Below are 57,463 nucleotides of genomic sequence, written 5' to 3' on the forward strand. Positions count from 1 at the left end.
CCCGAACTCCTTCTGCCGCCAGGCCCACTCGGTGTCATAGAGCGCCTTCAGGCGGCTGTCGGCGTCGCTGGCCGTGGCGGCGGCCGGCGCGGCGGTCTGGGCCAGGGAGACCGCCGGCGCGCCCGCCATCAGGGCCAGGGCGGAAACAAGCATCAGGGAGCGAACGAACAAGGGAAGTCTCCATCCAGGACGGGCGGGAAATGTTCAGGGACTAGGTCAGGAAACGGTCGCGGGGTTGGGATTCTTGCCGCCGCCTGCGATCCAGTCGTCGATGGCCTTTTCCAGGGTCGGCAGCGGCACCGAGCCCAGGCCCAGGATGACGTCGTGGAACCAGCGCTGGTCGAAGTTGGCGCCCAGCTTGGCCTCGGCTTCCGCGCGCTTGCGGCGGATCAGCATCTCGCCCAGCTTGTAGGCCAGGGCCTGGCCCGGGTCGTTGATGTAGCGATCGACTTCGATCGTCACCTCGTGGTCGGACAGGGCGGTGTGGCTGGACAGATAGTCCAGCGCCTGCTGGCGCGACCAGCCCATGTGATGCAGGCCGGTGTCGACCACCAGGCGGGCGGCGCGCCACATCTCGTAGGTCTCGCGGCCGAACTCGTCATAGGGCGTCTCGTAGACGCCCATCTTGGTGCCCAGCCACTCCATGTAGAGCGCCCAGCCTTCGCCATAGCCCGAGAAGTAGGTGCGCTTGCGGATCGCCGGGCGGTTGGGGCCTTCCAGCGCCAGGGCCGCCTGGAAGCTGTGGCCCGGAACGCACTCGTGCAGGGTCAGCGGCGGGATGGTGTAGAGCGGCCGGGCCGGCAGGTTGTAGGTGTTCATCAGGCAGCTCTCGAGGCCGCCATTGCCGCCCGTCCCGAACGGCGCGATCGCCGCCGGCGTCGGCACGATGGTGAAGCGATAGCGCGGCAGCAGGCCGATGGTGAACTTCAACTGGCCGTTGGCCTTGTTGGCCACATAGGCCGACTTGGCGATCAGCTCATAGGGCGTCTTGGCGTAGAACTGCGGGTCGGTCTTCAGGTACTTCAGGAAGCCCTGGAAGTCGCCGGTCCAGCCGGCCTGCTTCATCGTCGCCTGCATGTCGGCGTCGATCCGCGCCACCTCCTTCAGGCCGATCTGGTGGATCTGCTCGGCGGTCAGGTCTGTGGTCGTGTATTCGCGGATCTTGGCCTGGTAGAAGGCCTTGCCGTCCGGCAGGCTCTCGGCGGCGGTATTGGTCCGGGCGTGCGGAATGTAGTCGTCGCGCACATAGGCCAGCAGCTTGCCGAAGGCCGGCGCGGCGCTGCCGGTGACGGCGGCCCTGCCCTCTTCCATCAGCTTGTCGCGCTCGCCGGCCGGGATGGACGACGGCATGTTGGCGAATGGGCCGAAGAACGGATTGGCCGCCGGATCGCCCGAAGCCAGCGGCGCGATCGTCGTGTGGCGCCCCTCGATCGAGGCCCTAGCCTTGGTGAAGCCGCGCGCCTGCCCGGCCTTCATGTTGGCGATCTGCTCATCGACATAGCGCGGCATGTCGCGCAGCCGCCCCAGATAGGCCCGATACTCGGCGACCGTCCCGAAGCCGGCGCGCGGCGCCATCCAGGTCCAGAAGCCGAACGGGTCCTCGTATTCCTTGTACTTGATCTGGCTGACGAAGGCCTCCAGGGCGGTGCGGAACACCGCGGCGTTGACCTGCTCCTCGGGCGACAGCTGATCGACGGGGATCTTGTCCAGCTGGGCCAGGGCGTTGGTCCAGTAGGCCAGCCGGCGCTGCTGGCTGGCGGGATCGACGCGCGGCAGGCGGTCGCCCGCGCCGCCGCCCTCGTCGTCGGCGTCGCGGCCGAACTCCTGAGCGCGCCAGTTCCACTCGGCGTCGTAGAGCGCCTTAAGGCGCGCGTCGGCGCTGGTGGCGGCGCTCATGGCGGGCTTCGCCGGCTTGGTCTGCGCCAGCGCCGGCTGAGCGACCAGCGCCATGCCCAGCGCGATCGCCAATCCCGAAACTCGTCTCATAACGCCCCTCCTCCCCATGCCCTGGTCAGGTTGTTCTCGAAGACCCCGACGGCGCATAGATCCGCACGCCGAAGACCGGACCACAGCGGGTCGTGTCGTCGGCGGGCTGGAAGCGTACGGTCACGCTTCCCTTGCCTCGGGTCAATTCGCTTGGGATCGGATAGTCGACATCGAAGAAATCGCCCGGATGCTGACCGGTCAGCGCCTGGGTCGCGATCCGCACGCCGTCGATCAGGATGTCGAAGCGTTTGTTGCGCTCCTCACCCCAGTAGGTCGCTTGCAGGATCAGCGGCCCCGGCTTCACCGCGGCCTTGTATTCGAAGAAGCCGAAGGTGCGCGCGTCGCGCCCGTGGCGGCCACGATAGGTGACGGCGTAGCTGTTCTTGGCGGTCAGGCCATGATCGCGCTCGGCCTGCATCTCGCCCAGGTGCATGACGTCGACCGAGCGCCGCGCCAGGTCCTGCAAGCGCGCCTGCTCGGCCGCGTAGGCGACCTGCTGTTTCTTCCAGCCGGGTTCGTCGAAGGTGGCGAAATAGACGGCGGTGCGGCGGTCGCGCTGCTGGAAGAACGGCGCGAACGACAGGTCGGCCGGCTTGCCGATGCCCTTTGTCCGGTACTGGCCGAGCGCCGGCTCGACGGGAACGAAGCCGGTCAGCGGATCGCGAGCGACCAAGGCCGGAGCGGGTCCGTCATAGGGCTGGCTGGACGGCCCAAGGTCGGCGGCCAGCACCACCGGCCCCTTCAGAACGGCCAGCACGCTGGAGTCGTCGACCGTGGCCTCGGTGCGCAGCGTCATGGGCAGGTCCAGCCTTACCCGGTCGCCCTTGCGCCAGGCGCGGCGCAGGATCGTGTAGTCGCCGGCCGGGCCCGCCGACATCGCCTCGCCATTGACGCTGATCCGCGCGCCCCGGCACCAGCCGGGGACGCGCAGCGCCAGGCCGAACTCGCCCTTCCCATCCCTTGGGCCGTCCAGGTCCTCGACCACGATCTCGACCCGCTCGCCGAACGGATAGGCGGTCTCCATCCGGAACGTCGCCCCCTGTTCGGCCCAGCGGGCGGTCGAGGGGATGTAGAGATTGACCAGCAGGGTGTCGCCGCTGCGCCACCAGATGGAGTCGCCGTGCTTGGCGTGGCTCTCCATCCCGGAGCCGACGCAGCACCAGAAGTCGTCGAACGGCCGCGAGAACCTGCGCGCCGAGCCCGACATCAGCGGGACCATGTAGGCGAACATGCCGGTCGATGGGTCCTGGTGGGCCAGGATGTGGTTGATGTGGGCGCGCTCGTAATAGTCGAACAGCGCCGCCCGGGGCTGCCAGCCATAGAGATGCCGGGTCAGCTTCAGCATGTTGTAGGTGTTGCAGCTCTCGCAGGTCTGCTCGGTGATGTGGCGCGAGATGGTGCGGGGCGCGGTGAAGTACTCCCGGTCGGCGTTGCCGCCGATCACGTAGCTGTAGTCGCGGGTCACGGTCTCCCAGAAAAAGTGCGCCGCCACGGCCTGGTCGGCCTTGCCGGTCAGTTCGTGCAATCGCGCCAGGCCGATGACCTTGGGGATCTGGGTGTTGGCGTGGATCCACGGCAGGGAGTCGCGGCGCTGGCTGAGCGGGTCCAGCACCTTGGCGTGACGCAGGCGCTCGGCCAGGGCCAGCCAGCGCGGGTCGCGGGTGCGGGCGTAGAGCTCGGCGAAGCTCTCATTGATGCCCCCGTGCTCGCAGTCGAGGACCGTCTGCACCTGGGCGTCGTCCAGACGCGCGAACACCGCGTCGATGTAGCCGCCCAGGGCGACGGCGACCCGCAGGGCCTGCTGGTTGTCGCAATAGGCTTGCGCGTCGAACAGGCCGGCGAACAGCTTGTGCCAGTTGTAGAACGGCACCCAGCAGCCGTTGAGGTCGAAGCCCATCGAGCGGATGTCGCCGGCGATCAGCTCGGGGAAGATCGCCTTGCCGTCCTCGACCACGTCGCCGCGCTTGCGCGTGAAGCCGGCCACATAGCCGTCGCCATGTGCGGCCTGGACCACCGCCAGCTCGCCGACGATATAGTCGACCCGCCGCTTGCACTCGGCGTCGCCCGTCTGGGCGTACATCAGCGACAGAGCCGTCAGGTAGTGGCCCAGGGTGTGGCCGGCGATGGTGTCGCTCTCCCAGCCGCCATAGACCGCGCCCTTGGCCGGCAGTCCGGCGCTGGTGCGGAAGTTGTGCAGCAGCCGGTCTGGCTCCAGGGCGTGGAGGTAGCGGCGATTGGCCTCCACCGCCTCCAGCCACGGAGAATCCAGCAGCCGCACGTCCGTCAGCGGCAACGGGCTGGCCGGCCCGAGCGGAGCCAGGGGCGCGGCGCTCAGCAGCGACGGCGCCGAGGCGGCCAAGCCGGCCATGGCCAGCAACATGCGTCGATCGATCGACTCCACGGCGCCCGCTCCCTACCTGGTTTCGGGCAGGGCCGGGTTGAAGCCGGGCGGATTGACCCCGCCGTCGGCGATGAACTGGTCCAGTCGCGCCTCCAGGGTCGACAGCGGCACCGAGCCTAGCGCCAGGATCGCGTCGTGGAAGTTGCGCTGGTCGAACTTGGGACCCAGCTTGGCCTCGGCCTCGGCGCGCTTCCTGCGGATCACCATCTCGCCCAGCTTGTAGGCCACGGCCTGGCCGGGCCAGGCGATGTAGCGGTCGATCTCGGTCTCGATCTCGTGCTCGGACAGCGCGGTATGGTCGCGCAGGTACTGCTGGGCCTGCTCGCGGGTCCAGCCGTAGTGGTGGATGCCGGTGTCGATCACCAGGCGGCTGGCCCGCCAGATCTCGTAGGACAGCCGGCCGAAATTCTCATAGGGCGTGTCGTAGACGCCCATCTTCGTGCCCAGCCACTCCATGTAGAGCGCCCAGCCCTCGCCATAGCCCGAGAACGAGGTCTGACGGCGGAAGTCGGGGCGGTTCTTGGCCTCGGCCGCCACCGCCGCCTGGAAGGCGTGGCCCGGATTGCACTCATGCAGGGTCAGGGCGGTCAGGGTGTAGAGCGGCCGCGACGGCAGGTCGTAGGTGTTCATCAGGCAACTGTCGAGGCCGCCGCGGCCGCCGGTGTAGATCGGCGCCAGGGCCGGCGGCACGGGCAGGATCGCGAAGCGCCGGCGCGGCAGGAAGCCGATGGTGTCGGCCAGCTTGCCGTCGACGCGCTTGGCCACATAGGCCGAGAACGACAGCAGCTCGCGCGGCGTCTTCGGGTAGAATTGCGGGTCGGTGCGCAGGAACTTCAGGAACTCGGGCATCGTGCCCTTGAAGCCGGTCTGGGCCTTGACCGCCTCCATCTCGGCGCTGATCCGCGCGACCTCTTCGAGGCCGATCTTGTGGATCTGCTCGGGCGTCAGATCGAGCGTCGTGAAGCCTTGAATCTGGGCCTGGTAGAAGGCCTTGCCGTCGGGCTCGGCCTCGGCCGCCAGACTGGTGCGGGCCTGCTTCATGTATTCGTCGCGGATGAAGGCCAGCAGCTTGGCGTAGGCCGGGATCACCGTCCCGGTGAGCACCTGCTGGGCCTCGGCCTTGAGGGCGGCCTGCTCCTCGGCCGGGATCGAGGCCGGCATGGTCTCGAACGGGGCCAGGAATGGATTGTCCGCGCCGGTCGACAGGTTGGGCTCGATGGTCTTGTCGCGGCCGGTCACCACCACGCGCGGCACGCTGAAGCCACGCTTGAGACCGGCCCGCATATTGGCGGTCTGCTCGTCGAAATAGCGCGGGATGTCGCGCATCCGGGCGATGTAGTTGCGGTAGTCCTTGGCCGTCTTCAACGCGCCGCGCGGCGCGAGACCCGACCAGAAGAAGGTGTCGGCGTTGAACGGCGCCTCATAGGTCTTGAAGCGGGCGTTGTCGGCCAGGGACCTCACCGAGGCGCGGAAGATCTCGGCGTTGATCTTCTCCTCCGGCGACAGCTGGGCGACGGGGATCTTGTCCAGTTCGGCCAGGACGGCGGTCCAGTAGGCCAGGCGCGCGGCCTGGCTCTTGGCGTCGACGTGCGGCAGGTGATCGGCGCCGTCGCCCCAGCGGCCGTTGTCGTCGCGAACCCGGCCCAGTTCGCCCTGCCGCCAGGCCCACTCCCGCTCGTACAGCGCCTTCAGCTGCGCGTCGGCGGCGCCGGCTTGAGCGGCGGCCTGTCCGGCGCCCGCCATGACGCTCGCGGCCAGCAAGGCCGCCGCGATCGTCCGTCCCATCGAAACCTTGCTCATGCCCCTACTCCCACTTCACGCGAACCATCGAAAAATCAGTGAGTCAGATCGACCGCCTCGATCGGCATCGGCCCGGCGGGCAGTCCCCGCGCGGCCTTTTCCTTGAGCACCGACTGGCGGATCTCCTCGCGCAGCTTGCGCGCGTCGTAGAGGATGCCGTCCTTGACGGTCCAAGCCACGCCGCCGACCCGCTCGACCTTGCCGGTCTGGTCGTTCAGGCGCAGCGAGCCGGTGCCGAACAGCAGCTTCAGATTGGCCAGCGGATTGCCCTGGACGATGACGAGGTCGGCCTTGCGGCCCACCCGGATCGTGCCGACCTGGTCCTCGTGGCCCAGCAGCCGAGCGCCTTCCTGGGTCGCCGAATGGATGACCTCCAGCGACGAGAAGCCGGCCTCGCGCAGCAGCTCCATCTCCTGGACGTAGCCGAAGCCATAGAGGTTGTAGATGTAGCCGCTGTCGCTGCCGACCGTGACGGCGCCGCCACGGTTCTTGTACTCGTTCACGAACCGCATCCAGAGGCGGTAGTTGTCCTTCCAGGCGACCTCGTCCTCGGTGGTCCAGTCGAACCAGTACGAGCCGTGATGGACGCGGCTGGGGCGGTAATAGTCCCACAGCGCCGGCATCGTGTAGTCGTCGTGCCAGGTGGCGCGGCTCATGCGCATCAGGTCGCGGCTGGCCAGATAGGCGGTGAAGGTCGGGTCCAGCGTGAACTTGCGGTCAAGTAGGGTCTGCATGACCTGTTCCCACTTCTCCGAACCGGGCGCGGCGGCCTGGGCCCACAGCCGCCCGGACTCGCCGAACCGGTCCTGCTCGTCGTTATTGACGAAGTCGTTGGGCCAGCGCTGCAGGCGCTTGTCGGTGAACATCGCCTCGGGCAGGCCGTACCAGTGCTCCATCGACTCCAGCCCGTGGGCCGAGGTGGTCAGCACATTGGCGAAGGCCACGCTGGGCTGGGCGTGGTGCATGGTGGTGTGGAGGCCGATCTTGTGGGCCTCCTCGATGGCCGCGAACAGCACGTCCTCGGAACCGCCGATGAACTTGACGCCGTCCGCGCCGCGGGCCTTGGCCTCCTGCACGGCCAGGCGCGCCTGGACCGGATCGTTGACGGGCGTGTTCCGGATCTTGTGGAAGAACGGATAGATGTCGATGCGCGGCGCGACGATCTCGTTGCGGGCGCTGCGGGCCTTGATGTCGGCCAGCCACTCGATCGACCGGCTGCTGCCCACCTCGCGCACCGAGGTGACGCCGTTGGCGATCCAGAGCTTGAGGATGTAGTCCGATGGCACGGCTTGCGCGTCGTTCAGGTCATGCAGGTGGACGTGGGCGTCCACGAAGCCCGGCATCACGTAGTAGCCGGTCAGATCCAGCTCGTAGTCGCCCTTGGCGGCGCGGGCCGAGGGATCGATCGCCTTGGGCGCGCCGATGGTGCGGATCTCGGCGATGCGGTCGTTGACCAGGACGATGTCGACCGGCCCCTGGGCCGGCGCGCCGGTGCCGTCGATCATGGTGACGTTGCGCAGCACCACGCGGTTGAACGGACCGATCCCTTCCTTCCGCTTCGGGATCGGATCGGCGACCTTGCCCGCCTTGGCGGCCGGCGCGTCGTCCAGCGGCGCCGCCGCCGATGTGGTCAGCGGCGCGCTCGCCATCATCACGGCCGCGACCGAGGTCAGCAGCACTCGAGCCAGTCTCTTCATCGTTTCCCCTCCCCAGGGTCGAAAGGCCGCGAGCGTTTCGCCCGCGGCCCTCGACTATTCGCCTAGAAGCGCAGTCGCGCGCCCATGAAGTAGCGCCGGCCCAGCGTGTCGAAGAGCGACACGTCGGTGTTGGCGTCGCCGACCAGGGTGGTGCCCAGGATCGGCGGCTGCTTGTCGAGCAGGTTGTTGACCCCGCCGAACAGGCTGACCTGCTTGGTCACGTTCACCGCGAACGAGCCGTCGACGTACCAGGTGGGATCGACCTTCTTCACGACGTTGGTCGCGGTCGGGTACAGCTCCAGCTCGCCGATCATCCGGGCCGCCAGGCGCAGGGTGACGTCGCCGCTGGTGTAGTTGGCGCTGAGGTTCAGCTTGAAGTCCGGGGTGATGAAGCCGCCGGTGCCGCTGGAGCAGCCCGCGCCGTAGAAGCCGGCGCAGTCCTGCGGCTTCTGGTTCACCAGGACCTGGGTCGAACGCTCGAGCAGCCAGCTGGCCACCGCGGTCAGCGACAGGTTGGCCGGCCCGCCCAGCTCCAGCACCGACGGCAGTGGCAGCTTGTAGTCCACCTGGGCGTCGACGCCGCGCACCTTCAGCTGGCCGATATTGCTGTTGCTGGTGCGGACGAAGTCGATCTGGCCGCTCGACAGGCGCTTGACCGCCTGACAGGTGACGCTGCTGAGGTTGAGGTTGGTGAAGCAGTCGTTCAGCGTCTGCTGGGCGTTGATCGTCGTGATCGCGTTCTTCACCTCGACATTGAAGTAGTCGACCGTGATGTTCAGGCGCGGGATGATCGGCGGAGAGATGACCGCGCCGATCGTGAAGGTGCTGGACTTCTCCTCGGTCAGGTTCGGATTGCCGCCGCTTTCCTGGGTGAGGCCCAGGGTGGCCTGGGTGAAGGTCTCGATGTCGGTGGCCGGAACGCCTTGGGCGACGCAGAGCTGCTTCTGGGCGGCCGTGGGCTTCTGGGCCGTGGCGCAGGGGTCTGTGCCGCCGGTGAAGCCTTGCGCCCGGGCCGAGTAGAGCTCGGCGATATTGGGCGCGCGGATCGCGCGGTTATAGGCGCCGCGGAACCGGACCCAATCGATCGGCGCGTACTCGCCGCCGGCCTTCCAGGCGAAGACGCCGCCGATCGAGGAGTAGTCCGAATAGCGGGCCGCGCCCTCGATGGCCAAGGTCTTGACGAACGGCAGGTCGGCCAGGAGCGGCACGCGCAGCTCGCCGAAGACTTCCTTGACGTCGAACGAACCCGACAGGGCGTTCGAGGACGCCGCGCCGTACTCGCCGTTCAGATCGAAGGCGCTGGGACTGGAGGCGTACTGGTCCTTGCGGTACTCGGCGCCGACCGCCATGGCGACGGGACCGGCCGGCAGTGTGAACACCGTGCCGCTCAGCGAACCACCGCCGACCTGACGCTCGAAGATGTCGTGGGCGTCGCGGTCGGGGGTCAGGAACTTGCCCGCCGCCGGGCTGATCGAGGCCAGGCCGAAGATCGACACCGGAACGCAGCCTTGCGCGCCGCTGCGGCACACCACCTGGCCGGCCGAGTTGACGATGGCGTCCAGGCCCTGGCTCAGGCGCGTCTGGTTGATCGTGCCTTCGTTGTGGGTGTCGGTGCGGTTGCGCATGTACTGATAGAAGGCGTCCCACCGCCAGGTGTGGTCCATCACCTCGAAATCGCCGCGCAGGCCGGTGGTGATCTCGTAGGACTGACGCTCGTAGAACGAGTTGCGGGTGCCCAGTTCGTCGGCGCGCCGCCCGCCGCCGACCACCGAGGCCGTGCCCGTGCGGTTCGGGTCGAAGATCGTGGCGTTGTTGACGAAGAACTGCCGCAGCGCCGGCGTCAGCGCCGCGTTGGTGGCGTAGTTGGGAACCAACAGGGTCGAGGACGCCGCGCCCGGCGTCACCGGCGTGAACGAGTCCGGCGCCAGGATCGAGTTGTTGCGCGAGTTGACAAAGAACGCCTCGGCATAGGCCGTGACGTGATCGGTCAGATTGTAGTGGCCGATGGTCGAGACGTTGTAGCGCTCGAGCGGTCGCTGCAGCAGGTTGAACGGCGCGTAGTTATAGGTGTCCTCCGGCTGGCAGTACGGCAGCACCACGCCGCCCGCGCCGAAGCGGATGCCGGTGACCGAGGTGCAGGTCCCGCTGGGGGTCAGGTTGACGCCCACCAGTTGGGCGCGCTGGGTGGCGCTGAGCGGCACGCGCGTGCCGGGGATGCTGCCCGAACCCGAATAGACCAGGGCGCCATTCACCTCGCCCAGCGGGGTCTTGGAGAAGTCGCGGTCGTTCTGGGTGATCGGATCCTGCTTGGTGTAGGACAGCGACATGGCGACATTGCCGCGTCCGCCGTCCAGGTTGGCGCCCATCGTCAGGTCCAGCTTCTTGGACTTGGCGTCACCGCGATCGGTGACCCCGTACTGACCCGAGGCCTCGAAACCCTCGAAATTGTCCTTCAGAATGAAGTTGACCGCGCCGGCGATGGCGTCCGAGCCGTAGACCGCCGAGGCGCCGCCGGTGATGATCTCGGTCCGCTTGATCAGCGTATCCGGGATGCTGGCCAGGTCGACGTCGGCCGCCGAGTTGGCCGGAATGAAGCGCCGGCCGTTGACCAGCACCAGGGTCCGGGTCGAGCCCAGGCCGCGAAGGTTGGCCGTCAGCACGCCCGAGCCGCCGCCGTTGTTGACGGTCGAGGTGTTGCCCGAGGCCAACTGCGGAAACTGGTTCAGGGTCTTTTCGAGCGTGACATTGCCCGACTGCTTGATCTCCATCTCGCCGACCACCGTGGTCGGGCTGGGCGCCGTCAGGTCGGTCCGCGCCAGACGGGACCCGGTGACGACGATCTCCTCGACCGTCGCGGGCGCATCGCCCTGTGCGGTCTGGGCCAGAGCCGGAGCTCCGATCGCTAGGAACCCGCCGATCATGCTGGAACATAGAACGATAGAGCGAAGATTTTTCCGAGCCTCGCCCATATTCTGATCACCACTTCTCATGCTCATCCCCCAATTCTTGATCTATTTCGTAGGTATTTTCGGACCGTCAGTTCTCACTAAACAAAGCAAGTACGCTCTCTCGCGTCACCAACCGGGCGTGCGAGAGCACTCGATACTCGTCTGTCGAAGACAAGCACCGCCTAGGACGGGTTCAGGACCGGAAACCTTCTCGATCCGACCGTATACAGAATACGGTATATTGGATCAGAAATTGGTCAAGCCCGTGTTTCCGATTTGTGAAGGGTTGGAAGGCCAGGGGCCGACCTGCCGCTCTATTAGTCAGGCCGCGCCCACGATCCGCGCCTTCGCCCGCCTCCCCTTCCGAGCAAGGGGACCGACGAAACACGCGACAGGAGCGGCGAGCCGCCGCCAGAACGCGGTGTGAGCCGAAGTTCCCAAGATGCCGGTCGGTCGGTTGGCATTCTGCTTCCCCTCACACCGATATTTATAATAACGTATACAATATTAGCAGCGACGCAAACAGGGACTTCATCGCGCATGGACGCATCAATCAAAGGCGCCAGCCGGCGCGGCCTGGCGGCCCTGGCTCTGGCCATGATGGCGACGCCGGCCCTGGCCGCGTCCAGGGCATGTCCCCGCGTGAAGGACGAGGCGGCCGAGACCACCGCCATCCTCAAGGTCATCGCCGACATGCAGGCGGCCTGGAACCGAGGCGACTTCTCCGGCTACATGGCCGGGTTTCTCAATCCGGGCGTGGTGTTCGTATCGAAGGGCCGTTTCCAGACCGGCTGGCAGGGCACGCTGGACCACTACATCCGCGACTACGGCGCCTCGGCCGCCACCCGCGGCCAGGTGCGGTTCTACGACATCAAGGTCGAAATCCTGGGGGCGGACGCCGCCCAGCTGATCAGCCGCTATGAGTTGAACCGGCCAAAGCAGGCCCAGCGCGGGATCAACACGCGACTGATGCGCAAGGTGGACGGGCGATGGGTGATCGCCCTGAACCACGTCTCGGCCGAGGAAGGCCCCTCCCCGGCCTGATCGCTACGGCGTCTCGGAGCGGGCCAACAGTTCCACCAGATCCTTCTTCCAGAACCTGGCCCAGGTGTGCGTGCCGTGACCGCGCGTCTCGGGCGTGGCCTGGATCAGGATGAACTTGCCGTTCTTCAGCCGCTTGGCCGCCGGCTCGGCGATGCCGAGGCTGGGCGGGTTGATGAAGTCGTCGCTGGAATTCACCCAGGTCATGGGCGCGGTGATCTTTTCCAGATCCGCCGAAGGATCGTAGTCGCCGGACGCGGCCACCTGATAGAGCATGTCGTTGGCGTCGCGCGTGGGCAGGTCCTTGGCGAAGCGATCCTCGAAGAAGGCGTCGGCCGCGTCGCGGGTGGGCGCCTGCTGCTGCCAGGCCGGCGGGGCCGAGCCCGCGACGATCATCAGGTTGACCGCCCCGCGCAGGCCCAGCACCGGCTGCTGGTCGTAGTCGCCGCCGCGCCAGGCTGGGTCGGCCTTGATCGACTCCATCGCCGCCTTGCGCCAGACGCGGTTCAGGCCAGCGATCTGCACCGGCAGACAGGCCATCGGCATGATCGCCCGCGCGAATTGCGGATGCAGCTCGCCCCACATGAAGCCGTGCATGCAGCCCATCGAGGTGCCCATCAGCAGGCGCAGGCGATCGACCTTCAAACCGTCGATCAGCAGCAGGCGCTGGGCCTCGACCATGTCGGCGTAGCCGTAGCGCGGGAACTTGGCGCGCAGGCCGTTGCTGGGCTTCGACGAGCCGCCGTGACCGATGCCGTCGGGCAGGATGATGTAGTAGCGGGTGATGTCCAGCGGCTGGCCCGGGCCGTACAGCTCGTCGGCGAACTGCGGCTGCAGGAACTGCGCGCCCGTGCCGCCGGTGCCGTGCAGGACCATCACCGCGTTGGTGACATGACCTTGCGCGTCGCGCCTGGGCTGACCCAGCGTGCGGTAGTGCAGCTTCAGGCTGGGCAGGGTCTCGCCGGACTTGAACGCGAAGTTCGGGACGACATAGTCGCCCTGGGTGACCTGCTGCTCGTAGGGCGTCGCCGCCCCGGCCGGGCCGCCTATCGCCAGGATAGGGGTCGCCAGGAAGAGCGCGCTGATCGCGGCGGCCAGGATCCTCATGCGCTTCTCCCCTTGCGCGGTTTACGTCCGCATTGATCGTATACGTTATGTGCTTTGACAAGATCCAGACTGAAGACCGCGGGCGCGCATGACGGCCGCGGCGTCGCGAAGCGCGACCGATCCGCAAAGGCCCGACCAGGGAACCTTTACGGCCTTTAGTCGTTAGAGGCTCGCGTTCAGGGGCGCGCGGTCAGGGATATCCAGTGAGTTTCAAGCGTATCAGGCAGCTTTGCGTCGGCAAGCCGACGGTCCGCGCGCGCGAACAAGGCTACCGCCCCGTCGGGACCGAGCCGCCCCTGCCCGTCCCGCGCGCTTGCTGAACTCCGCAAGATCGTCCATCCCGCCATCGTCCGTCATCTTAGGCGGGCTCCGCCGCACAGCCTCCACGTCGAGAACCGCATGTCCCTGATCGAACCGCGCAAAGCGTCCGCGACCGGCGCCCGAACGGAGCTGTGGTCGGCGCTGGGCATGGGTCTGGCCCTGGCCTTCTTCCTGATCAGCGGCGTGATCGCCTATCGCAACATCGAGACGCTGCGGATCAACAGCGAGAAGATCTGGCACACCCACGAGGTGCTGATCGCGCTGAACGACCTGCTGTCCACCACCCAGGACGCCGAGACCGGCCAGCGGGGCTATCTGCTGACCGGCAACGACCGCTATCTCGCCCCCTACCAGCGCGCGGTGACCGACGTCGCCACGCGGACCGAGGCGGTCGGCTCGCTGACCAAGGACAATCCCATCCAGCAGGCCAATCACGTCCAGCTCAGGCGCCACATCGACGCCAAGCTGTCCGAGCTGGCCGAAACCGTCGCCCTGCGGGGCAGCAAGGGTTCGCAGGCCGCTCTGGCCGTCGTCAACACCGATCGCGGCAAGGCCGAGATGGACGCCATCCGCCAGCAGATCGACGTCATGCGCGCGGAGGAAAACCGTCTGCGCGACATCCGCCTGGCCGAGATGGACATCGCCCATCGCACCGCCCTGATCAGCAGCGTGTTGTCGGCCGTGCTAGGCGCGGCGCTGACCTTCGTCGTCTTCGCCCTGATCCGCCGCAGCGGTCAGGCCCGCGCCCGCCAGCAGTGGCTGCAGGCCGGCCAGGTTGGCCTCTCGGAAGCGATGATGGGCGACAAGACGGTCGAGGAGCTGAGCGACAGCATCCTGCACTTCCTGTCCCGGTATGTCGGCTTCCAGGCCGGCGCGCTGTTCAAGGGCGAGAACGGCCGCTTCTACCGCGCCGCCGCCCTGGGCATTCCGGCCGACGCCGACACACCGCTGCATTTCAACATCAAGGAGGGCCTGCTGGGCAAGGTGGCGGCCGAAGGCCACGCCACCATCGTCCGCGACGTGCCCGACGGCTATCTGACCATCGGCTCGGCCCTCGGCCATGACAAGCCCAAGCACCTCGTGCTGGCGCCAACCCACGCCGACAATGTCGTCAACGCCGTCATCGAGCTGGGCTTCCTGCATGCCGTCGACGACCGCATCCTGGAGCTCCTGAGCCAGGTGTCGACCTCGATCGGCGTCTCGCTGCGTTCGGCTCGGTACCGCTCGCAACTGCAGAACGCCCTGGAAGAAACCCAGCGCCAGTCCGAGGAACTGCAGGTCCAGAGCGAGGAGCTGCGCGTCTCCAACGAGGAGCTGGAGGAACAGGGCCGCGCCCTGAAGGAATCCCAGACCCGCCTCGAACAGCAGCAGGTCGAGCTGGAACAGACCAACAGCCAGTTGGAGGAACAGGCCCAGACCCTGGAGGCCCAGCGCGACGAACTGGAGCGCACCGGCGCGGCCGTGCAGCTGAAGGCGCGCGAGCTGGCCCAGGCCAGCCAGTACAAGTCCGATTTCCTGGCCAACATGTCGCACGAGTTGCGCACGCCGCTGAACTCGCTGCTGATCCTGTCGAAGCTGCTCAGCGACAACACGGCCGGCAACCTGTCCAGCGAGCAGGTCAAGTTCGCCCAGACGATCGAATCCTCGGGCAACGACCTCCTGACCCTGATCAACGACATCCTCGACCTGTCGAAGATCGAGGCCGGCCATATCGATGTGCGCCCCGAGAGCGTGCCGCTGCAGCGCCTGATCAACGACCTGCGGTCGCTGTTCCAGCCGCTGGCCGACGAGCGCCAGCTGGGCTTCGAGATCAAGGTCGCGGCCGATACCCCGACCCTGCTGGAGACCGACCGCCAGCGCCTGGAGCAGATCCTCAAGAACCTGCTGTCGAACGCCTTCAAGTTCACCCAGGCCGGCCAAGTCACGCTGGCCATCACCCCGACGGGCGACAACGAGATCGCCTTCGCGGTGACCGATACCGGCATCGGCATCGCGCGCGAACAGCGGGAGAGCATCTTCGAGGCCTTCCGCCAGGCCGACGGCACCATCAGCCGCAAGTACGGCGGCACGGGCCTGGGCCTGTCGATCAGCCGCGAATTGTCGCGCCTGCTCGGCGGCAAGATCGCGCTGAAGAGCAGGCCGGGCGAAGGCAGCACCTTCACCGTCACCATCCCGCGATCCTACGATCCGGCCCGCGTCGCGCCGCGTCCGGAACCTTCGGCCTCTCCCGCGCCCGCTCCGGCAATCCCGGCGGCCCCGGTCCACGCGCGCGCCGCCGCGCCGATGACCCGCACGATCGAGGACGACCGCGACCAGCTGGCCAACGGCCGCCGCGTGCTGCTGGTCATCGAGGACGACGACAAGTTCGCCAGCATTGTCCGCGACCTGTCGCGCGAGCTGGGCTTCCAGTGCCTGGTCGCCGGCACCGCCGAGGACGCCCTGAAGCTGGCCCGCCGGTTCAAGCCCAGCGCCGTGGTCCTGGACGTTGGCCTGCCCGACGAGTCCGGCCTGATGGTGCTGGACCGCCTGAAGCGCGACGACGCCACGCGGCACATCCCGATCCACGTGATCTCGGGCGCCGACCACAGCCAGACAGCCCTGTCGCTGGGCGCGATCGGCTACATGATCAAGCCCGTCAAGCGCGACGACCTGGCCCAGGTGTTGACCAACCTGCAGTCGAAGCTGTCCAGCACGGTGCGCCGCGTGCTGATCGTCGAGGACGACGACGTGCAGCGCGACGCCGTCGGCAAGCTGCTGTCCTCGGGCGATGTGGAGACGGTCGGGGTCGGCACCGCCGCCGAATGCCTGGAGCTGCTGAAGACGCAGACCTTCGACTGCATGGTGCTGGACCTGTCGCTGCCGGACGCCTCGGGCTTCAGCCTGCTCGAGACGCTCAGCCAGAACGGCGACAACGCCTTCCCGCCGGTCATCGTCTATACCGGCCACGACCTGTCGGCCGACGACGAGCAGCGCCTGCGCCGCTATTCCAGCTCGATCATCATCAAGGGCGCCAAGTCGCCCGAGCGCCTGCTGGACGAGGTCTCGCTGTTCCTGCACCAGGTGGTGTCGGAGCTGCCGCCCGAGCAGCAGAAGATGATCAAGAAGGCCCGCAACCGTGACGCGGTGCTGGAAGGCCGCCGGGTGCTGATCGTCGAGGACGACATCCGCAACGTCTATTCGTTGACCAACGTGCTGGAGCCGCGCGGGGCCATCGTCGAGATCGCCCGCAACGGCCAGGAGGCCATCGACGCCCTCGACCGTTCGGCCCAGGGCGACCCGGCCAATGCCATCGATCTGGTGCTGATGGACGTGATGATGCCGGTGAAGGACGGCCTGACCGCCACCCGCGAGATCCGCGAGGACGCCCGCTGGACCAAGCTGCCGATCCTGATGCTGACCGCCAAGGCCATGCCCGACGATCAGGCGCGCTGCATCGCCGCCGGCGCCAGCGACTACATGGCCAAGCCGATCGACGTGGACAAGCTGCTGTCGCTGGTCCGGGTCTGGATGCCGAGGTAGCCGGTGTCCGAGATCGAAGACCTCGAGATCCAGCTGCTGCTGGAGGCGCTGTTCCAGCGCTACCACTACGACTTCCGCCACTATGCGCGGGCGTCGATCAAGCGCCGCCTGATTCAGGCGCGCCTGCATCTGGGCTTCGCGACCATCTCGGCGATGCAGGATCGCGTGCTGCACGACGCCTCGATGCTGCCGCGCCTGCTGGACTTCCTGACCGTGCAGGTCAGCGAGATGTTCCGCGACCCGACCTACTTCAAGGCCCTGCGCGACAAGGTGCTGCCGCATCTGCGGACCTATCCCTCGCTGAAGGTCTGGATCGCGGGCAGCAGCACGGGCGAGGAGGTCTATTCGCTGGCCATCCTCTTCAAGGAGGAAGGCCTCTACGACCGGACGATCTTCTACGCGACCGACATCAATCCCGAGGCGCTGGCCGCCGCCGAGGCCGGCGTCTACGCCATCGACCGCATCCGCAAGTTCACCGAGAACCACCAGAAGTCCGGCGGCAAGTCGTCGCTCTCGGACTACTACACCGCCGCCTACGGCCGGGCCGCGTTCGACAAGACGCTGCGCGAACGGGTGGTGTTCTCGGACCACAGCCTGGTCACCGACGCGGTGTTCGCCGAGATGCACCTGATCTCGTGCCGCAATGTGATGATCTATTTCGATCGCCCGCTGCAGGACCGCGCCATCGGTCTCTTCCGCGACTCCCTGACCCGCAAGGGCTTCCTGGGTCTGGGTTCGAAGGAGAGCCTGCGCTTCTCTAGCCACGCCGGCGCCTTCACCGATTTCGTGCCGGGCGAAAAGATCTACCAGAGGCGCGAGCCATGAGCGGGACGCCGATCCAGGCCGTCGCGATCGGGGCATCGGCCGGCGCGGTGCAGGCGCTGCTGGCCATCCTGCCCGCCCTGCCCGCCAGCTTTTCGCTGCCCGTGCTGGTGGTCGTCCACGTGCCGCCCGACCGCACCAACATGTTGGTGCCGCTGTTCCAGTCCAAGTGCCGGATCACGGTCAAGGAGGCCGAGGACAAGGAGCCGGTCGAGAAGGGCGTCATCTATTTCGCGCCCTCGGACTATCACATGCTGGTCGAGACCGACGGTTGCGTGGCCCTGTCGACCGACGAGCCGGTGAACTATTCCCGCCCCTCGATCGACGTGCTGTTCGAAAGCGCGGCGGACTATTATGGATCCGCCCTCGTCGGCGTCATCCTCACCGGCGCCAATCACGACGGGGCCGCGGGGCTCAGGGCCGTGGCGGACGTCGGCGGCGTGGCGGTCGTCGAGAACCCGGACGGGGCCTACGCCTCGGCCATGCCGCACGCGGCGCTGGAGGCCACCCCATCGGCCACGATCATGAACCACGACGAAATCCTATCCTACCTGTCGAGTCTGGGGACCGCGCGATGACGGCGGACAAACCGATCAACTTCCTGCTGGTCGATGACCTGGAAGAAAACCTGCTGGCGCTCGAGGCCTTGCTGCAGCGCGAGGGCCTGACCTGCCTGAAGGCGCGCTCGGGCGAGCAGGCGCTGGAGCTGCTGCTGGTGCACGACGTGGCCCTGGCCCTGCTCGATGTGCAAATGCCGGACATGAACGGGTTCGAGCTGGCCGAGTTCATGCGCGGCGCCGCCCGCACCAGCCACGTGCCGATCATCTTCGTCACCGCCGGCGTCGCCGACGCCACGCGCCGCTTCCGCGGCTATGAGGCCGGCGCCGTCGACTTCATCCAGAAGCCGATCGAGGCCGATATCCTGCGCAGCAAGGCGGCGGTGTTCTTCGACCTCTACCGCCAGCGCCAGCAGATCGAGGCCCAGCGCGACGAACTGGAGGTCGCCGCCCAGGCCCTGCGCCGCGCCGACCGGCACAAGGACAGCTTCCTGGCCGTCCTGGCCCACGAGCTGCGCAACCCGGTCGCGGCGCTCAGCGGCGGCCTGCACCTGCTGGGCAAGGACATCGCGCCCGAACGCGCCATCGACATCCGCACCCGCATGGACCGGATGCTGACCCACCTGTCGCACCTGGTCGACGACCTGCTGGACGTCTCGCGCGTCAGCCAGGGCAAGATCTCGCTGCGCAAGCAACGGATCGAGCTGACAGAGGTGTTGCGTTCGGCCACCGAGGCCAGCCAGCACAATCTCGACGCCGGAAAGCACCAGTTCGTGGCGGAGATGCCGGACGAGCCGATCTGGCTGGACGCCGATCACACGCGCCTGGCCCAGGTGGTGTCCAACCTGCTCAACAACGCCGCCAAATACACCCCCGAGGGTGGAACGGTAACCCTGTCGGCGGTCGCCGACGGCGTCATGGCCGAGATCCGCGTCGCCGACACCGGCGTCGGCATTCCGCCGGACATGCAGTCGCGGATCTTCGAGATCTTCGCCCAGGTCGAGGACCACCTGACCAAGGCCCAGGGCGGTCTCGGCATCGGTCTGGCCCTGGCCAAGCAGCTGGTGACCTTGCACGGCGGCACGCTGACCGTGGAGAGCGCCGGTCAGGATCAGGGCAGCACGTTCACGGTGCGCGTTCCGGTCGCGGTAGACGCTTAGGGCCTGTCCCGTTCAGATAAAACCATCTGAACGGGATAAACAGGCTCTAACCCGCGAACACCTTCCGCCCCCGCTCCACCGACATCCGGTGCGAGCCAGCGACCGCGAGGCTCCGCGCCTTGATGGTTTGCATGAACAGCCACTCGCCCGTCACCCGCTGGGGCGTGATCCGCAGCATCATGTAGCCGCGCTGGCTGGTGTCGGCCCACTTCATCTCGGGATTGGCGGCCATGAAGCCCGCCGCCACCGTCTTGGGATCGGGCGCGAAGGCGTTTTCCATGCCGTTCGAGGTGACGCTGTGGCCCGCGAACTCGACGCCGGCGGGCCGCCCGTCCTCGATCAGGCCATAGGCCCAGGCGTTGTGGCTGTCGCCCGACAGCATGACCAGGTCGGCGTCGGCGCCCTGCGCCGCCTTCAGCAGCCGTGAGCGCGCCGCCGGATAGCCGTCCCAGCGGTCCATCCACATCGGCAGGCCGGCCTGCGCGGCGCGGACATTGTCGCGGAAGCCGTTGATGCTCTTCTCGGTCGCGTCGGGGCGCAGCCAGCCGACGGCGTCCTTCGGCATGACGGTGCGGCCCAGGATCGTGCCCATGCCGACCATCTGCCAGCCCTTATTAGTTTTCAGGGCGTGGTTCAGCCAGCTCTCCTGGGTCGAGCCCAGCATGGTCGCCGATGGATCCCTCCAGGGCCCGTCGCGGAACGCCCTCAGCGCCGCCTCCGGGTTCTCGGCCTTGAAGGCCGCGCCCATGCTGATCTGCTGGGTGCGGCCCAGCAGGCGCGACTCGGTGCGGTAGAGCGTGGCCAGCGCGCCGATCTGGTAGGCCTTCCACGGCTCTTCGGAGACCGGCATCCACTCGCGATAGACCTGCATGGCGGCGGCCTTGCGGACGCCCCAGTCGCCCTCGGTGGCGGCCTGGTGGTTCTGCGCCCCGCCCTCCCAACTGTCATTGGCCGACTCGTGGTCGTCCCAGAAGCCGACCATCGGAGCCATCTGGTGCAGGCGCTGCAGGTCGGGATCGGCGCGATAGCAGGCGTAGCGTAGGCGGTAGTCGGCCAGGCTGAGGATCTCGGTGACGGGTTGCAGCATCGCCTTGCGGCCGTCGGCCCAGTCGCTGTCGCGGGTCGAGGCCAGGCCGTATTCGTAGATGTAGTCGCCGGTGTGCAGCCACAGGTCCAGATCATCGCGCGCGGCGGCGTGGCCATAGGCGTTGAACCAGCCCACGGGCAGGTTGGCGCATGAGAAGACCGCCAGGTTGAAGCGATCCACCGGCCCCAGCGGCAGGGTCTTGGTGCGGCCGACCGGGGACCTGTCGCCGTTCGGAGCGATGAAGCGATACCAATGGATCGCGCCGGGCTTCAGCCCATCGACCGTGATCTTGGCCGTCCAGTCGCGATAGGCGCCCGTGCGGACGCTGCCGCCGGCCACCACCTTGGCGAAGTTCGGGTCCAGGGCCACCTCGACCCGCAGGGTCGGGGTGCTCCCGTCCGCCGCCGGGACGTAGCGGGTCCACAGCAGCATGGAGTCCACGCCCGGCTCGCCGCTGGCGACGCCGTGGGTGAAACCCGTGGCGCCCAGCACCTCGGCGGCCAGCGAACGGCCCAGCGGCGACAGGAAGGCGGCGGCGCCCAGGCCGCCGGCCAGGACCAGGCGGCGGCGATCGATTTTCAGAACCATGACGCGATCCTCGGGCTGTGAATTTGGGAAAGAAAATGGCCGCGCCCAGGGGAGAGGCGCGGCCATGGAAGGGATCGGCGACCTAGAAGGTGCCCTTGATCCCGACGTTCCACATCGAGCCGTAGATGCTGTACTGCTGCACCCGGCTGCGATCGTTGGAGTAGACGATGTCCGGCTTGTTGAAGATGTTGCGGCCGGCCAGCATCACTTCGAACTGACGATTGATCTTGTAGCTGGCGCTGACGTTCCACAGCTCGCGCGAGGCGCGGTGGAGGATGCCGTTGTTGGCGGTGGTCGGCGTGTTGCTCAGCGCGCTGGTGCGGGCCGATGACTGGTAGTTGCCGGTCAGCTGCACGTCGAACTTGCCGTAGCTGTAGCGCAGCCCCCAGTTGGCCGAGGTCTTGGGCAGGTTCACGCGCTCGCCGTCCGGATCGACCTTGGTCACCGAGGCCCGCAGGCCCAGACCGCGCAGCGCGCCCGGCAGGAAGGTCAGCTGCTGGTCGTATTCCAGCGTGACGCCCTTGTTGGTGCTGGTGCCCGGCAGGTTCTGGGCGCTGCGGAAGGTGTAGCCGGCGTAGTCGGCGGGATTGTAGCCGACGTCCGCGGGATCGACGGTGACGCCCGTCACCTGCATGTCCTGCACGTCCAGCTGATAGGCCGAGATGGCGATGATGCCCGACGGTTCGAGATAGTACTGCAGGCTGGCGAAGTATTTGGTCGAATGCTCCGGCTTCAGCAGCGGGTTGGGCACGGTGACGATCAGGTTGTTGTCGTCCACGGCCACCACGCCGCCCAGGTTGCCGTAGTCGGGACGCAGGATCGACTGGCTGAAGGCCAGTTGGCCGACCAGCTTCTTGGTCAGGTCGTACTTGACGCCGCCGCTCCAGAACCAGTCGTCATATTCGCCTTCGCGGGTCGTGTAGGTCCCGTTGCGATACTGATACAGCAGGCCGGCGACGGTGCTGGTCGACAGGCCCGCGGCCGTCACCTCCTTGGCCGAGCGGATGTCGGCGACGCGCGCCTCGGTCTTGGTCTTCTCGTAGCGCAGGCCAAGGTCGAACTGGGCCTTGCCGACGCGCGGCTGCACCTCGGCATAGGCCGCGCTGACTTCCTCGCCGATCTTCTTGTTGTTATCCAGCTGACGCTTCAGGTTGCCCACGGTGTCGGGGACGAAGTAGTCGGGGTGCTGGGCGTAGATGTCATAGACGCCGTAATTGCTGTCGGCGCGCCAGTGCTGGTCATTGAGGTTGCCGGCGTCGAAGCCGTGGATCTTGAAGGCGTAGTTCTGGGTGGCCGGGATCATGGCTTCCGGCGCCTTCTGGCTCAGGTCGCCGGTCGGGCCGACGTACTGGAACTGCTTGAACGAGCCCTCGATCGTCTTCCAGGCGTTGGTGCGATAGCCCGCGCCGGCCAGGACCTTCAGCTGGACCTGACCGAAGGCCAGCTTCTTCTTCAGATCCAGATTGGCGCCGTACATCTGGTTGTTGGCGTTCGACTGCGACGTGCGGATGTTGTTGCCGATGTCGTCGTCGCGGTTGAAACTGGCCGGGTCGCCCCACGGACGGCCGGCCGTCTGCTTCAGCGTCCAGGCGTTGGAGTCCTCCGACGCGCGATCCAGCGTGAAGCCGATGCGGGTCAGATAGCTGTCCGTGCGCTGGAAGAAGCCCCGGTCGTTGTCCTCGAAATTGAATTCCGAGCTGGAATAGTTGGCCCGCAGCACGGCCTCGAACGTGTCGCCGCGATATTCCAGCTTCGGCGCGAACACCCAGGCCGGCGTGCCGGCGTAGCGGTGCGAATATTGAGTGTGCAGCCGCGTGCTGGTCCCGTTCGGATTGACGACGATATGCGTGCCGGTCGAGTCCGCCGTGGCCTGGGTGGCCGTCGTCGTGCCGAAGATCAGGTAGGTGTACTGGTTGAAGTACTCGACGTCATAGAACGAGTAGGTGCTGCGCAGGGACAGCGCCAGCTGGTCGGTGATCTTGTAGTCGACGCTGAGATTGGCCGCCTTGCGGTGGGTCAGCTTCGGACCCGGGCGGTACATCAGCTGGTACGGGATGACCCGGCCATTGGCCAGATACGACCAGTCGGTCTGGATGCGGTCCTGCTGGACGAAGTTGGCGTTGTAGCTGGCGTTGAAGGCGATGCCGAGGCGGCCGTCCAGGAACACGTCGGCATAGCCGACCTGGGCGGACGGGAAGATCGTCGAGTGCTTCTTGTCGTCCGGCAGATACTGGCGCGACAGCGTGGAGTCGGACGTGCCGACGCCGCCGACCTGGAAGCGCAGCAGGCGGCCGTTGCGCTGGAAGGCGTACTTGCTGCGCAGGTTGATGGACCCGCCGGGGCTGTCGGCGTCCATATTGGCCTGCAGGGTGTTGTTCAGCTCGATCGAGTCGATGCCGGTGATCGACATCTGCTCGAAGGAGTTCTGGCGGCCGGCGTTGTTGTTCGACGTGGCCGTGGCCATGCGCGCGCCATCGGTGGTGAAGGTCGAGTACTTGGGATCGAGCCCCCCGATGCGGACGGCGGTGGCGTCGACCTCGGTGTAGTCCAGCGACAGGCCCGGCATGTTCTTCATGAACTCGCCGACGTCGCCCATGGTCAGGGCGCCGAAGTTGTCGGCGGCCACGACGGTCTTGGCGTTGGTCGAGGCGCGGCGCTCCATGATGGCCGCGGCCTGGCCTTCGCGCTTGGCGGTGATGGTCACCGCCTCGACGCCTTCGCTGGCCAGGGCCGCGTCCGGCGGCTGCAGCGAGAACTCGACGGTGGCGGTCTGGTCCGGGGTGACCGTGACGATCTGCCTGGACTCCTGCAGGCCGGTGTACTTGACCACGACGGTGACGTCGCCGGTCGGCACGCCGGTTAGTCGAAAGTCGCCGCCGTTCTCGGACAGGGCGACGATCGGCGTGCCCTCGACGCGGATCTCGGCGTTGCGGACGTACTCATGGGTCGCGGTGTTGAAGACCCGACCGCGCACCATGCCCGAGCCCACGCCGGCCTGGGGGCGCGAAGCGCCCGAGGCGGACGCGGCCTTCAGGGTGATGATCTGGCCGTCATCGGTGTCGATCCGCAGCGGCGTGCCGGCGATCAGGCGACGCAACGCCGTGCGCACGTCCATCGTGCCCTTCACGGCCGGGGTCTGGATTCCGCCGAGGTCGCGCGCCGGAGCCACGATCTGCACCTGCCCCTGGCGGGCCAGTTCGGGGATGGCGCGGACGGCCGTCTGGGCCGGGATGTCGAAGACGCGCTCCTGCGCGAAGGACGGCGCGGCGATCGCGAGCGCCACGATCGACGTCCCACAGGCGAGGACGGAGTAACGGGAAATCATAGGCAAGCACCCCAAGGTCATCGCGTTGGTCGCGACCTTCGCGATTGAGAGGAACCGGCCGAGGCCTTCCGCTAACGGTAATAAAAACTTCTTATTCGGCGACCGATCGGCGGCTCAGCACCACCGTGTCGCCCTGCTGGTCGAGCCTCGCGTCGAACACCCGCGCGATGGCGCGGCTAAAGCCCACGGGATCATTGGCGGCGAACAGGCCGGTGACCGGTTCGCGCGCCAGGACGGGGTCGCCGATCTGGATGCGGGTGTCGCTGTAGCGGGCGAAAACCTCGGCCGCCTGCTTCAGGGTCTCGCCCTCGAAGGCCAGCTTGCCCTCGCGCCAGGCCAGCTCGCGGCTCACCGTCTCCGGGGTGATCGCCCGCGGGCGCTCGGCGGCGGGACCGTCGGAGAGCAGCAGGCGGGTGTTGCTGGCCAGCCGGACCGCGTGGGCCGACACCAACGCCGGCGCGACCTCCACCAGGCCCTGATTGACCAATACGTCGACCGGCGCCTGGTCCAGCTTGCGGACGCGGAAATTGGCCTGGGCCGTGCTCAGCCGTCGGCCGTCGACCTCGACGATGAACGGTCTCCGGTCATCGCGCGCGACCGAGAAATAGGCCTCGCCCTTCAGCAGGGCGACGATCCGCCGGCCCTTGTCGTAACGGATGCGGATCTTGGTCTCGGTGTTCAGCAGGACCGTGGAGCCGTCCTTCAGCGGCGCCAGGCGGATCTCGCCGCGCTCGGTGCTGATCACCGTGCCGGCCGCGGCGGGCAGGCCGATGGCCAAGGCGCCCAGGGACGCCGCGACGGCCGCGCCGCCGCCCCAGGTCAGGGCCTGGCGGCGGGACAGGGGCGAGACCTTCGGCGCGGCGAAGTCGGCCGGGTCGAAGTCGTCGCCCAGCGCCTGGGCGGACTCGCTCATCATCGCCATCGCCTGGGCCCGCAGCATCGCGCCCTTGCGGCGCGGATCCCCCTTCAGCCAGGCCTGGAAAGCGTCTTCTTCCCTCGCGGACAAGGGCCCACGGTCCAGCCGCGCCGTCCAGTCGGACGCCGCCTGATCAATGTCTCGACTGGATTCTCGCTGGTCCATCTACCGGGGCAATCTCCGCTTTCACGGTCCTAGAGGTTTGGGGTCGTCTGTTTCCGCTACGACCAAACCAATCAATCAGGAATAGAACGCCTCGGGATATGTGAGTCTCGACCGTATTTTCTGAAATTCGCATCCGCGCGGCGATCTCGCGCTGTGGCAAGCCCTTGACCCGTCTGAGCACGAAGGCCTCGCGGGTCTTGGCCGGCATCGCCGCGATCGCCAAGGCCAGCCGCCGAAGTTCGTCGCGATCTATGGCCAGACGTTCCGGCGAGGCCGCCTCGTCGGGATGCTCCAGGCGCTCCAGGTCCTCGACCGTCTGGATCGAGACGATGCGCGCCCGGCGCACGTGGCGGACCACGATCGAGCGGGCCACCTGGAAGAGATAGGCGCGCGGATGGCGGATGCCCTCGACGCTCTCCTGCTCGGCCAGGATGGCGTAGGCCTCCTGGATGACGTCGTCGGGATCGACGCCGACCGGCGCGCCGCGCGACAGCCATCCCCGCAGCGCGGATTCGTGCGGCAGGATGTTGCGCAGGAACCACCGTGTTCTTTCCCTGTCGGCGCCGCTCATCGTCCACCCGCTGACTGGATTCGTCTCACCACGGAGCCTTCCGCCTAGAGCCCTATTGTGACAGTCAGACCTCACCGCGCGGCAGGGTTGTCCGCCAGCTTTCGCAACTCGCCGGCGGTGACGGGGACGAACGGCTTGTGGGCGTCGCCGGTCCAGCGATTGAGCGTCAGGTCGGCGGTCTGGCCGTCGGGCGTCTTGGCGTTGACCGCCAGATAGAACAGGCCGGCGCCGACCGGCTGCAGCCCGACATCGGCCTTCTGGCTCCAGCCGCGCACGCCAGTGGCGGGGTCCTTCAGGCCGTCGTCGGCGAGCGGCAAGAGCCTCCCCTGCTCCCAGCCCGGCCCCGCCTTCACGCCGATCAGGTCGCCGGTCTTCGGCTGCGCGGCGCCGTCGAAGGCGTACAGACCGTAGTTCGGCCACGCCGGCTTCTGGCCCGGATAGACACCCATGAACCAGCGCTTGGAGGCCGGGTCATAGGCCAGGTTCTGGACGCCGTAGCGGGTGTTGCCGGTGCGGACGAAGACCTTGGCGTCCACCGCCGCCGGCCCGTTGTGGTGCGGCGCGGCTTCGGTCAGCGGGCTGGCGTAGCGCCCCCAGTCGCCGACGTCGTACTGCAGCAGCACCTGCTGGTCGTTGTCGGTCCGGGTGGTATTGCCATAGACCCCGTAGGCCACCGTCAGGTAGCGCCTGCCATCCGTCTGGCCGAACGCCGGACCGAACGAGACGCCGTCGATGCCCGAGGCGTCGTAGCGGTGATCGGGCGAGGCCACGACGTCGCCCTTGAACTTGCCGTCGTCGCCCTCGAACACCCCGTCGCCGTTCAGGTCGGCGCTGTAGTCCCTGACCACCTCGGGCAGGTAGACGGTGCGGAAAAGCGCGCTGCCGGACGCCTCGACGCCGACGCGGTCCAGCCGGGCCACGTCGATCACGGCGATGTAGAAGGCCTTGTCTTCCTTGTACTCCAGCGAGCCGTAGACCTTGCCGTCGGCCGGATTGAAGTCGAGATCGCCCAGGTGTCCGGTCCAGCCGACCAGCGTGCCGATCAGCTTGCCGCTGAAGTCGTACTTCGCCAGCAGGGTCGTGAACGAGTAGTAGATGAAGCCGCCCCGCACATCGACGGCGACGCCCTGCACGTGGCCGGCCTTCCAGGTCCCGCCGTTCTGGGTCAGCGGCAGGTTGGCCAGGCCCCCCTCGGCGAGCGCCGGACCGCCGACGCACAAGGCCAGGATCGAAGCGGCCAGGGCCAGGCGATGACGAACGGACATGGTGATGACCCCAACCCAGCGTTGGCGGGCGGACCTAGGGCGTCTTGGCGACAGCTTGATGACAGTTCGGCGTCAGAGCCGGCGTCAGGGAGCCTCTCGGATCGAGAAGCTCTGCTCGATCAGGGTGGCGCGGCCGAAGATGGTCATGAAGGCGATGTCGGCCGCGTCCCGCCCCGTGGCGACCCGCACCAGGCCGTCGATCGGCGCCTTGCCCGTGGCGTCCACCAGGCGCCAGCGGCCGCCCAGATAGACCTCGGCGATGGCGTGCAGGTCCGGCGGCTCCAGCTTCCAGGCATAGGCGCTGACCGCTCTGGCCGGGATGTCGGCGGCGCGGCACATGCCGATGATCAGGTGCGTGAAGTCGCGGCAGACGCCGGCCCGGTCGACCAGGGTGTCGATCGCCGTGGTGCCCGAGTTGCTGACTCCGCCCAGATATTCGATGTGCTCGGCGATCCAGTCCAGCATCGCCTGGACCTTGGCCCCGCCCTTGAGCTCTCCGAACTCGCGCTCGACGAACAGCTCGAGGCGATCGGACGGGCTGTAGCGGCTGGCGCGCAGGAACGGCAGCACCTCGCTGGGCAGGTCGCGGATGGCCATGGCCGGCGCGTCGGCCAGGTCATGGTCGCGCCGCATGACCTCGACCCGGGCGCGGTAGAGCGCGTTGACCGTTCCCGTGGCGGTGAACACCGTACGCCGCTCGAAGGTCACCGGATCGTCGACCCGCACGGCCTCGACATTGGGCCAGAAGGTCAGGGCTTCCAGCCCCACCACCTGGTCCGGCCCATGGGCGGCCTCGACCAGCAGCAGCACCTCGCACGGGGCCGCGAAGTCATAGGTCAGCGAGGCTTCGACGTCGAAACGCATGGCGATCCTGGAACTTGGGCGACCGAGAGCCGGCCGCGCCGCCTAACAATCCGCCAGGATGGCTTCGGTTCAGAACCTCTATCGAGCGAAAGGGAATGGCGATAGCGACTTGCTGGTCTCCTCGACCAGCAGGGTGCGATTGATCGGCGCCGCCGCCCGCTGCGGACAGGCCGGGCGCTCGCAGATCCGACACGAGGGTCCGATCTCGACAGTGATCGGCGCGGCCATGTCCAGGCCCCGCGCATGGACCAACTTGGACGCGTATTTCAACTCGCAGCCCAGGCCGACGACCAGTTCGTCCTCCAGTCCCGCCTGCAGGCCCGAGGTCCGCCGCACCGTGCGCGACAGGGTGAAGTAGCGCTCGCCGTCCGGGGTCTCGATCACCTGGGTGACGATGCGCCCCGGGGTCTTGAAGCTGTCGTGGACGTTCCAGCGTGGACAGGCCCCGCCGAAGCGCGAGAACGGAAAGGGCCCGGCCGCGAACCGCTTGGAGATGTTCCCCGCCGCGTCCAGCCGCATCATGAAGAACGGCACGCCGCGCGAACCGCTCCGGCCCAGGGTGGTCAGCCGCTGGGCGGCCTGCTCGTAGCTGATGCCGAAGCGCGGCCGCACCCGCTCGATGTCGTAGCCGCTGGACTCCATGGCGGCCAGGAACGGCTCGTAGGGCATCATGATCGCGGCGGCGAGATAGCTGTCCAGAAACACCTTGAGCAGCTGGCGCGTGGCCCTGTCGGGAGCCTTGAAGCGGTCGGTCAGGTCCGACAGCACCTCCCCGCCCTCCATCAGCCCCAGCTGGTAGCACATGCCGAAAGTGCGGCTGGCGTGGGCCAGGGTCTCCGACAGCATCAGGCGCTTGCGGTGATGGTCGTAGCGGCGCAGCGAGCCGGTCATCACCTCGACCGGCATGATCCGGGTCTGGATGCCGAACCGGCTCAGCAGGCGCTCGCGCACGGCGGGACTCAGGTCCTGCGGATCGGCCTTCAGCTGGGCGACGATCTTCTCGGCCAGAGTCTCCAGTTCGGCGAAATGGTTGCGCTGGGCGCCCACCAGGTCGCGGACCCAGTCGGTCGGCGACGATTGCTCCGAGGCTGGCCCCGTCCCGTCCGGGCGCTCGAAGGCGCCCAGGTCGATCATCCGGCCGCGATCCAGATAGGCGCGATAGAGCCGCGTCATGGCCTCGGCCAGGCCCGGCGACAACTCGGCGACCTCGGCCGCCTCGTGGCGCGAGATCCCTAGATCCGCGAACATCTTGTCGGCCAGCACCTCTTCCAGCCCGGCCCCGCCGCCCGGATCGTCGGCCGACAGGCTGCGCAGGTCCAGGTCATAGGCGTCGGCCAGCCGCAGCAGGATCTGCGCGGTCACCGGCCGCTGGTTGCGCTCCAGCAGGTTCAGGTAGCTGGCCGAGACGCCCAGCTCCTCGGCCATCCGCGCCTGGGTCACGCCCAGGTCGCGCCGCAGCCGTTTGAGCCGTCCGCCGAGGAACAGCTTCTTGTCGCCCTGTTTCTTGTCGAGGGGCTTTTTGTCGCCGGTCATGTTTGGGAGCGTCGCCATTCGGTCAATCTGTCACGACTTTACAGATCTTACAAAGTCATTCTGTGACAAATTGCCTTCAATAGGTTCGACCGACCCCACGGCGCGGCGTTAGCTCACCAGGACGAGTTTTCCTTGGCCCGCAAAGGCGTAACGCCCCGGGCCCCGTAGTGGGATCGAACGACCATGACGCAGCGCAAGACCTATGCCGAACACCGCGACGCCCTGCTGGCGCGCTATCCTGACGGCGTCCTGCCGGGCGGCGTTGGCATCGACGACGTCATCCAGCTGAAGCTGCAGAACACCTTCCCGACCCACCTGGACATCGCCCGCGCCATGGCCCCGGTCATGCGCGCCGACATGGCCGAGTATGATCGTGACAGCAGCAAGTTCACCCAGTCGCTGGGTTGCTGGTCGGGCTTCCACGCCCAGCAGATGATCAAGTCGGTCAAGCGCCTGCGCGGCACGACCAAGGGCGCCTATGTCTATCTCTCGGGCTGGATGGTCGCGGGCCTGCGCAATCGCTTCGGCCACCTGCCCGACCAGTCGATGCACGAGAAGACCTCGGTCGTCGACCTGATCCAGGAGATCTATGTCTCGCTGCGCCAGGCCGATGAAGTCGCCATCAACGACCTCTTCAAGGCCCTCAGCGCCGCCCGCAAGGCCGGCGACCAGGTCGCCGAGCAGGCCGCGATCAAGGCGATCGACAACTTCGAGACCCACGTGGTGCCGATCATCGCCGACATCGACGCCGGCTTCGGCAACGAGCACGCGACCTACCTGCTGGCCAAGGAGATGATCAAGGCCGGCGCCTGCTGCCTGCAGATCGAGAACCAGGTCAGCGACGCCAAGCAGTGCGGCCACCAGGACGGCAAGGTCACCGTGCCGCGCGAGGACTTCATCGAGAAGCTGCGCGCCTGCCGCCTGGCCTTCGAGGAACTGGGCGTCGACGAGGGCGTCATCGTCGCCCGCACCGACAGCCTGGGCGCGGGCCTGACCCAGAAGATCCCGGTCAGCCAGGAGCCGGGCGATCTGGCCAGCGACTACATCAAGTGGCTGAAGACCGAACCCGTCACCCCGGAGAACCCGCTGAAGGACGGCGAGCTGGCGATCATGAAGGACGGCGCCTTCGTCAAGCCGGTGCGCATGCCCAACGGCCTGTTCGCCTTCCAGGACGGCACCGGCCGCCAGCGCGTCATCGAGGACTGCATCGCCAACCTGACCCAGGGCGGCGCCGACCTGCTGTGGATCGAGACCGACACCCCCAATGTCGACGAGATCGCCTCGATGGTGGCCGAGGTCCGCAAGGTCGTGCCGAACGCCAAGCTGACCTACAACAACTCGCCGTCGTTCAACTGGACGCTCAATCTGCGCAAGCAGGTGCGCGACCAGTGGATCGCCGAGGGCAAGATCCACAAGGACAGCTATCCGGACGGCAACGTCCTGATGTCGGCCGAGTATGACAAGACCGACCTGGGTCGCGAGGCCGACGAACGCCTGGCCCGCTTCCAGGTCGACATCGCCGCCCGCGCCGGGGTGTTCCACAACCTGATCACCCTGCCGACCTTCCACCTCACCGCCAAGAGCGTCGACGAGCTGTCGCGCGGCTACTTCGGCGAGGAGCGGATGCAGGCCTATGTCAACACGGTGCAGCGCGAGGAAATCCGCCGCGGCGTCTCGGCCGTGAAGCACCAGCACGAGGTCGGCTCGGACCTGGGCGACACCTTCAAGGAGATGGTCGCCGGCGAGCGCGCCCTGAAGGCCGGCGGCCACGCCAACACCATGAACCAGTTCGCGGCCGAATAGCCGCGAACCCCTTCCCACCGCCAGCCCCTTCCCACCGATCGAGGAGCCAAAGCCATGACCGCCAAGCGTTTCGCCCCCGCCGCCATGCCGAACTCGGACGCCAAGGAGCGCGCCGTCGACCGCGTGGCCGAGGCCTCCCACCGCCTCAACGAGGCCGTGCGCCGCGCCATCGAGGCCGGCTACTCGGTGGAGCTGGTGCGCGCCTCGCGCCACCACGACGGCTCGGGCAACTGGGGCGACCAGATCGTCCCCACCGTCCGTGACAAGGGCGCCGAAAAGAGCGCCTAAGACCGAGAGAGTCCGACGCCTTGCGTGGTCCTCGTCCTTCGACAAGCTCAGGATGAGGACCATTGCTGGCGCGGCAAAGAAACGCCCAGCTCAAACGCTTGCAGTAGAAACCTCATCCTGAGCCTGTCGAAGGACAAGGTTTCGGACACACGGAAAGCTTCCCATGCCGCTCGACATCGCCGCCAACATCCAGGTCACCGGTCCCGTTGAAGGCCGAGCTGCGGAAGTACTCACCCCGGAAGCCCTGGCCTTCGTGGCCGACCTGCACCGCCGGTTCGACGCCCGCCGTCGCGAGTTGCTGGCCGCCCGCCAGGCGCGGCAGGCCCGCTTCGACGCCGGCGAGCTGCCTGACTTCCTGGCCGAGACCGCCGATGTCCGCGCGGCCGACTGGACCGTCGCGCCCGTTCCCGCCGATCTGCTGGATCGCCGCGTCGAGATCACCGGCCCGGTCGACCGCAAGATGATCATCAACGCCCTGAACTGCGGGGCCAAGGTGTTCATGGCCGATTTCGAGGACGCCACCGCCCCGACCTGGGCCAATGTCGTCGAGGGCCAGATCAATCTGAAGGACCGCTGGCAAGGGCAGCTGACGCATGTCGACGCCAAGTCCGGCAAGGCCTACGCCATGGGCCCGACCCCGGCGGTGCTGAAGATCCGCCCGCGCGGCTGGCATCTGATGGAGCGCCACCTGGAGGTCGACGGCCAGGCCGTGGCCGGGGCGCTGTTCGACTTCGGCCTCTACGCCTTCCACAACGCCAAGGCGACGCTGGCGCAAGGCTCGGGCCCCTACTTCTACCTGCCCAAGCTGGAGAGCCATCTGGAGGCCCGCCTCTGGAACGACGTTTTCGTCCGCGCCCAGGAGGCGTTGGGCCTGCCGGTCGGGACGATCAAGGCCACGGTGCTGATCGAGACCATCCCGGCCGCCTTCGAGATGGACGAGATCCTGTTCGAGCTGAAGGACCACATCGTCGGCCTGAACTGCGGCCGCTGGGACTACATCTTCTCGTTCATCAAGCGCCTGGGCCGCCGCCCCGAGTTCCTGACCCCGGACCGCTCGGCCATGGTCATGGGCAAGGCCTTCCTGGGCGCCTATTCGCTGAAGCTGATCCAGACCTGCCACCGCCGCGGCGCCTTCGCCATGGGCGGCATGGCGGCCCAGATCCCGGTCAAGGGCGACGACGCCGCCAACCAGGCGGCCTTCGCCAAGGTCAAGGCCGACAAGGAGCGCGAGGCCGGGGCCGGCCACGACGGCACCTGGGTCGCCCACCCCGATCTGGTGCCCGTCGCCATGGAAGTCTTCGACCGCCTGATGCCGGCGGCCAATCAGCGCGACAAGCTGCTCGCCGATCTCGACATCACCGCCGCCCAGATGCTGGAGCTGCACGAGGGCGTGCGCACCGAGGCCGGCGTGCGCGAGAACATCCGCGTCGGCGTCCGCTACACCCAGGCCTGGCTGGAAGGCCGGGGGGCGGTGCCGCTCTACAACCTGATGGAAGACGCCGCGACGGCCGAGATCTGCCGCACGCAGCTGTGGCAGTGGATCCGCCTGGGCGCGGCGCTGGACGATGGCCGGGTGCTGACCTCGGAGCTGTTCATCAGCCTGTTCACCCAGGAGATGGCCGACCTGCGCCGCGACTTCGCCTCGCCGCGCCTGGAAACGGCCGCCGAGCTCTTCACCCGCATGGTGCTGTCCGACAGCCTGGAAGAATTCCTGACCCTGCCGGCCTACGAACTGATCTAGCCGACCGCCTGATCCAACCGAACGCATGACCGCAAAGAAAAAGCCCGGCGAAAGCCGGGCTTGAGAAGTAGGGGAGGAAACGCCCAGGAAGGGCAGAGGCCTCAGCCTCACGGGAGGTCATCTATGCCTGACCGAACGCCATTCAAGGGTGACCGCGAAGAAACTTCGGTTTCAACGCGCTTGGCTTGCCGGGGCCGTGTGGTAATGAGCGCGCTCGACGAGTGAGGGCCTGGCCCGAAGCGAGCGCCAGTCCATGTCCGACCCCGCCGATCCCAAAGACATCCCGCCGGCGCCGAAGCCGCGCAAGCCCCGGAAGCCGCGCGCCAAGGCCGCGATGACCTCGGCGGCTGTCCTGCCCGAGAGTTCGTCCGAACCCGTCGCGCCCAAGCCGCCTCGTCCGCGCAAGCCGCGCGCCCCCAAGCCGCCGGCCGAAGCCGCCGCCGAGACGCCGGAGATCGTCGAACCCGCAGTCGTCGAAGAAACCCCCGCGCCCGCGCCGGTCGTCGAACCCGAACCCGAGGTCCTGCCCGAGGAAGCGCCCGCTCCCGAAGCCGAGACCGAGCTGCCGGAAGCCGTCGAGGCGATCCCGGAAGCCGCCCTTTCCCCGGCCGAGCCCATCAAGACCGCCAAGCCGCCGATCTGGAAGCGTCCCGCCTGGCTGATCGGCGCGGCCGCCGCCGTGGTGCTGGCGGTCGTGCTGGTCGCCTCGCTGTTCTGGTCGCTGCCGCTGAGCCGCGCCCTGGAGCCGCTGAACAATTCCGCCATCGTGCTGGTCGCACAGGACGGCTCGCCGATCGCCCGTCGCGGCTCCTACAAGGAAGCCCCGATCGACGTCGCCAAGCTGCCGAAATACGTGCCCGGCGCTTTCATCGCCATCGAGGACCGCCGCTTCTACAGCCACATGGGCGTCGACCCGAAGGCGATCGCGCGGGCCCTGGGCAGGAACGCCCAGGCCGGCGGTGTGTCGGAAGGCGGCTCGACCATCACCCAGCAGTTGGCCAAGAACGCCTTCCTGAGCAGCGACCGCAACCTGCGCCGCAAGGCGCAGGAGGCGTTGATCGCGGTCTATCTGGAGGCCCGCCTCTCCAAGGACGAGATCCTGTCGCGCTATCTGTCGTCGGTCTATTTCGGCGACGGGGCCTTTGGCCTGCGCGCCGCGGCCCGGCACTATTTCGGCAAACAGCCCGAGCAGCTGTCGATCGGCGAGGCCGCCATGCTGGCCGGCCTGGTCAAGGCCCCTTCCCGCCTGGCGCCGACCAACAATATCGAAGGCGCCCGCGAGCGGATGCGCGTGGTGCTGGGCGCCATGGTCGAGACCAAGACCATCACCCAGGCCCAGGCCGATGCGGTCGGCGAGGTCTCGGCCATCGAGAACCCCGATAAGCTGCCGACCGGCTCCTACTTCGCCGACTGGGCCCTGCCCCAGGCCCGCGCCGCGATCGGCGCCCGCTATGGCGAGACCATCGTCAAGACGACGCTGGATCCCGAACTGCAGGAGAAGGCCGAGAAGATCCTCAACGACTTCATCGCCCGCGACGGCAAGGTCCTGAACATCACCCAGGGCGCCCTGGTGGCCATGCGCAAGGACGGCCGCGTCGTGGCCATGGTCGGCGGCCGCGACTATGGCGCCAGCCAGTTCAACCGCGCCGACGGCGCGCGCCAGCCAGGCTCCTCGTTCAAGCTGTTCGTCTACCTGGCCGCCCTGCAGTCGGGCATGACCACCACCAGTCCGATCCTCGACACCCCGGTGCAGGTCAGCGGCTACACGCCCAAGAACCACGAGGGCAAGTACCGCGACCGCGAGATCCCGCTGATCAGCGCCTTCGCCGCCTCGTCGAACGTCGCGGCCGTGCGCCTGGCCCATGACCTGGGTCCGGCCAAGGTGATCAAGGTCGCCCGCCAGCTGGGCGTCACCGAGAAGATCCCCGACGACCTGACCATGGCGCTGGGCACCGGTTCGATGAGCCTGACGCGCCTGACCGCCGCCTACGCCTCGATCGCCGCCGGCGAATATCCGATCGTCCCGCACGCCCTGGAGACCTTCCAGAAGGGCAAGACCACCGCCTACGACCCCAAGGTGCTGGCCGGCATGCGCGACCTGCTGCGCTCGGCCACCCATCGCGGCACGGGCCTGGAGGCGGCCATCGACGGCGCTTTTGGCAAGACCGGCACCACCCAGGACTATCACGACGCCCTGTTCGTCGGTTACGTCGACGACCTGGTGGTCGGGGTCTGGGTCGGCAACGACGACAACAGCTCGATGAACGGCGTGGTCGGCGGCGGCGAGCCCGCCAAGATCTGGAAAGCCTTCATGCTGTCGGCCCTGGGCCGCAACGTCGCCCCCGTGGTCGTCGAGGACCCGCTGGACGACCTGGGCCTGCCGCTGGAAGGCGAGATCGGCCCCGACGGCCTGCCGGTGGCCCCGCTGACGGTCCCCACAGACCCGCTCCCGCTCCCGCCGCCCGTCGCGCCGGTCGCCCCCGTCGCCCCGCCACCACCTGAGCCGCGTCCCTAGGCATGGTCCTCCAGGAGACCGACATGTCCGACCATCTGGCGCGTGATGACCTGTCGGCCCTCGCCGAGGCCCACGCCGGCCCCTTCCACGCCCGCGCCGAGGCCCGCGCCACCCGCGCCGGCCTGGTCACCTTCGGCGTGGTGGTGAGCGGCGTCCTGCTGTCGGCGGCGCTTCTGGTCTGGACGGTGCGCCGGCCGGTTCGTCAGGCCGCGAGATAGGCGCGGCTTAGCCGCACCAACTCGTCCTCGAACTCTCGGCTCTCCAGGAAATCGACGCCTTCCAGCACCGCCGCGCGCATCGCGCCGTGGATGGCGCGCGACAGCACGAAGGCCTGGACTCGGGTCAGCGGACGGCCGTGGGCGTCGGTCAAGCCCTCCTCCGCCGCCGCGAACTTCGCCGCCAGCTCGGCGTGATCGGCCTGGGCCAGCAGCGCGGAGGCCGCGATCCGCCGGGCCCGGTTGCGTCCGGAGAAGGCCTGGACGAAAGCGCGGATCATCGCCCGGTCCCGCGCTACGCCCTGACCGTCCTCCAGCGCCGCCATCACCCGTCCCCGGTGCGCCTCGGTCTCGCGAAGAGCCAGGGCCAGCAGGATCGCCTGCTTGTCGGGGAAATAGCGGTAGAGCGTGCCGATGCTGACCCCCGCCCGCTCAGCCACGGCGTTGGTGTTGAATCCGGCCTCGCCCGAGGCCTCCAGAACCTGAGCAGCCGCCTCCAACACGACATCGACCGACGCCAGAGCACGGCCCTGGCGTGGGATTTTCCGCGTGTTTTCAACGCCCCCCATCACGTCTCTCCCTCGCTTGAAAAGTCGAGTAACAGAGCCGCCGCTGCTCCCCTAGCCTTCCGTTGGATCATATGAAGGCGGCGACATGACCTGGGCGACCGAACGTCTCGACGCGCTGAAGGCCGGAACGGCGACGCCGCCGCCAATTGTCGAGACCCTGAGGCTGGGCCTGCTCGACGACTGGGGCGAAGGCTGGGTGAAGAAGTCCTGGCGGCCGTCGCCGGAACTGGCGACCGCCGATGGCTCGCTGTTTGGCGGCTATCTGGCGGCCCTGGCCGACCAGGTGTTGGCGTTCGCGGCCATGACCGTCGTTCCGCACGACAGGCTGTATCGGACGGTGAACCTTCAGCTCAATTTCCTAAGGGTCGCTCGCGATGGTCCACTATCGATCGAGGCGAAGGTCGTGGCACGGACCCGGCAGCTGATCACCGTGCACGCCGAATTCCGCCGCGAGGACGGCGCGCTGATCGCCGACGCCACGGCGCAGCAGATCGTCATGGCGTTCGAGCACTGGCCGGCCGAACGCGATGCGGTGGACGGGTTAAGACAAGCGGGACCGAAACCTCGTCCTTCGACAAGCTCAGGATGAGGTTTCTACTGAGCCGACCATGATCCTCATCCTGAGCCTGTCGAAGGACGAGGATCACGCGCTCAATCCCCCACCAGCTTTCCCGCCGGCGGGACGCGCACGATGAAATGCCCCTTCACGCCCTCCGGCCACTGGCGGTACGGCACCACGCCCTCGTCGCTGGCCGCGTAGGCCACGGCGTAGTCGACGATCGCTCGCGCGGCCTCGGGCGTCGGTTCGAACCGGCCAAGCACGTAGCCGATCTTGCCCGGCGCCCGCAGGTGGATAGAGCAGTGCTGGGCGCAGTTGAACAGGCAGGCCATCTCCTGGATCGCCACGCCGGAGCCGTCCGCCGCCTCGCGTAAGGCGGCGGCCAGCAGCGCCCCGCCGCGCACGCCTTCGGGCGTCTCGCGCTCTTCGGTCGAGACGCGGCAGGTGTTGCAGACCACCACGGCCGGACCGTCGTCGGCCGCGCGCAGCACGGTCAAAACTCGATCCCCGCCTGGGCCTTCACGCCGGCGCGGAACGGGTGCTTGACCTGGGCCATCTCGGTGACCAGGTCGGCGGCCTCGATCAGGGCGTCGGGCGCGTTGCGGCCGGTGACGACCACGTGCTTGCCCTCCGGCCGACCGACCAGGACCTCCAGCACCTCATCGAGCGGCAGGTACTCGTAGCGCAGGATGATGTTCAGCTCGTCGGCGACGACCATATCCCAGTCGGGATCGGCGATGCGGCTCTTGATGGCTTCCCAGGCCTCGCGCGCCACGGCGATGTCGCGGGCGCGGTCCTGGGTGTCCCAGGTGAAGCCCTCCCCCATCGGCCGGAACTCGACCTGGTCCGGGAAGGCGTCGAACACGACCTTCTCGCCGGTCTGCATCGCGCCCTTGATGAACTGGATGACGCTGACCCTCTGGCCGTGGCCGATGGCGCGGCAGACCATGCCCAGGGCCGCCGTCGTCTTGCCCTTGCCCGCCCCGGTATGGACGATCAGCAGGCCCTTCTCGATCTGGCGCTCGGCCATCATCTTGGCCCGCGCCGCCTGGATCACCTTCATCCTGGCGTTGTGGCGCGCGTTCTTCGCGGCCTCTTGGGCCGCCTCTTGGGCGGCCTCGCCGTCCGGGAGTTCTTCGTTCATCACCCTGCCCTCGCCGGACACCCCGCCGGCCGCGTTGATATGACGAAGGCCGGTCTCCTGGCTTACGCCCTCCCGTCGCGGCGCCTTCCCAGGATCACTCCCAGTGGCGCGTGCCGCGACGATCGACGGACGATCACAGTTGCGGGGGCAGCCGCGGATTGGTCACCGCGTTCCCGGAGGTCTCGCGACCTCCATGCCTTCGCCGTCCGGGGTAGGCGCGCCCGCCCAGGGGGTCAAGCTTACTTCGGCAGGGACAGGCGGTAGACCAGCACCAGGTTGTCGTTGTCGCCGGTCCCGGTGTCGCCATGCAGCGAGGCGTCGAAGTCCTGGCCGTTCACGTGGCCCTTGGCCGTGGCGAAGTCGTTGTCCGACCCGACCAGCAGGAAGACGTCGCCAGTCTTGTCGAAGGCCGAGCCGATGGCCATGGCCTCGATCTTCTCGGGCAGGCTGGTCCGGGTCGAGGGCGCGACCGACAGATTGATCCCGAACCTGGCGAGCTGGACGGGGTTGAGGATGTTGACCAGCTCGGCCTGGGCGGCCGGCTTGATGTCGGGGTTCAGCACGCCGTCCCTGGCGATCGGCTTGCCGTCCTGCTCGTAGGGCGTGCCGGCCAGGTTGGTGGCGCCGGCGAGATCGACCAGCAGGATGCTCTTGTAGACCGGCGCGTTGGGCGCGCCCTTGCCGCGTCCATTACCGTCGCGGGCCAGGACCAGCAGGCGGGTGTCGCTGAGCGCCACGGCCTCGGATTGGGCCGCGGTGACGTCGGCGCTCTGGCCGTCGCCGTTCTCGCGCACGGTCGGCAGCTGCAGCGCGTAGTGGCCGATCGGCGTCTTGGGCAGCCGGGTCTGGCTGATGTCGTAGACCAGCACGCGGGTGTTGTTGCGGGTGGCGTTGTTCGACGTCGAGTCCTGCATGGTCGCGCTCTGCAGCACGGCGATCAGGCGCTTGCCGTCGGGGCTGATGGTCAGGGCCTCCAGGCCCTGGTTGTTGCGGCGGCCTTGGTCAGGCGCCTTCTCGGCCCCGAAGTTCAACTGGCCCTTCTTGATCGGCAGCAGCGCCGGGACGGTCTGGATCGCGCCGGTCAGCGTGCCGGCCTTGTCGAACAGATAGACGCCCGCCGCGTACTCGTCCGAGACGTAGAAGCTGCCGTCCGGCAGATAGGCGATCGCCTCGCTGTCCAGGCTGAGCTTGCCCGCCCCCTCGCCGTTGGCCGGCGACGGATAGCGCACGCCGCCCCGCTCGACGACTTTGGCGCCCGGGTCCATGCCGGTGAACGGCTGGCCGGTCTGGTCCTTCAACAGGAAGCCGCCCGTTGGCGTGATGGTCAGGCCCTTGCCGGGAACCAGCTTGATCGCGTGCTCGTGGACGCGGTTGGCGTAGTCGGTCGTGCTCTTGAACGGTCCGACATTGTTGGGACCCCGGTCCGGCAGGGTGCGCAAGGTCCCGGTATAGGACCCGTCGGCGGCCTTCTTCCAGTTCGACAGCGCCATGCTGGAGAAAGAGCCCAGGGTCTCGCCGTTGAAGTCGCGCGTCGCCGCGGGCAGCCAGCCCACGGCCACCAGGCCGTGATTGACATAGGTCTTGCCGCCGAACGGGACGGTGACGTCGCCGGGGGTATTGTCCCAATGCGGCGTGACATAGGTGCGCGACTGAGCGCCGGCGCCAGCCGCCAAGGCCAGGGCGGCGAGACCCACGAGGGTTCCGACAAGGCGATGGCGCGACATCGAGAGCTCCTGAAAAGGATGCGAGGCGTTCGGTGAACCTGGCGCGCTCTTAGGGAGGGTGTGCATCGGTTTTGTGACGCACGCTGTCATCCAGACGCAGCAGAACCGTCATCAACCTGTGGAATAGACGCGGCGCTCAACCAATCGGCGCCATAGACGGAAATCCGCGTGGCGCGCGATATCGAGGGGATATCCGAAATGCTGCTCCGATCCGCTAGCGTGGTGGCTATCGCCGCCTGCCTCATGTTCGCCACCCAGGCGCAAGCCGCTGAGGTTCTGGCCGCCGACGCCCCCGCCGCGAAGGCCGCCGATGCGGTCGCGGGCGCCCCCGCCGACACCAACGAGATCGACGCGGTCGTCATCGTCGGCAGCGGTCAGACCCGCTCGGTCAACACCCTGACGCCGTCCAGCCTGGAGGTCCTTCCCCCGGGCACGAGCATTCAGAAGGCCCTGAACTTCCTGCCGGGCGTCAGCGCCCAGTCGATCGACGCCCTGGGCGTCAACGAGCAGTCGCTGTCGCTGCAGGTGCGCGGCTTCAACACCACCCACCTGGGCTACTCGCTGGACGGCATGCCGCTGGGCGACGGCGCCTACAACAACTACAACGGCCTGACCATCAGCCGCGCCCTGATCTCGGAAAACCTGGGCCGGGCCGACCTGGCGACCGGCATCGCCGGCCTGTCCATCCCCTCGACCAGCAACCTGGGCGGCGCGCTGATCTACACGTCCAGCGATCCGAAGAAGGACATGGGCTTTTCGATCAACGGGACCGTGGGCAGCGAGGACACCGCCCGCACCTTCATGCGCTTCGACACCGGCGAGCACGGCGGCTTCTCGGCCTATGTCTCGGGCCACTACGCCCAGCAGGACCTGTTCGTGAACCAGGGCGCCTACAACAAGTCGACCGGCAAGCAGCTGAACGCCAAGGCCCAGTACCGCTTCGGCGATAACGTCATCACCGCCTTCGCGGACGTGTCGCGCACCAACCAGGCTGACGACACCTATCTCTCCAAGGACATGCGCTCGCGCCTGGGCTGGGACTGGGCCGGCTACGCGCCGAACTGGGACGCCTATGTCGGCCGCGCCGCCTGCTCGGTGGCCTCGCTGGCGGCCAAGTGCGTCCCCTCGACCGCGCCCGAGAAGCTGGCCGATGTCACCTTCACCAACGGCCAGATCCTGCGCAACGACGAGGTCTACTACCTGTCGGGCGACTTCAAGATCCGCGAGAACATCACCAGCCACGTGCAGGTCTATCGCCACACCGACAAGGGCGCGGGCAACAACTTCATCACCGGCCTGTCGAACCAGGGCACGACCTCGACCGCCGACGACCTGCCGGTCCGGATCCGCGACACCCGCTACACCATCGACCGCGACGGCGTGGTGGCGAACGTGGGTTGGACGCTGGGCTTCAACCACATCCAGGCCGGCCTCTGGCTGGAAGACAACACCAGCAGCGCCGCCCGCTACATCTGGACCAATGTCACCGGCCCGTTCAGCCTGGCGAAGTTCCTGAAGGGCCAGCCCGACACCGCCCAGTGGGTGCAGCAGACCAACTGGACCACCCAGCAGTTCTACGTCCAGGACACGATGACCCTCCTGGACGACGCCCTGAGCATCGACTTCGGCTTCAAGAGCACCCACGCCAAGTCCGCCGCCGAAGCGCTTCGCGGCATCGCCAAGGCCCCGGTGACGGCGTCCAGCCAGTTCGCCAGCGGCACGCTGTACGCCAAGGATGACTTCCTGCCGGAAATCGGCGCGCGCTACCGCATCGCCCCGGGCCACGAGGTGTTCGCCAGCTACGCCGAGAACATGGCCATGTTCCAGGGCGGCTTCAAACTCGGCCCGCAATCGGTGTCGCAAGCGGTGTGGGACGCCCAGGGCAAGTATCTGAAGCCGGAAACCTCCAAGAGCTTCGACGCCGGCTACCGCTATGTCGGCGACAATCTCCAGGTCTCGATCGCGGCCTATGACGTGAAGTTCGAGAACCGCCTGCTGCAGTACAACCCCTGCCCGACCAACCAGCAGCAGAACCCGGGCTGCGGCAACTCCTTCCACAACGCCGGCGGCGTCACCAGCAAGGGCGCCGAGATCGGCGTGCTGTGGAAGGCGACGTCGTGGCTGAACTGGTACAATTCGGCCTCGTACAACAAGTCGACCTACGACGAAGACCTGAACTGGTGCACGACCACCTGCGTGATCAAGCAGACGGCCGGCAAACAGCAGGTCGATACGCCGAAGGAAATGCTCGCCAGCGTGCTGACCGTGAAGCAAGGCGGCTTCTCGGCCTCGCTGCAGGGCAAGTACACCGGCCGCCGCTACTATACCTACACCAACGACCAGAGCTTCGCCGGCGTCACCACCTTCGACCTGGGCGTCAGCTACAGGTTCAGCCCGGTCGGTTTCATGAAGGGCGCCAAGGCGTCGCTGAACGTCACCAACCTGACGAACAAGCGCTACGCGTCGAACTTCGACAGCAGCGTGTTCGCCCCGGACGACGCGGCGGGCAGCATCCTGGTGTTCCACGCCTCGGCCCCGCGCCAGGTGTTCGGCACGATCGGCTTCGAGTTCTAGGCCCCGCGCAACGCCGCGATAAATCAGGCTCTTCCCCAGCGATGGGGGAGAGCCTTTTACTTTGCCCCCTTCACCTGGGCCGGCTCCATCAGCGCCCGCGTCACGCCATTGGTCCAGCCGAAGCCGTCCTGGGTGGGATACTCCCCGCCCCCGCCGGCCTTGGCCTCCTCGACGTCGTACTTCTCCAGCATCTTGCCGCTGGCCTGGTACTCGCGCTCCACCGTGGCCAGCCAGCGCTTGGAAATCTCGGCGGCCAGGGCGTCCTCGCCGTAGCGGCGCAGGCCCGAGACGGCCACCCACTGCAGCGGGGCCCAGCCGTTGGGGGTGTCCCACTGCTGGCCGGTGCGGACGGTGGTGGTCCGCAGGCCGCCGGGGGCCAGCAGCACATCCCAGGCCTTCTGGGCGACGGTGTGGGCCTGCCGCTCGTCCGTCGCGCCCGTGAACAGCGGGTAGAAGGTCGCCGCGCTGAGATCGTCCAGGCGCCGGCCGGTCTTCCACTGGTAGTCGACATAGCCGCCCTTGGCGTTGTCCCAGAGATAGAAGTCGATGGCCTCGCCCCGGTCCTGGGCGCGACGGTCGAAGTCGCGCTCGCAGGCGGTGTCGGCCAGCTGGCCACAGCCCTTGGCGATCGCCTTCTCCAGGCCGAACATCAGGCTGTTGAGGTCGACCGGGACGATCGAGGTGGTCTGGATCGTCGCCAGGCTCTTACCGTCGGCCATCCAGCGCGAGGAATAGTCCCAACCGCTCTCGGCCCCGGCCCGCAGGTCGCGAAACACCTCGGCCGGCGCACGGCCGCTCTTGAGCGCGGTCTCGAGATCCTCGCGATAGGACTCGTCCCGCGGCGTGTCGCGGTCGTCCCAGTAGCGGTTGAGGACGACGCCCTTGGCCAAGGCCACCACGCGGCGGTGGGCCTGGCCGGGCTGGAGGTCCTTTTCACCGTCCATCCAGAAGGCGTGCTCGCGGCGCATCAGGTCGACGCGGGTCTTGAGCACCTTGGGGTCGGTCGCGCTGGACAACCCGACCATGGCGAAGAAGAACGGCGGCTGCGAGCGGCTGAGATAATAGGTCCGCGCGCCATTGGGGATATGTCCGTAAGCCGTTATCAGGCCGCCGAAATCGTCGATCATGCTCTCGACCAGATCGTCGCGGCCGTCGGCCTTCAGGCCCAGCATCGTGAAGTAGCTGTCCCAGTAGTAGATCTCGCGGAAGCGCCCGCCCGGCACGACGAACGGCTTGTCCATGGCCAGGGCCGAACCGCCGGCCACGGGCTTGACCGGCGGCCGGGTCAGGTGCGGCCAGAGCGCGGCGATGTGATCCTTGAGCGGCGGCCGCGCGGCGCTGGGCTTGGGCGCGGCGGCCGCTTGCGGGACCACGAAGTTGGCGGTGACAAAGCGCTTCAGCTCGGCGTCGCTGAGCCTTGAATGGGCTCGATAATCGGCCAGGATCTTCGCCGGAGCGCGCCTGGGGACCGCGTCGACGAAGGTCTTGCCGTCCGGGAAGATTCGCCGCGTCTGAACCTGGTGGAACAGCTCCTGGTAAGTGTCCGCCGGCGTTGGGATTTTCGCGGTGCCTTGGGCTTGGGCTGTCGAGGCCAAGGTCAAGACGGCTAGCGTCGTGGCGATCAGACGGACCATGCAGGACCTCAACTCAAATCAATCAAGCCGTCTCCCCGGCGAAGGCCGGGGTCCAGGTTCGGCCCGAGCGATGGACGATAATCCGAAACGCTCCGACCTGCGATCTGGACCCCGGCCTTCGCCGGGGAGATCGGGGGTGGGGTTACCGTTAAAAGTTATACCCCACCGACAGCCGCACCGACCGACCCAGGATCGGGCGGGCGTTGGCGCCGCTGGTGGAACGCGGATCGCCCTCGGTCAGGCCATGGCTGTCGGTCAGATTGTCGGCGGCCACCTGAACGCTGAAGTCGCCGACGTTGAAGATCGCGCCCAGGTCGACCTTGGTGTAGCCCTTGAGCTTCTGGGTGTTGGCGTTGTCGCCCCAGCGATCGTCCACCGCGCTGACCGTGCCGTAGAGCGTGGTCGCCACCGACCCCAGCTGGACGTCGTAGCTGGGCGTGAAGCGGATCTGCCAGTCGGGCTGGCGCTGGGCGCTCTTGCCCTGGTTGCCGGGGATCGAGGACTTCTTGATCTCGGTCTTCTGCAGCGTGCCGTTCAGCGCCAGCGACAGGCCGAAGTCCGAGCGCCAGCGGCCGTCCAGCTCCAGGCCGTGGGCCTTGTTGGAGTTGGTCTCCAGCGTGCCGCCGACATCGGCGAACTTGGCCCCGTCGAAGGTGTTGGCGAAGCCCGTGGCGTAGAGCTCGAACGGGCCCGAGCGCAGCTTGTAGCCCAGCTCGTACTGCTTGACGCTCAGGGTGTCGGTCAGGTTTTCGCGGAAGTTGTCGAAGCTAGGGAACTTGTAGCCCTTGGAGTAACGGGCGAACACGCCGGACATTTCGTTGAGGTCGTAGTTCAGGCCGACCGTGTACGAGGTCTTGGACTGGTCGTAGTCGACGGTGCGAATGGCCAGGCCGTCCGGATAGCCGTTGCCGTCGTCGACGACATAGTCGGTCTCGAACTTCTCGCGGCGCACGCCGACGTCCAGGCGCAGGGGCTCGGCGATCCGCCAGCTGTCGGCCAGGTAGACGGCGTTGACCTTGCCGTCGCCGTTCGACAGCAGGCCATAGGCCCAGCAGCCCGAACCGCTGCCCGCCGTCGCCAGATTGGCGCACGAGACGTTGGCGGCCAGGTAGTCGCCATTGGCCTTCACCTGCATCGGCTTGAAGTTGCCGATGGTCCAGAAGTCGTCCGACGAGAAGCTGGAGGCGTAGTAGCCGGCCGAGATCGAGTGGTCGCCGACCTTCTTGTTGAGGCTGAAGTCGTTGGTCAGGGCCTGGATCTGCTTCTCGACGATCCAGGCGCCCCAGTTCTGGACGTAGTCGCCGGTCCCCAGGGCCGTCCCGCCGCGCGTGCGGACCGGGCCGCCGATCACGGTCGCCACCGAGGCGGCCGTCACCGCCCCGCCGTCGGGCACAAGGCCATAGGTGTTGGCGTCGCCCTTGGTGAAGCTGAAGCGGTCGCGCACCGTCCAGCCGTCGCCGAAGTCGTGCTCGAAGCTGCCGCCGGCCACATAGCCCTTCCAGCCCCGGCCATCGGCCAGGTCGAAGCTTCGGGTCGCGCCATTGGCGTGGACCTGCAGGGTCTGCTGGCGCGAAAGCTCGCCCAGCTGGGTGTATTCGCCCTTGTCGATGCCGGGCACATTGATCGCGAACGGCAGGTACCAGGCGCCGTGGTCGTCGGTGAAGCGGGCGTAGAGATTGACCTTGCCGTGCTCCAGCCGCTTGGTCAGGTTGACCGTGAACTGCTGGCCCTTCTCGTTGTCGAACTGGGTGTCGCGCACGCCCGGCGAGCGGGTCACGTAGCCGCCGGCCATGAAATAGAGGTCATCGGCCAGCTTGCCGCTCATCACCCCGTCGATGCGGCGCAGGCCGTAGTCGGAGGTCGTGGCCTTGACGAGGCCCTTGGTCTCCTCGCCGCCTTCCTTGAGCATGAAGTTGGTGGTCAGGCCCGGCTGGCCGTTCGAGAAGATCGGGTTGGGACCGCCGCGCAGGGCTTCCATGCGCGAGATCGTCTCGTCGACGCGGAAGATCGACGAGTTCTCCAGGAACGACAGGGTCGAGGGCGGATAGATCGGCGCGCCCTGCAGCTGGATGGTCAGGAACTCGGCGTCGCCGGTGGCGGGAAAGCCGCGCACGAAGACATTGGCCCCGGCCACGCCGCCCGAGGTCTCGACCCAGACGCCGGGCACCAGGCTCAGCAGCTCGGCGCTGCTCTTGGGCGAGGCCTTGAGGATGTCCTGGGCGCTGACCGTGGTGACCGCGAAACTGGCCGACAGCTTGTCGATACCGGCGCCGCCGGGGGTGCCGACAACGATCACTTCGTCGACCTGGGCGGGCTCTTCCGGACGGCTTTGTTCTACGGCGGCGGCCGGCGCGGCCGATTGGCCGGCGGCGCTGGCCGAGACCAGCAGCGGCCGCTCGCGGATGGCGTAGACGCCACTGGCGGTGGGCTGGGCCACCAGGTTCGAGCCGGCCAGCAGGCGGGTCAGGCCCTCGTCGGCCGAATAGGCGCCCTTCAGCTTCGGCGCGCGCTTGCCTCGCGTCAGGTTCTCGTCGAAGGCCAGTTGCTTGCCCGAGGCCCGGCCGAAGGCGCGCAGGGCGCCGGACAGGTCCTGGGCCGGAATGTCGAAAGTCCGCTCCGGGGCCTGTTCAGCGCGGGCCTGCGCCGCGACCGGCGCGGCCAGGGCCATCAGCACGGCCGCCGAAGCGCCCAGCAGCCAGCGTTGCTCGAAAGACTTGCTCATACGTCCCTCCCTCGCGCCGCTTGTTCTGTGTATCGGCGCTTTTGGTCAGTTAGACGCCTCACTCCACGGAGGACTCACCACCGACGGTGAAGTTTTTTGGCTGGCGCTGGAACGCGCGCAATACGGTCTCGCCGCCCTGGCCGCTGACGGCGCGCACGGGCAGCACCGCGGTGACGCCGTCGACGAAGGCGCGGGTGTCGCCCGAGGTGAAGACGCCGCTGATCCGTAAGGCGGCCACGCTGGGATCGCCGATCCGCAGCTTCTCGCGGGCATAGCGATTGACCCGCTCGACGGCGAGGCTCATCGGCTCGTCCTGGAAGACCAGTTGGCCGCTCTCCCACGCGGCCGCGCGGTTCGGATCGGCCGGCGTGACCGAGGCGGCCTCGGAATTGACCTGGGCGACCAGCTCGTGATCGGGCGTCAGCGACTTCTCGGTCGGCGCGCCATTGACCCTCAGCAGCGGCGGCGGACGCCCCTTCGCGCCCTCCCCGTCCAGCACCGCGACGTGGCCCTCGTAGAGCACCACCCGCATCTGGTCGGCGACGCGTTCGACGCTGAAGGTGGTGCCGGTGGCGACCACCAGCTTGCCGCCGGCCGCGACCGAGAAGGGCCGCAGCGGGTCCTTGGCCACCGCGAACTTCGCCCGCCCCTGCTCCAGCCACAGCCGGCGGCGGTCGCCGTCATAGCGGACCTTCAGCACCGTGGCGGCGTCCAGGGTGACGCGCGAGCCGTCGGCCAGCTCGACGATGCGCCGCTCGCCCTCGGTGGTGCGATAGACGTCCGGCAGGCTCGAACGCCAAGCCAGGCCTCCGCCCAGGGCGACGGCCGCGACCAACGCCGCGGCGGCGCTCCAGATCGCGACGCGCGGGCCGGGCTTCCTGGCCCACTCGTGAGCCCATTGGCGGCGCTGGGCGCGGCGCAGGTCGTTCAGCGCCTCGCCGCGCAGGGCGATCATGCCGGGGTGCGAAGCCTGCTCGTCCACCGCCCGCCAGGCGGCGACGGCGTCGTCCAGCAGCGCGCGATGGTCCGGATCGGCGGCGAACCAGGCGTCCAGCGCCAGTTGCTCGGCCGGCGTCAGTTCGCCCTCCGACAGGCGCACGCACCACTCGGCGGCCTGATCCAGGGAAAGGTTCAACGCCAGGTTCATCTTGTCGTCGTCCATGGGGGTGCTCATTCGCCCGCCCTCAGCTTGCGCGTCAGGTGGCCCATGGCCTTGAGGATGTGTTTCTGAACCCCGCTGGTGGTCATGCCGTACAGCGTGGCGAGTTCGGCCTGCTTCATGCCTTCCAGGCGATAGAGCAGGAAGATGGCGCGGGTCCGGTCGGGCAACTCGCGCAGGGCCCGCGACACCGCGCCCAGGTCCTCGCGGCCCTGCAGGATGCGGGCGGGGTCCAGCGGCTCCTGGTCGAAGGTCTCGCCCGCGACGGCGGCGCGATAGCTGGCCCGCACCCGCTCGCGCCGCTGGCGGTCGCGCAGCAGGTTGGCGGCCATCTGGAAGATATAGGCGTCGGCGTTCTCCATGGCCGGGTCCTCGACCCGCGCCAGCTTGGCGAACAGCTCTTGGGTCATGTCCTCGGCGTCGCTGTGCGTGGCGGCGCGGCGCATGAAGAACGCCATCAGCGCTGGCCTGTAGCGCCGATCCAACCCTCGAAGATCGTGTGGCGCGACCTGCCGCACGGCGAAACCCTCATGACTGCTCACGACAGTCATGACGCACAAGGCCCCCGAACGCACACCGGTCCCGCGAAAGTTTTTCGCGCGGCCGGGCTGAACCCCGCTCCATGGCGCGGTCCGGCGGCCGCTCACGCCCGAGGAGCCAATTTTCGCCGAGGCGGCGATGGAATTGTTCAAGCGGCGAGCGCCAAGCGCCCTTTAAGCCGGCCTCATGACCCGGCGTTCGCCTGCCCCGCCCCCCGGCCTCTCGCCCAAGCCGCGCGCGCACGCTACAGCGTGGGCAGCAAGGACGGTGGCATGAGTCATTCCGGTATCGACAGCCTGCAACCGCACGAGCGGCCGATGTTCCCGGGGTCGCCGGCGACGCCCGACTTTTCCCCGCGCGTCCGCATTGGTTATGGCTGCGTCGGGGTGCTGCTGGCCTTCACCAGCGCCATGGGCACGGCGCTGATCACGGTCAACCTGCCCAGCATCCAGGGCGCGCTGGGGCTGGATCCGGCCCAGGTCTCCTGGCTGCCCACCGCCTATGCGATGACCTCGATCTCGATGAACCTGCTGCTGGTCAAGTTCCGCCAGCAGTACGGCCTGCGCCTGTTCGTGCAGCTGGCGCTGGGGACCTATCTGGCCGCGGTCGTGGCCCACCTCTTCGTCAACGACTTCGCCTCGGCCCTGGTCGTGCGCGCGGCCAGCGGCGTCGCCGCCGCGCCCCTGACCACCCTGGCGGTCTTCTACATGCTGCAGGCCTTTCCCCAGCCCCAGCGGCTGGCGGCCTTCGTGCTGGCCTTCGGCCTGCCGCTGGTGGCCACGCCCCTGGCCCGCTGCTTCTCGCCGGATGTCCTGGAGCTGGGCCAGTGGCGCACGCTCTACCTGATCGAACTGGCCCTAGTACTGGCCACCCTGGCCGCCGTGCTGGCGCTGCGCCTGCCGCCGTCGGAGCGGCTGAAGGTGTTCGAGTGGGCCGACTTCGTCACCTATCCGCTGATGGCCGTCGGCCTGGCCCTGATCTGCGGGATACTGGGCCAGGGCCGGCTGGAATGGTGGTTCGCCGCGCCCTGGATCGGCGTGGCCCTGGCCGTCGCGGTCGTGCTGATCATCGCCGCCCTGGCGCTGGAATGGCATCGGACCAATCCGCTGCTCGACCTGCGATGGGCGATCACGCCGGACTTCCTCGGCTTCATCGCCATCGCCTTCCTGACCCGGGTGCTGCTGGTCGAGCAGAACGGCGGCGCCGCGGGTCTCCTGTCCGTGCTCGGCATGGGCCAGGAACAGACCCGAAGCCTGTATTTCGTGATCATGCTGGCCACCCTGGCCGGCGCGATCGTCGGCGCCCTGACGATCACGCCACAGACCGTGCTCTTCCAGATCATGATCGCCGTGGCGCTGATCGGCGCGGCCGCCTATATCGACAGCCATTCCAACGACCTGACCCGCCCGGCCCAGCTGTACGTCAGCCAGTCCATGCTGGGCTTCGCCACGGCCCTCGTCCTGGCCCCCACCCTGCTGATCGGCTTCGTCCAGGTGCTGCAGCGCGGCTGGCGCTCGTTGCCCACCCTGATCGTCTCGTTCAGCATCGCCCAGAACCTGGGCGCCCTGTTCGCCACCGCCCTGTCGCAGACCTTCCAGTACGACCGCATGCGGTTCCACTACGCCCACCTGGTCGGCCAGCTGGACGCCTCGATTCCGTTCGTCGCCGACCGCCTGCGCGCCGGTCCGACCGCCGTCGCCGCCGTGGCCGGCCAGGCCACGCGCGAGGCCGGCATCCTGGCCTATAACGACCTCTTTCTGCTCCTCCTCGTCATCGCCATGCTGACCCTGATCGGCACGGCGATCTTCACGCTCCGCGCCATCGCCAAGATGAAAGCCGCGCAAAGGGCCGCTCAATGACCGACGCCGCCGCTCCCTCGCCCTCGCCCGAAGCGGCCGAGGCTCTGCGCCACCCGCCCCGCATCAGCCCCGGGACCCTGGCCATCGCCGTCACCGCCGCCGTGGCGGCCGTGCTGGTCATCCTGTTCGTCTGGCGGCTGCCGCCCTTCGTCACCACCCTGCAGGTGACCGAGAACGCCTATGTCCGAGGCCAGGTCACGGTGATGGCGCCGCAGGTCAACGGCTATGTCGTCGAGGTCGCCGTGCAGGACTTCGACCACGTCAAGCAGGGCCAGGTGCTGGCCCGCATCGACGACCGCATCTACCGGGCCCGTGTCGAGCAGGCCAGGGCGACCCTGGCCGCCCGCGAAGCCGATCTGGCCAACGCCGATCAAGCCCAGCGGGCCCGCGCCGCCGCGCTCCAAGGCCGCGAGGCCGAGCAGGCCTCTGCCTCGGCCCAGGCCGCCCGGGCCCGCGCGGACCTGGCCCGCATCAACGACCTGGCCTCGGACGGCTCGGTGTCGCTGCGCGAGCGCGACCAGGCCGTGGCCACCCTGCGCCAGACCGAGGCGGCCGTGCGCCAGACCGCCGCCGGCGGCGAGATCGCCCGCCAGGACATCCGCTCGGTCGTCGTCTCCCGCGAGGGCCTGAAGGCCGCCGTCGACGCCGCTCGCGCCGCGCTTCGCCTGGCCCAGATCGATCTGGAAAACACCATCATCCGCGCCCCGCGAGACGGTCAACTGGGCGAGGTCTCGGTGCGGCTGGGCCAATACGTCTCGGCCGGCACGCAGTTGCTGGCCCTGGTTCCCGCCCGCCTGTGGGTGACGGCCAACTACAAGGAAGCCCAGACCGCCCACATGGCCGTCGGCCAGCCGGTGACCTTCACCGTCGACGCCCTGGGCAAGACGACGCTGCGCGGCGTGGTCCAGGACCTGGCCCCGGCCACCGGCTCGGAGTTCGCGGTGCTGAAGCCCGAAAACGCCACCGGCAACTTCGTGAAGGTCTCCCAGCGCATCCCGGTCAAGATCGTCATCAGCCCGAACCAGCCCCTGGCCGCCCGCCTGCGGCCGGGCATGTCGGTGGTGACCAAGGTCGACACCAAGGGCGGCCGCTGATGCGCCGCTCGCTGCCCCTGCTGCTGGTTGGCGCGGCGCTGTCGGCCTGCGCGACCACCGCCGCGCCCGAGCGTCCGGCCTCGCCCGTTCCGCCGCCAGCCGCCTGGCGGACCACGCCGCCAAATTCCCAAGGCGCTCAAGGCGCGCTGACCGCCGATTGGTGGACCCTGCTGGGCGACGCCCAACTCAACGCCCTGGTCGACAAGGCCCTGGCCCGCAACGCCGACATCGCCCTGGCCACGGCCCGGGTCGACGAGGCGCGCGCCCTGTCCCGCGCCGCCCGTTCGGCCCTGCTGCCGACCGTCGACGCCGTGGCCGGCCTGCAGGGCTCGCGCCAGCTGGACGCCTTCGGCAGATCCTACGAGTCGACCGCCGAGCAGGTCGGGCTGCGCGTGGCCTACGAGGTCGACCTGTGGGGCCGGGTGCGCGATCTCGACGCCGCCGGGCGAGCCAGCCTGCAGGCCAGCGCCGCCGCCCGCGACAGCGTCCGCCTGGCCGTCGCCGCCACCGTGGCGCGGGCCTATGTCGGCCTGCTGTCGCTGGACGCCCAGCTGGCCGTCGCCAGGCAGACCATCACCGCCCGCGAGGCTGGGCTGCACGTGATCACGCGCCGCGAAGGGGCCGGCTATTCCACCAAGCTGGAACGCGACCAGGCCCAGGCCGAGTTGGCCGGGGTCCGCCGGCAGGTCCCCGCCCTGGAGCTGGCCATCGCCCGCCTGGAAGCTTCGATCAGCGCCCTGACCGGCGATCCGCCCGGTCCCGTGGCGCGTGGCGGCGACCTCCTGGCGCTGCTGAGGAGGCCGATCCCGGTCGAGGCCCCCGCGAGCCTGCTGGCCCGCCGCCCGGACATCGCCCAGGCCCAGGACAGCCTGATCGCCGCCGACGCCAGCCTGGCCGCCTCGCGCGCCCAGCTGCTGCCGCAGCTGCGCCTGTCGGTCTCGGCCGACCGGGCGTTCACCGACGCCCTGCCCGATCCTGTCGCCCTGTGGAACGTCGGGGCCGGCCTGGCCCAGCCGATCTTCAACGGCGGCCGGCTGAAAGCCCAGGTCCAGGCCTCGGAGGCCCGCAAGGCCCAGGCGGCGGCGAGTTATCGCGGCGTCGTCCTGAACGCCTTCGCCGAGACCGAGACCGCCCTGCGCGCCGTCGACGCCCTGCAACGCCAGGAGAGCGAGATCGCCGCCCAGCGCGCCGCCATCGCCGAGGCCGCCCGCCGCGCCAAGGACCGCTACCGCGCCGGCTATGCCTCGTACCTGGAGCAGATCGACGCCGAACGCGGCCTGCTGGCCGCCGACCAGGCGGTGATCCAGGCCCGCGAGGCCCGCGCGGTCGCCGCCATCGACCTGGCCCGCGCCCTGGGCGGCGGCTGGACGCCGACACCCTGAGACTCGCCCCGGCTCTGCCGGTTCACCCGAAGCACGCGCCGGCAAGCTTCACCAAGGAAGACGGCGAGGTCGTCCAGCGCTGACCCACGCCACCATCGTCCGCCCACGGATACTGTGTCGCAAAACCGTCGTGGAACCGTGACAAAAGACCTTGCATTGCTCCGGCAGGGTCCCACAGTCCCCCCGGACCACATAGGATTTGACGACATGAACAAGCTCCTCGGCGCGGTCGCGACGATCGCTCTGCTCGCGGTGGCCGACCAGGCGCACGCCGCCCGCGACTACGTCTGGGCCGCTGGCTCCTCGACCGTCTTCCCGTTCTCCACCCGCGTCGCCGAAAACTTCTCGAAGAAGACCGGCAAGAAGTCGCCCAAGGTCGAGAGCCTGGGCACCGGCGGCGGCATCAAGATGTTCTGCGGCGGCGCGGGCGAACAGTTCCCCGACATCGCCAACGCTTCGCGTCCGATGAAGAAGTCCGAGTTCCTGGCCTGCCAGAAGGCCGGCGTGAGGGACATCGTCGAGATCAAGGTCGGCTTCGACGGCATCGTCGTGGCCGCCGACAAGAAGTCGCCGGACTACAACTTCAAGCTCGAGCAGCTCTATATGGGCCTGGCCGACCAGGCCGCGAAGGGTAACGCGACCGTCAAGAACCCCTACAAGACCTGGAAGGACGTCAACGGCGCCCTGCCGGCCAACCGCATCCTGGTCTACGGCCCGCCGCCGACCTCGGGCACCCGTGACGCCTTCGTCGAGCTGGCCATGGAAGGCGGCGCGTCGAAGATCCCGTTCCTCGCCGCGCTGAAGAAATCGGACGAGAAGAAGTTCAAGGCCATCGTCTCGCCGACGCGCACCGACGGCGGCTGGGTCGACGCGGGCGAGAACGACAACGCCATCGTCGGCACCATCGAGAAGACCCCGAACGCCCTGGGCGTGTTCGGCTTCTCGTTCCTGGAAGAAAACGCCTCGCGCATCAAGGGCGCGGCCATCAACGGCGTGAAGCCGACGCCGGCCTCGATCGCCAGCGGCCAGTACCCGCTGTCGCGCTCGCTCTACATCTACGTGAAGAAGTCGCGGGTCGGCGTGACGCCGGGCCTGAAGGACTTCGTCGCCGAGTTCGTGTCGGACTCGGCCACGGGCCGCGGCGGCTACCTGCAAGGCCGCGGTCTGATCCCGCTGCCGCCGGCGGCGCACGCCCAGATGAAGAGCAAGGCGGGCGCCATGCCGGCCATGCCGATGCCGAAGGAATAAGGTTCTCTCCGAACCTGAATTTGGGAAAGGCGGTCACTTCGGTGGCCGCCTTTTTCTATTCCGGCTTCTCCCAGGGCGGCCTGTCCGGAAGAAACTCGTCGAAGCTCGGCCGCACGCCCGGATCGTCGTCCAGGCAGCTCGCGGCGATGGCCAGGATCCGGCCGCTGTCAGGATCGCCCAGCGAGGTTCCGCAGCGCTTGCAGAAGCTCCGCGTGAACCGGAACGGCGGCTTCGGGCGGTAGCGGGTCAGGAGCTCCTGCCCCGCCAGCCAGTGGAACGCCTCGGCCCGGACATAGGCGTAGACGCCTGAACCGGCCTTGCGGCACCGCGAGCAGTGGCAGATCCCCATCAGCAGCGGCGGCTCGAACAGCTCGAAGCGGACGCCGCCGCAACAGCAGCTACCCTTGATCGACAATACGCATCTCCTTGATCACCCAATCCTTTGAGTGATCTCGGGAAATTGCGCCTCCCCTGCCGCCAGCTGTGTGTCAGCAGGGTGATTGGGCGGGTGAGTCAGGTTGTCGCGGTTCTGTCAGCCCGCGCCATGAGAGTTTCGATCCGAAACCCCAAAAGCGATTGGTTTGAAGTTCGGGGAGCGGTGAAGAACAGATTTTCCGGAACAGCTGCGCGAACGATGGCTTTGCGAATGATCAATGCGATCTTGGCGAAGACCCCCATTTTCAGCGCCACACATGTCAGCTCGAAACCCAGATGATATCCGAGGTCTTCGCGACACAAATGAACGGACTAGATGGTCATGGGAACGACACAACTGCATCGTGGCCGGCTCATCGATCACATCCAATTGGTCGTCCAAGATCTCAAGGCTAGTCGGGAATTCTACACGGCTGTTCTGAATGTTCTGGAGATTCCCGTCGTCGATAAGGCCGACGGTTATTTCTGGGCTGATGAGCTCGTCGTGTCCTCGCCAGAAAGCGCGGCGAGCCAGGGCGTCCTGACAGGCCGGCACCACCTGGCCTTTCAGGTCAAGGATCGCGCGACAGTCGACGCTTTCTATCGGGCGGCGCTGGCCCATGGCGCACGCGACAATGGCGCGCCGGGCGAGCGGACCTATCATCCGGGCTATTACGCCGCTTTCGTGCTCGATCCCGACGGCAACAACATCGAAGCCGTGCACCATGGCGAGGCGCGGCGCAGCGCGCCGTCGGTGGTGATCGACTTCTAAGGGTCTCGCGGAGGTCTCTAGCGCGTCCGCGAGGTCATGCCGGCCGCCGCCGCGTCGTCCGCCACCTGCGGGTCCAGGGTCGGCGCGGGGCCGGTCTGGCGTTCGGAGGGCGTGGCGGTCACGGGAGCGTCGACGACCGGGGCCGAGGTCTCGACCTTGTGCGGCGCGGGCTGGGAGGCGGTCGACTTGGCGGCCATGGCGGCCGCGGCCGCGTCATCGGCGGCGGTGCGCGTCTCGGACGGGCCGTCCTCGTAGCCGCCGTCGCTGGAGGTCAGGAACAGGATCGCGCCGAACGTCGCCAGGACGCCGATGATGAAGCCGAGGATCACCCAACCAAAGGGATTGCTGCGACGCTCACTCATCTGACTGGGATTCCCTGACGCCGATACCGCCGGCCAACATGCTCTAAACGCTTCAACTAGAGCTTGGTTACCCGTTTCGGCCCCCAGGTGAAAAGGGGCGGGCGAAAGATGGCGTCAGGTTCCGGACCACTTGCGGACCGGGCCGACATCGACGTGCACGAAGTTGCTGGTCGGATAATAGCCCACGCCGCCGCGCCCGAGCTCCAGGGCCGCCGCCCGTACGTAGCGCAGGTCGACGTCTTCCAGGAAGACGTCCATGGCCTTGCCGTCCATATGCAGGCTGCGCTTGGCGACCTCGCCGCTGCGTTTGGACAGCATCTTGTTGGTGGCCGGCGAGCGGTAGCCGGAGATGATCTGGAACGGCGACTTGCTCTGGGTCTTGGCCCGGATCTGGTCGAGGATGTCGTAGAGACCCGGAGCCATCGGATGGGTCTCGTCGTTGCGATAGTCGCGCAGCACCTTGTTCAGGGCCTGGACGGCGTCAGGAACGTACTCGCCGTTCTCCCAGTAGACCGCTTCCAGCTTCTCGTCGGTGTGGATGTTGCGCAGATGGACCCAGCGCGGCTCGACCACCGCCTTGGCGGCGAACGTCTCGACCGGCGTGGGTCGCAGGCCCACGGGCGGAACCGAAGCGGCCGGAGGGACTTTTCCTTCCAGGATCTGGCCGATGATATCGTCATCGGCGCGGGCGTCCGCGACCGGCAGCAGGCCGGCGCCGAGCACGCCGAGCCCCATTCGAAGCAGCTTACGTCGATCCATAGGTACGCCTTACCCGACACCAATGCCGGGAGGACATCCCAAAAATTTCAGGAAATCAAGCTGGGCCAGAACGAAGTGCGGCGATACGCTGCACCAGCTCGCGATCCCAGCCGTAGGGATCGTCGCGGAAGTTGACCTGCCCGTCCGGGGTCACATAGGCCGTCCAGTACAGCAGGAAGACCGCGATCTGCTGCGGCAGCTTGGCCCGCACGGTCTCGCCAGAGGCCAGGGTCGCGTCGATCTTTTCCGGCGTCCAGGTCATGTCGCCGGCCAGCAGCGCCTTGGCCAGCTCGATCGGCTTTTGCAAGCGCACGCAGCCGTGACTGGCCAGCCGGCTGAAGCTGTCGAACTTCGATCGGCTGGGCGTGTCGTGCAGATAGACTCCGTAGGGGTTGTTGAAGTCGAACTTCACCTGGCCCAGGGCCGCCTTGGGCCCGGCTTTCTGCTGCAGGCGCGAGCCGCCGTCGCCGGTCGGGATGACGATGAAGTCATTGCGGCGCAGATAGCCCGGACTCTTGCGCTCCTTGGGCCACAGCTCCTTGGAGGCGATCGAGGACGGCACGTTCCACGGCGGGTTCAGGACGATCGAATGGATCATCGACGAGAGCATCGGCGTCTCGTCGCCCGGACGACCGGTGACCGCGCGCATGGTCAGGGTCGGGGTGTCGTGACTGAACATCGACAGGATGGCGGCGGCGACGTTCACCTGGATC

Annotated in this window: 43 protein-coding genes, 1 pseudogene and 1 riboswitch (2 of these 45 cut by a window edge); of the genes and pseudogenes, 17 read left to right on the plus strand and 27 right to left on the minus strand. The window is 67.9% G+C overall.

Annotated features, from left to right (window positions below; genetic code table 11):
• The 6 genes from AC1RJ9_RS15370 to AC1RJ9_RS15395 all read right to left on the minus strand — a co-directional run.
• A protein-coding gene (locus AC1RJ9_RS15370; RefSeq protein ID WP_492839506.1) for a DUF885 domain-containing protein crosses the window boundary here: on the minus strand, positions 1-171 show its beginning. 1,611 nt of this gene lie to the left of the window's left edge; 171 of the gene's 1,782 nt are visible here — the first part of the coding sequence; the start codon lies at positions 169-171; its stop codon lies off the left edge, out of view.
• Between the two features lie 45 nt (positions 172-216).
• Positions 217-1,986 (minus strand): DUF885 domain-containing protein, encoded by a 1,770-nt coding sequence (locus tag AC1RJ9_RS15375; protein ID WP_492839504.1) that lies wholly within the window; start codon positions 1,984-1,986, stop codon positions 217-219.
• Between the two features lie 25 nt (positions 1,987-2,011).
• Entirely contained in the window at positions 2,012-4,387 is a 2,376-nt protein-coding gene (locus AC1RJ9_RS15380; protein ID WP_492839502.1) for a beta-L-arabinofuranosidase domain-containing protein, read from the minus strand.
• A gap of 12 nt (positions 4,388-4,399) precedes the next feature.
• The gene (locus tag AC1RJ9_RS15385; protein ID WP_492839501.1) at positions 4,400-6,187 is read right to left on the minus strand and encodes a DUF885 domain-containing protein; all 1,788 of its coding nucleotides are present in this window, start codon (positions 6,185-6,187) and stop codon (positions 4,400-4,402) included.
• 35 nt (positions 6,188-6,222) lie between these two features.
• The gene (locus tag AC1RJ9_RS15390) at positions 6,223-7,884 is read right to left on the minus strand and encodes an amidohydrolase family protein (RefSeq protein WP_492839499.1); all 1,662 of its coding nucleotides are present in this window, start codon (positions 7,882-7,884) and stop codon (positions 6,223-6,225) included.
• A gap of 62 nt (positions 7,885-7,946) precedes the next feature.
• Positions 7,947-10,805 (minus strand): TonB-dependent receptor domain-containing protein, encoded by a 2,859-nt coding sequence (locus tag AC1RJ9_RS15395; RefSeq protein ID WP_492839497.1) that lies wholly within the window; start codon positions 10,803-10,805, stop codon positions 7,947-7,949.
• 567 nt (positions 10,806-11,372) lie between these two features.
• On the opposite strand from AC1RJ9_RS15395, the gene AC1RJ9_RS15400 reads away from it, so the two are divergent.
• Positions 11,373-11,876 carry a nuclear transport factor 2 family protein gene (locus AC1RJ9_RS15400; RefSeq protein ID WP_492839496.1) on the plus strand — a complete coding sequence of 168 codons (504 nt, stop codon included), beginning with the start codon at positions 11,373-11,375 and terminating at the stop codon, positions 11,874-11,876.
• Between the two features lie 3 nt (positions 11,877-11,879).
• On the opposite strand, the gene AC1RJ9_RS15405 is transcribed toward AC1RJ9_RS15400, so the two are convergent.
• Positions 11,880-12,980: an alpha/beta fold hydrolase gene (locus AC1RJ9_RS15405; protein WP_492839495.1), complete on the minus strand. Its 1,101-nt coding sequence runs from the start codon at positions 12,978-12,980 to the stop codon at positions 11,880-11,882.
• A 399-nt stretch (positions 12,981-13,379) separates the two neighbouring features.
• On the opposite strand from AC1RJ9_RS15405, the gene AC1RJ9_RS15410 reads away from it, so the two are divergent.
• Genes AC1RJ9_RS15410 through AC1RJ9_RS15425 form a run of 4 tightly spaced genes read left to right on the plus strand, consistent with a single transcriptional unit; the run spans position 13,380 to position 19,359 of the window.
• Complete coding sequence (locus tag AC1RJ9_RS15410) at positions 13,380-16,820, plus strand: response regulator (protein ID WP_492839494.1); 3,441 nt, start codon at positions 13,380-13,382, stop codon at positions 16,818-16,820.
• A gap of 3 nt (positions 16,821-16,823) precedes the next feature.
• On the plus strand, positions 16,824-17,645 hold the full coding sequence (locus tag AC1RJ9_RS15415) for a CheR family methyltransferase (RefSeq protein ID WP_492839492.1): 822 nt from the start codon (positions 16,824-16,826) through the stop codon (positions 17,643-17,645).
• A complete protein-coding gene (locus tag AC1RJ9_RS15420; protein WP_492839491.1) occupies positions 17,642-18,220 on the plus strand; it encodes a chemotaxis protein CheB in 579 nt (192 codons plus the stop codon). The genes AC1RJ9_RS15415 and AC1RJ9_RS15420 overlap by 4 nt, the downstream gene beginning before the upstream one ends.
• Complete coding sequence (locus tag AC1RJ9_RS15425) at positions 18,217-19,359, plus strand: hybrid sensor histidine kinase/response regulator (protein ID WP_492839490.1); 1,143 nt, start codon at positions 18,217-18,219, stop codon at positions 19,357-19,359. Before AC1RJ9_RS15420 ends, AC1RJ9_RS15425 begins: the two co-directional genes overlap by 4 nt.
• A gap of 46 nt (positions 19,360-19,405) precedes the next feature.
• Here the strand turns inward: AC1RJ9_RS15425 and AC1RJ9_RS15430 are convergent, their stop codons facing one another.
• The 7 genes from AC1RJ9_RS15430 to AC1RJ9_RS15460 form a co-directional block, all read right to left on the minus strand.
• Positions 19,406-21,034 carry an alkaline phosphatase D family protein gene (locus tag AC1RJ9_RS15430; RefSeq protein WP_492839489.1) on the minus strand — a complete coding sequence of 543 codons (1,629 nt, stop codon included), beginning with the start codon at positions 21,032-21,034 and terminating at the stop codon, positions 19,406-19,408.
• A gap of 82 nt (positions 21,035-21,116) precedes the next feature.
• Positions 21,117-24,317, minus strand: coding sequence for a TonB-dependent receptor domain-containing protein (locus AC1RJ9_RS15435; protein WP_492839488.1), 3,201 nt, complete (start codon positions 24,315-24,317; stop codon positions 21,117-21,119).
• Between the two features lie 133 nt (positions 24,318-24,450).
• Positions 24,451-25,440, minus strand: a complete 990-nt coding sequence (locus tag AC1RJ9_RS15440; protein ID WP_492839487.1) for a FecR family protein — start codon at positions 25,438-25,440, stop codon at positions 24,451-24,453.
• On the minus strand, positions 25,409-26,011 hold the full coding sequence (locus AC1RJ9_RS15445; protein WP_492839486.1) for an RNA polymerase sigma factor: 603 nt from the start codon (positions 26,009-26,011) through the stop codon (positions 25,409-25,411). Before AC1RJ9_RS15445 ends, AC1RJ9_RS15440 begins: the two co-directional genes overlap by 32 nt.
• A 71-nt stretch (positions 26,012-26,082) precedes the next feature.
• The gene (locus tag AC1RJ9_RS15450; RefSeq protein ID WP_492839485.1) at positions 26,083-27,276 is read right to left on the minus strand and encodes a hypothetical protein; all 1,194 of its coding nucleotides are present in this window, start codon (positions 27,274-27,276) and stop codon (positions 26,083-26,085) included.
• 84 nt (positions 27,277-27,360) lie between these two features.
• Positions 27,361-28,140 (minus strand): transglutaminase-like domain-containing protein, encoded by a 780-nt coding sequence (locus AC1RJ9_RS15455; RefSeq protein WP_492839484.1) that lies wholly within the window; start codon positions 28,138-28,140, stop codon positions 27,361-27,363.
• 78 nt (positions 28,141-28,218) lie between these two features.
• On the minus strand, positions 28,219-29,673 hold the full coding sequence (locus AC1RJ9_RS15460; RefSeq protein WP_492839482.1) for a helix-turn-helix domain-containing protein: 1,455 nt from the start codon (positions 29,671-29,673) through the stop codon (positions 28,219-28,221).
• Between the two features lie 183 nt (positions 29,674-29,856).
• Here AC1RJ9_RS15460 and AC1RJ9_RS15465 point away from each other — a divergent pair, with 183 nt between their 5' ends.
• The 5 genes from AC1RJ9_RS15465 to AC1RJ9_RS15485 all read left to right on the plus strand — a co-directional run bounded on the left by AC1RJ9_RS15465 (position 29,857) and on the right by AC1RJ9_RS15485 (position 36,238).
• Entirely contained in the window at positions 29,857-31,476 is a 1,620-nt protein-coding gene (locus AC1RJ9_RS15465) for an isocitrate lyase (RefSeq protein WP_492839481.1), read from the plus strand.
• A 54-nt stretch (positions 31,477-31,530) separates the two neighbouring features.
• A complete protein-coding gene (locus AC1RJ9_RS15470; RefSeq protein ID WP_492839480.1) occupies positions 31,531-31,764 on the plus strand; it encodes a hypothetical protein in 234 nt (77 codons plus the stop codon).
• Positions 31,765-31,927: 163 nt separating this feature from the next.
• Positions 31,928-33,505 (plus strand): malate synthase A, encoded by a 1,578-nt coding sequence (gene aceB / locus AC1RJ9_RS15475; protein ID WP_492839479.1) that lies wholly within the window; start codon positions 31,928-31,930, stop codon positions 33,503-33,505.
• A gap of 253 nt (positions 33,506-33,758) precedes the next feature.
• Positions 33,759-36,020 carry a transglycosylase domain-containing protein gene (locus AC1RJ9_RS15480; protein ID WP_492839477.1) on the plus strand — a complete coding sequence of 754 codons (2,262 nt, stop codon included), beginning with the start codon at positions 33,759-33,761 and terminating at the stop codon, positions 36,018-36,020.
• 23 nt (positions 36,021-36,043) lie between these two features.
• Positions 36,044-36,238, plus strand: a complete 195-nt coding sequence (locus AC1RJ9_RS15485; protein ID WP_492839476.1) for a hypothetical protein — start codon at positions 36,044-36,046, stop codon at positions 36,236-36,238.
• On the opposite strand, the gene AC1RJ9_RS15490 is transcribed toward AC1RJ9_RS15485, so the two are convergent.
• Positions 36,223-36,804: a TetR/AcrR family transcriptional regulator gene (locus tag AC1RJ9_RS15490; RefSeq protein WP_492839475.1), complete on the minus strand. Its 582-nt coding sequence runs from the start codon at positions 36,802-36,804 to the stop codon at positions 36,223-36,225. The two genes, AC1RJ9_RS15485 and AC1RJ9_RS15490, sit on opposite strands and share 16 nt — an antisense overlap.
• An 85-nt stretch (positions 36,805-36,889) precedes the next feature.
• Between AC1RJ9_RS15490 and AC1RJ9_RS15495 the strand changes: the two genes are divergently transcribed.
• Positions 36,890-37,393 (plus strand): PaaI family thioesterase, encoded by a 504-nt coding sequence (locus AC1RJ9_RS15495; RefSeq protein WP_492839474.1) that lies wholly within the window; start codon positions 36,890-36,892, stop codon positions 37,391-37,393.
• Here AC1RJ9_RS15495 and AC1RJ9_RS15500 read toward each other — a convergent pair.
• From AC1RJ9_RS15500 to AC1RJ9_RS15515, 4 genes and pseudogenes are all read right to left on the minus strand, one after another.
• Positions 37,366-37,460 (minus strand): annotated as a pseudogene (locus AC1RJ9_RS15500) (hypothetical protein); the annotation flags it as partial. The gene AC1RJ9_RS15495 and the pseudogene AC1RJ9_RS15500 overlap by 28 nt on opposite strands.
• A complete protein-coding gene (locus AC1RJ9_RS15505) occupies positions 37,456-37,854 on the minus strand; it encodes a DUF1636 domain-containing protein (RefSeq protein WP_492839562.1) in 399 nt (132 codons plus the stop codon). The pseudogene AC1RJ9_RS15500 and the gene AC1RJ9_RS15505, both read right to left, overlap by 5 nt.
• Positions 37,855-37,856: 2 nt before the next feature.
• Positions 37,857-38,507 carry a cob(I)yrinic acid a,c-diamide adenosyltransferase gene (gene cobO / locus AC1RJ9_RS15510; protein ID WP_492839473.1) on the minus strand — a complete coding sequence of 217 codons (651 nt, stop codon included), beginning with the start codon at positions 38,505-38,507 and terminating at the stop codon, positions 37,857-37,859.
• 30 nt (positions 38,508-38,537) lie between these two features.
• Positions 38,538-38,723, minus strand: a riboswitch (cobalamin riboswitch).
• 23 nt (positions 38,724-38,746) lie between these two features.
• Complete coding sequence (locus tag AC1RJ9_RS15515) at positions 38,747-40,231, minus strand: esterase-like activity of phytase family protein (RefSeq protein ID WP_492839471.1); 1,485 nt, start codon at positions 40,229-40,231, stop codon at positions 38,747-38,749.
• Between the two features lie 198 nt (positions 40,232-40,429).
• Between AC1RJ9_RS15515 and AC1RJ9_RS15520 the strand changes: the two genes are divergently transcribed.
• Positions 40,430-42,805 carry a TonB-dependent receptor gene (locus AC1RJ9_RS15520; RefSeq protein WP_492839470.1) on the plus strand — a complete coding sequence of 792 codons (2,376 nt, stop codon included), beginning with the start codon at positions 40,430-40,432 and terminating at the stop codon, positions 42,803-42,805.
• 56 nt (positions 42,806-42,861) lie between these two features.
• Here AC1RJ9_RS15520 and treF read toward each other — a convergent pair whose 3' ends face one another.
• From treF to AC1RJ9_RS15540, 4 genes are all read right to left on the minus strand, one after another.
• Positions 42,862-44,439 carry an alpha,alpha-trehalase TreF gene (treF, locus tag AC1RJ9_RS15525; protein ID WP_492839469.1) on the minus strand — a complete coding sequence of 526 codons (1,578 nt, stop codon included), beginning with the start codon at positions 44,437-44,439 and terminating at the stop codon, positions 42,862-42,864.
• A 148-nt stretch (positions 44,440-44,587) separates the two neighbouring features.
• Positions 44,588-47,161, minus strand: coding sequence for a TonB-dependent receptor (locus AC1RJ9_RS15530; RefSeq protein ID WP_492839467.1), 2,574 nt, complete (start codon positions 47,159-47,161; stop codon positions 44,588-44,590).
• Between the two features lie 58 nt (positions 47,162-47,219).
• Complete coding sequence (locus tag AC1RJ9_RS15535; protein WP_492839466.1) at positions 47,220-48,323, minus strand: FecR family protein; 1,104 nt, start codon at positions 48,321-48,323, stop codon at positions 47,220-47,222.
• Positions 48,324-48,331: 8 nt separating this feature from the next.
• On the minus strand, positions 48,332-48,871 hold the full coding sequence (locus tag AC1RJ9_RS15540; RefSeq protein WP_492839465.1) for an RNA polymerase sigma factor: 540 nt from the start codon (positions 48,869-48,871) through the stop codon (positions 48,332-48,334).
• 261 nt (positions 48,872-49,132) lie between these two features.
• On the opposite strand from AC1RJ9_RS15540, the gene AC1RJ9_RS15545 reads away from it, so the two are divergent.
• The 4 genes from AC1RJ9_RS15545 to AC1RJ9_RS15560 all read left to right on the plus strand — a co-directional run bounded on the left by AC1RJ9_RS15545 (position 49,133) and on the right by AC1RJ9_RS15560 (position 54,443).
• Positions 49,133-50,719 (plus strand): MFS transporter, encoded by a 1,587-nt coding sequence (locus tag AC1RJ9_RS15545; RefSeq protein ID WP_492839464.1) that lies wholly within the window; start codon positions 49,133-49,135, stop codon positions 50,717-50,719.
• On the plus strand, positions 50,716-51,813 hold the full coding sequence (locus tag AC1RJ9_RS15550; protein ID WP_492839463.1) for an HlyD family secretion protein: 1,098 nt from the start codon (positions 50,716-50,718) through the stop codon (positions 51,811-51,813). The genes AC1RJ9_RS15545 and AC1RJ9_RS15550 overlap by 4 nt, the downstream gene beginning before the upstream one ends.
• Positions 51,813-53,195: an efflux transporter outer membrane subunit gene (locus AC1RJ9_RS15555; RefSeq protein ID WP_492839462.1), complete on the plus strand. Its 1,383-nt coding sequence runs from the start codon at positions 51,813-51,815 to the stop codon at positions 53,193-53,195. The genes AC1RJ9_RS15550 and AC1RJ9_RS15555 overlap by 1 nt, the downstream gene beginning before the upstream one ends.
• 207 nt (positions 53,196-53,402) lie before the next feature.
• Entirely contained in the window at positions 53,403-54,443 is a 1,041-nt protein-coding gene (locus AC1RJ9_RS15560) for a substrate-binding domain-containing protein (RefSeq protein WP_492839461.1), read from the plus strand.
• 55 nt (positions 54,444-54,498) lie between these two features.
• Here the strand turns inward: AC1RJ9_RS15560 and AC1RJ9_RS15565 are convergent, their stop codons facing one another.
• Positions 54,499-54,858: a GFA family protein gene (locus AC1RJ9_RS15565; RefSeq protein ID WP_492839460.1), complete on the minus strand. Its 360-nt coding sequence runs from the start codon at positions 54,856-54,858 to the stop codon at positions 54,499-54,501.
• A 342-nt stretch (positions 54,859-55,200) separates the two neighbouring features.
• Between AC1RJ9_RS15565 and AC1RJ9_RS15570 the strand changes: the two genes are divergently transcribed.
• Complete coding sequence (locus AC1RJ9_RS15570) at positions 55,201-55,629, plus strand: VOC family protein (protein WP_492839561.1); 429 nt, start codon at positions 55,201-55,203, stop codon at positions 55,627-55,629.
• Between the two features lie 17 nt (positions 55,630-55,646).
• On the opposite strand, the gene AC1RJ9_RS15575 is transcribed toward AC1RJ9_RS15570, so the two are convergent.
• The 3 genes from AC1RJ9_RS15575 to AC1RJ9_RS15585 all read right to left on the minus strand — a co-directional run.
• Positions 55,647-55,991, minus strand: a complete 345-nt coding sequence (locus AC1RJ9_RS15575) for a hypothetical protein (protein ID WP_492839459.1) — start codon at positions 55,989-55,991, stop codon at positions 55,647-55,649.
• A 114-nt stretch (positions 55,992-56,105) separates the two neighbouring features.
• Positions 56,106-56,750, minus strand: coding sequence for a peptidoglycan L,D-endopeptidase MepK (mepK, locus tag AC1RJ9_RS15580; protein WP_492839458.1), 645 nt, complete (start codon positions 56,748-56,750; stop codon positions 56,106-56,108).
• Positions 56,751-56,805: 55 nt separating this feature from the next.
• Positions 56,806-57,463: the 3' portion of a L,D-transpeptidase family protein gene (locus tag AC1RJ9_RS15585; RefSeq protein WP_492839457.1), read on the minus strand. Its footprint extends 896 nt past the window's final position; 658 of the gene's 1,554 nt are visible here — the last part of the coding sequence; its start codon lies off the right edge, out of view; it ends in the stop codon at positions 56,806-56,808.

It is taken from the genome of Caulobacter sp. GW822-FHT07D08 (assembly GCF_058798735.1).

What these genes read in the sequence shown, in the direction of transcription:
- AC1RJ9_RS15375 (WP_492839504.1), bottom strand. Translation starts at nt 1,986, where the DNA reads ATGAGACGAGTTTCGGGATTGGCGATCGCGCTGGGCATGGCGCTGGTC.
- AC1RJ9_RS15385 (WP_492839501.1), bottom strand. Translation starts at nt 6,187, where the DNA reads ATGAGCAAGGTTTCGATGGGACGGACGATCGCGGCGGCCTTGCTGGCC.
- AC1RJ9_RS15390 (WP_492839499.1), bottom strand. Translation starts at nt 7,884, where the DNA reads ATGAAGAGACTGGCTCGAGTGCTGCTGACCTCGGTCGCGGCCGTGATG.
- AC1RJ9_RS15395 (WP_492839497.1), bottom strand. Translation starts at nt 10,805, where the DNA reads ATGATCGGCGGGTTCCTAGCGATCGGAGCTCCGGCTCTGGCCCAGACC.
- AC1RJ9_RS15400 (WP_492839496.1), top strand. Translation starts at nt 11,373, where the DNA reads ATGGACGCATCAATCAAAGGCGCCAGCCGGCGCGGCCTGGCGGCCCTG.
- AC1RJ9_RS15405 (WP_492839495.1), bottom strand. Translation starts at nt 12,980, where the DNA reads ATGAGGATCCTGGCCGCCGCGATCAGCGCGCTCTTCCTGGCGACCCCT.
- AC1RJ9_RS15410 (WP_492839494.1), top strand. Translation starts at nt 13,380, where the DNA reads ATGTCCCTGATCGAACCGCGCAAAGCGTCCGCGACCGGCGCCCGAACG.
- AC1RJ9_RS15420 (WP_492839491.1), top strand. Translation starts at nt 17,642, where the DNA reads ATGAGCGGGACGCCGATCCAGGCCGTCGCGATCGGGGCATCGGCCGGC.
- AC1RJ9_RS15425 (WP_492839490.1), top strand. Translation starts at nt 18,217, where the DNA reads ATGACGGCGGACAAACCGATCAACTTCCTGCTGGTCGATGACCTGGAA.
- AC1RJ9_RS15430 (WP_492839489.1), bottom strand. Translation starts at nt 21,034, where the DNA reads ATGGTTCTGAAAATCGATCGCCGCCGCCTGGTCCTGGCCGGCGGCCTG.
- AC1RJ9_RS15440 (WP_492839487.1), bottom strand. Translation starts at nt 25,440, where the DNA reads ATGGACCAGCGAGAATCCAGTCGAGACATTGATCAGGCGGCGTCCGAC.
- AC1RJ9_RS15445 (WP_492839486.1), bottom strand. Translation starts at nt 26,011, where the DNA reads ATGAGCGGCGCCGACAGGGAAAGAACACGGTGGTTCCTGCGCAACATC.
- AC1RJ9_RS15450 (WP_492839485.1), bottom strand. Translation starts at nt 27,276, where the DNA reads ATGTCCGTTCGTCATCGCCTGGCCCTGGCCGCTTCGATCCTGGCCTTG.
- AC1RJ9_RS15455 (WP_492839484.1), bottom strand. Translation starts at nt 28,140, where the DNA reads ATGCGTTTCGACGTCGAAGCCTCGCTGACCTATGACTTCGCGGCCCCG.
- AC1RJ9_RS15460 (WP_492839482.1), bottom strand. Translation starts at nt 29,673, where the DNA reads ATGACCGGCGACAAAAAGCCCCTCGACAAGAAACAGGGCGACAAGAAG.
- AC1RJ9_RS15465 (WP_492839481.1), top strand. Translation starts at nt 29,857, where the DNA reads ATGACGCAGCGCAAGACCTATGCCGAACACCGCGACGCCCTGCTGGCG.
- AC1RJ9_RS15470 (WP_492839480.1), top strand. Translation starts at nt 31,531, where the DNA reads ATGACCGCCAAGCGTTTCGCCCCCGCCGCCATGCCGAACTCGGACGCC.
- aceB (WP_492839479.1), top strand. Translation starts at nt 31,928, where the DNA reads ATGCCGCTCGACATCGCCGCCAACATCCAGGTCACCGGTCCCGTTGAA.
- AC1RJ9_RS15480 (WP_492839477.1), top strand. Translation starts at nt 33,759, where the DNA reads ATGTCCGACCCCGCCGATCCCAAAGACATCCCGCCGGCGCCGAAGCCG.
- AC1RJ9_RS15485 (WP_492839476.1), top strand. Translation starts at nt 36,044, where the DNA reads ATGTCCGACCATCTGGCGCGTGATGACCTGTCGGCCCTCGCCGAGGCC.
- AC1RJ9_RS15490 (WP_492839475.1), bottom strand. Translation starts at nt 36,804, where the DNA reads ATGGGGGGCGTTGAAAACACGCGGAAAATCCCACGCCAGGGCCGTGCT.
- AC1RJ9_RS15495 (WP_492839474.1), top strand. Translation starts at nt 36,890, where the DNA reads ATGACCTGGGCGACCGAACGTCTCGACGCGCTGAAGGCCGGAACGGCG.
- cobO (WP_492839473.1), bottom strand. Translation starts at nt 38,507, where the DNA reads ATGAACGAAGAACTCCCGGACGGCGAGGCCGCCCAAGAGGCGGCCCAA.
- AC1RJ9_RS15515 (WP_492839471.1), bottom strand. Translation starts at nt 40,231, where the DNA reads ATGTCGCGCCATCGCCTTGTCGGAACCCTCGTGGGTCTCGCCGCCCTG.
- AC1RJ9_RS15520 (WP_492839470.1), top strand. Translation starts at nt 40,430, where the DNA reads ATGCTGCTCCGATCCGCTAGCGTGGTGGCTATCGCCGCCTGCCTCATG.
- treF (WP_492839469.1), bottom strand. Translation starts at nt 44,439, where the DNA reads ATGGTCCGTCTGATCGCCACGACGCTAGCCGTCTTGACCTTGGCCTCG.
- AC1RJ9_RS15530 (WP_492839467.1), bottom strand. Translation starts at nt 47,161, where the DNA reads ATGAGCAAGTCTTTCGAGCAACGCTGGCTGCTGGGCGCTTCGGCGGCC.
- AC1RJ9_RS15535 (WP_492839466.1), bottom strand. Translation starts at nt 48,323, where the DNA reads ATGGACGACGACAAGATGAACCTGGCGTTGAACCTTTCCCTGGATCAG.
- AC1RJ9_RS15540 (WP_492839465.1), bottom strand. Translation starts at nt 48,871, where the DNA reads ATGACTGTCGTGAGCAGTCATGAGGGTTTCGCCGTGCGGCAGGTCGCG.
- AC1RJ9_RS15545 (WP_492839464.1), top strand. Translation starts at nt 49,133, where the DNA reads ATGAGTCATTCCGGTATCGACAGCCTGCAACCGCACGAGCGGCCGATG.
- AC1RJ9_RS15550 (WP_492839463.1), top strand. Translation starts at nt 50,716, where the DNA reads ATGACCGACGCCGCCGCTCCCTCGCCCTCGCCCGAAGCGGCCGAGGCT.
- AC1RJ9_RS15555 (WP_492839462.1), top strand. Translation starts at nt 51,813, where the DNA reads ATGCGCCGCTCGCTGCCCCTGCTGCTGGTTGGCGCGGCGCTGTCGGCC.
- AC1RJ9_RS15560 (WP_492839461.1), top strand. Translation starts at nt 53,403, where the DNA reads ATGAACAAGCTCCTCGGCGCGGTCGCGACGATCGCTCTGCTCGCGGTG.
- AC1RJ9_RS15570 (WP_492839561.1), top strand. Translation starts at nt 55,201, where the DNA reads ATGGGAACGACACAACTGCATCGTGGCCGGCTCATCGATCACATCCAA.
- AC1RJ9_RS15575 (WP_492839459.1), bottom strand. Translation starts at nt 55,991, where the DNA reads ATGAGTGAGCGTCGCAGCAATCCCTTTGGTTGGGTGATCCTCGGCTTC.
- mepK (WP_492839458.1), bottom strand. Translation starts at nt 56,750, where the DNA reads ATGGATCGACGTAAGCTGCTTCGAATGGGGCTCGGCGTGCTCGGCGCC.